This window comes from Micromonospora sp. NPDC047812 (genome assembly GCF_040704175.1).
Classification (GTDB): domain Bacteria; phylum Actinomycetota; class Actinomycetes; order Mycobacteriales; family Micromonosporaceae; genus Micromonospora.
The window spans coordinates 197,804-254,758 of the sequence record NZ_JBEYRY010000003.1 but is presented as its reverse complement, the minus strand read 5'-3'; the positions used below and the strand labels follow the sequence as shown (position 1 = coordinate 254,758).

Genomic DNA, 56,955 nt, shown 5'->3' with positions numbered 1-56,955 from the left:
GGAACAGCACCAGCCAGCTGAGATCCTCGTCGGTGAAGATCCGCCGCCCGCCCGAGGTGCGCCCGACCCCGCTGAGCAGGCCGATCTTCTCGTAGTACCGGAGGGTGTCGAGGCTGAAGCCGCTGCGCCGCGCCGCCTCGGAGGGTGCGTACCCGCTCATTGCGGCAGCGTACTTGACCTGGAGCGCACTCCAGGTTGAACGCTGTGGGCATGACGACGACACGGACTCTGGGTCGCAGCGGGATCGAGGTCGGCGCGCTCGGCATGGGCTGCTGGGCGATCGGCGGGCCACTGTGGGGCGACGGAGGGCAGCCGTTCGGCTGGGGCGAGGTCGACGACGACGAGTCGGTCCGCACCGTCCACGCCGCGCTGGATCTCGGGGTGACCCTCTTCGACACGGCCAGCAACTACGGTGCCGGGCACAGCGAGCGGATCCTCGGCCGGGCCCTCGCCGGGCGCCGCGACCGGGCGGTGATCGCCACCAAGTTCGGCAACCGTACCGACGAGGCGACCAGGCGGTGGACCGGCACCGACCCCAGCCCCGACTACGCGGTGTCCAGCCTGGAGGAGTCGCTGCGCCGGCTCGGCACCGACCACGTCGACCTCTACCAGCTGCACATCAACGACCTGCCGGTGCCCGCCGCGCTCGACCTGGTCGGCGCGCTGGAGGACCTGGTCGCCCAGGGCAAGATCCGGGCGTACGGCTGGAGCACCGACGACCCGGCGTCGGCCGGGGCGTTCGCGGCGGCCGGGCCGCACTGCGCCGCGATCCAGTACGACCAGTCGGTGCTGCGGGACAACGCCCGGATGCTGGCGGTGTGCGACGCGGCCGACGTGGCCGCCCTCAACCGGGGGCCGCTGGCGATGGGGCTGCTCACCGGCGCGACGCGGACCGTCGGCCGGGACGACGTGCGCGGGATGGCCCCGGAGTGGCTGGTCTGGTTCACCGACGGCCGGCCGACTCCGCAGTGGGCAACCCGGGTGGAGGGGATCCGGGCGGCGCTCACCGCCGACGGCCGTACGCTCGCCCAGGGCGCGCTCGGCTGGCTGCTCGCCCGCAGTCCCCGGGCGGTGCCGATCCCGGGCTGCCGGACGGTGGCCCAGGCCGAGGAGAACTTCGCCACCCTCGCCCTCGGCCCGCTGCCCGAGGACGCCTTCGCGGAGGTCGAACGGCTCATGGCCGACCTCCGCCCGGCCCCGGTCCCGGCCGGGGGATGACCGCTCGGCGCATCCGCGCCGGGCCGCGTACCCGAAGATGGGGGCATGCGGATCCTCATGGCCGGCGCGTCCGGCTTCCTCGGCACCCGGCTGGTCGACCGGTTCACGGCGGACGGGCACCAGGTCACCCGGCTGGTCCGCCGGCCGCCGCGCGGCCGCGACGAGCGGCAGTGGAACCCGTCCGCCGCGCAGCTCGACCCGGCGGTGGTGGCGGAGGCGGACGCGGTGGTCAACCTGGCCGGCGCGGGCGTGGGCGACAAGCGGTGGAACGACGGGTACCGCCAGCTGATCCGGTCCAGCCGGGTCGACACCACCACCACGCTGGCGATCACCATCGCCGGGCTGCCCCAGGCCGACCGGCCGAGGGCGCTGCTGAACTCCTCGGCGGTCGGCTGGTACGGCAACACCGGCGACCGGGCGGTCGAGGAGGACGCCCCGGCGGGCGAGGGCTTCCTGGCCGACGTCTGCCGGGTGTGGGAGGCGGCGACCCGGCCGGCCGAGGACGCGGGCGTACGCGTCGTGCGGCTGCGCATCGGGCTGCCGCTGCACCGCGACGGCGGTCTGCTCAAGCCGCAGCTGCTGCCGTTCCGGCTGGGCATCGCCGGCCGCCTCGGCAGCGGCCGGCAGTGGCTGCCGTGGATCTCCATGGCGGCCTGGCTGGACGCCGCGCGGTTCGTGCTGGACCGCGACGACCTCGTGGGGCCGGTCAACCTGGTCGGGCCGGCCCCGGTGACCAACGCCGACTTCACCCGGGAGCTGGCCCGGCAGCTGCGCCGGCCGGCGGTCGTGCCGATCCCGGCGCTGGCGTTGAAGGTGGCGCTGGGCGGCTTCGCGCACGAGGCGCTGACCAGCACCCGCGTCCTCCCGGGCGTGCTCACCGGGGCCGGCTTCACCTACCGCCACCCGACCCTGGCCACCGCCCTGCGCGCCGCCCTCACCGAGTGACGACGGGTCGCGCGTGGTCGGACGCCCGGCGGGCGTCCGACCACGGTGGGGCAGCGCGGGATCAGCAGCCGATCACCCAGTGGTTGGGGCCGGTCTGCTTGAGGGTGCTCGTGTAGAAGGTGTTGTAGAGGCCCATCCGCTGGTTCGAGCCGTTGGCGTAGGCGTAGCCGCCGGACTGGTAGGCACGACCGGCGGCGACGTGCGCGTAGTTGCTGGCCGTCACGCAGGTCGGCGCCGGGGTCGGGCTCGCGGTCGGGGAGGCGGTGGGGCTCGCCGTGGGGGAGGCGGTGGGGCTCGCCGTCGGGGAGGGGCCGGGGCCCGTTCCGCCGTTCAGGCCGAAGAAGACCGCGTCGTGGTACGCCGAGCAGATGGTGTCCAGCATGTACGCGGCGGCGGTGCCGCACTGCTCCGCCCCCGGGCCCGGGTCGACCGGGGTGCCGTGGCCCATGCCGGAGACCCGGTAGAGGCGGACGTCGTTGTTGCCGTACACCTCCAGGCTGGTGTTGGCGGGCAGCGACGCGGTGCTGGTGGGGGCCTGCGGGACGCCCCGGACGTTGGTCCACTGGTCGCGCAGCTCGGTGGCGTTGGCCGGTACGACGGTGGAGTCCGAGGTGCCGTGCCAGATGGCGACCCGGGGACGCGGGCCGGTGTGCCCGGGGTACGCGGCCCGGACCAGGTCGCCCCACTCCTGCGGGGTCTTGTTCACCCCGCTGTACTGGCAGGTGCTGGTGGAGGCGGGCGGCGAGCAGCGGTACGGCAGGCCGGCGACGACAGAGCCGGCGGCGAAGACGTCCGGGTAGGTGGCCAGCATGACGGCGCTCATTCCCCCGCCGGCGGAGAGCCCGCTGACGAACACCCGGCGGGCGTCGGTGCCGTAGTTGTTCCTGGCGTGGTCGACCATCTGCTTGATCGACAGCGCCTCGCCTGAGCCCCGGGCGATGTCCTGCTCGACGAACCAGTTGAAGCAGCTCAGCGGCTGGTTGGCGCTGGACTGCTGCGGCACGATCAGGGTGAACTTCCACTGGTCGGCGAACTTCTGCCAGCCGGAGTTGGCGAAGTAGCCGGCGGCGTTCTGGGTGCAGCCGTGCAGCAGCACGACGGCCGGCGCTCCTGCCGGCAGGTTGTCCGGCCGGTACGCGTACATGGCGAGGTTGCCGGGGTTGGAGCCGAAGTTGGTGACCTGGGTGAGGGTGGCGGCCTGGGCGGGGGCGGCGACGGCCGCCACCGCGGCGGCGGCGAGGACCATCCCGGCGACCGCGCCGGTCAGCCGGGAGAGCAGGGACGGGGAGCGGCGCACGGGGGCCTCCTGGGGACGGGGTGTGAACTGGGTCACCCGCGAATTGCCGCGACGTTACGTCGATATGTCAATGCTGTGACATGGGGCACGCTCACACATTCGGCGTCCGGAGGATGTGCGTCCTGACCGGCGTGCCCCGGTGCGGTTGGTAACGTCCGCTGCGTGCCGACCTCCCCGTCCCTGGCGCCTTCGCCGGCCTCGCCGCCCCGCGTCGTCCGCCACCGGCGGGCCGACCTGATCGTGGCGCTGGTCGCGCTGGCGCTCGCCGTCTGGGTGACCAGCGGGCTGTGGCAGGGCCCGAACACCCGCGCCATCACGGTCAACTCCAGCGACCAGGCGCTGTTCGAGTGGCTGCTGGCCTTCGGCGGCCACGCGGTCACCCACGGCGACAACCCGCTCTTCACCTACCTGGTCAACGTCCCCGACGGGGTGAACCTCGCGGTCAACACCTCGATCACCGTGTACGCGGTGGTCTTCGCGCCGCTGACGTACCTGATCGGGCCGCCGGCCACGTTCCTGGTGATCCTCACCCTCAACCTGGCCGCCACCGCGTTCGCCTGGTACTGGCTGCTCTCCCGGCACCTGCTCCGCAGCCCGCTCGCCGCCGCCGTCGGCGGGCTGTTCGTCGGCTTCTCCCCCGGCATGGTCTCGCACGCCAACGCCCACCTGAACTGGACGGCGGGCTGGCTGGTGCCGCTGCTGATCTGGCGGACCTTCGCGCTGCGCCGCTCCCGGCACCCGCTGCGCGACGGCGCGATCCTCGGCGTGCTCGTCGCCGTCGCCTTCTCCATCGCCGCCGAGGGGCTCTTCTTCACCGCGCTGGCGCTCGGCGTCTTCGTCGCCACCTGGGCGCTGCACCCGGTGCACCGCGCCGAGGCCCGCGCCGTGCTGCCGACCTTCCTGCGCGGCCTCGGGGTGACCGCCGTCGTCGCGGGGGTGCTGCTGGCGTACCCGCTGTGGCTGCACTTCGCCGGCCCGCAGCGCTTCCACGGCACCGGCTTCGACGCGGTCATCCACTCCGAGGACGTCGTCGCGTACGCGGCGTACCCGCGCCGGTCGATCGCCGGGGAGGTGGGGCTGGGCACCCAGCTCGCGCCGAACCCGACCGAGGAGAACTCGTTCTTCGGCATCCCGCTGCTGCTGCTCGCCGTCGCCTGCTTCGTGGCGCTGTGGCGCCGGGCCGACCCGGCCCGCCGGGCGACGCTCTGGGCGCTGGGCGTGACCGCCGCCGTCTTCACCGTGCTGTCGTTCGGGCCCGTGGCCAAGGTCGACGGGCGTCGCTTCGACCTGCCGATGCCGTTCGACCTGCTCGGGCACCTGCCGGTGGTGAACGCCGCCCTGCCCGCCCGGCTGGCGCTGGTCGTGGCGCCGGTGATCGGGGTGCTGCTCGCGTACGCCGTGGACCAGCTCCGCGCCGATCCGCCCCGGCGCCGCCCGACGCGGCTGGCCTGGTGGGCGGGGTTCGCGCTGGCGCTGCTGCCGCTGGTGCCGACGCCGCTGCTGACCATCGAACGCGAGCCGGTCCCGCGCTTCATCACCGCCGGGACGTGGCGGGAGCACGTCTCCCCCGGCGGGGTGCTGACCCCGGTGCCGCTGACCCTCGACGTCTACCCCGACGGCCAGCGCTGGCAGGCGTACGCCCTGGCACACCGGCAGGGCGAGTTCGCCATCCCCTCCGGCTTCTTCCTCGGCCCCGGCGGCCCGGACGGCCGGGGGCGGATCGGCCCGCCGCCGCGCCCGTTCGGCGCGCTGGTGGACCAGGCCGGCCGGACCGGGCTGGTGCCGATCATCACCGAGGGCAGCGTCCAGGAGGTCCGCGCCGACCTGCGGCACTGGCGGATCGAGACGATCGTGCTGCCCGACGAGGTGCACGGGGCGAAGTGGCCGGTCGACGAGGAGGCGATCCGACGTACGGTGACCGCGCTGCTCGGCCCGCCCGAGCGGGTGGACGACGTGTGGCTGTGGCGGGTCCCGCAGGGCTGACCCGGACTGCCCGGGCCCGCCGCCGGTCCTCCTCGTGAGCCGCGTCACCGATGGTGACCGGCCGGTACGGGTCTAGGCTTGGCGGCGTGACCACGACGACCTCCGGCCTCACGGCCGTCCGTGCCGGTGTCCTCGACTACCAGGCCGCCTGGGACGAGCAGCGCCGGCTGCACGAGTCGGTGGTGGCCGGCGAGCGCGGCGACACCGTGCTGCTGCTGGAGCACCCGAGCGTCTACACCGCCGGCAAGCGCACGGAGCCGTGGGACCGCCCCATGGACGGCACCCCGGTCGTCGACGTGGACCGGGGCGGCAAGATCACTTGGCACGGCCCGGGGCAGCTGGTCGGCTACCCCATCGTCCGGCTGCCCGACCCGGTCGACGTGGTCGCCTACGTCCGCCGCACCGAGCAGCTGCTGATCGACGTCTGCGCCGAGTTCGGGCTGACCGCCGGCCGGGTCGAGGGGCGCAGCGGGGTCTGGGTGCCGGAGGACGACCGGGGCCCGGCCCGCAAGGTGGCGGCCATCGGCATCCGGGTGGCCCGCGGGGTGACCCTGCACGGCTTCTCCATCAACTGCGACTGCGACCTGGGCCACTTCGACCGGATCGTGCCCTGCGGCATCCGCGACGCCGGGGTCACCTCGCTGACCGCCGAGCTGGGCCGCCCGGTGACCGTGGCCGACGTGCTGCCGGTCGTCGAGCGCCACCTGCCCACCCTCGTCGCGGCCTGACCGGTGCGGATCGACCTGGTCACGATCGTCGTGGCCGAGTACGACCCGGCCATCGACTTCTTCACCGGGGTGCTCGGCTTCGAGCTGGTGGAGGACTCCCCGTCGCTGACCAACGACGGCCGGGCGAAGCGCTGGGTGGTCGTCCGCCCGCCGGGCGCGCAGACCGGGCTGCTGCTGGCCCGCGCCGACGGCGACCGGCAGGCTCGATCGGTCGGCGACCAGGTCGCCGGCCGGGTCGGCTTCTTCCTCCAGGTCGACGACTTCGACGCCGTCCACCGGCGGATGGTCGAGGCGGGCGTCGAGTTCGTGAAGCCGCCGCGCACCGAGCCGTACGGCCGGGTCGCCGTCTTTCGCGACATCGCCGGCAACCTCTGGGACCTCCTCGGCCCGACCTGACCACCCCACCCCCCACCCCCACCCCACCCCACCCCCACCCCCGGCTCCGCCGTCGATCATGAGGTTGGCGGCGAAGTCGATCTCCTTCAGTGCCGCCAACCTCATGATCGCCGCCTGCCCCCGGGGGTCAGGGGGTCAGGCGGTGGAGGTCGCGGGGGAAGGCCGTGACCTCCCGGACGTTGGCCGCGCCCGTCAGGCGGGCCACGAAGCGTTCCAGGCCGATGGCGAAACCGCCGTGCGGCGGCATGCCGTGCCGGAACGCGTCGACGTAGCCGGCGTACGGCTCGACCGGCTCGCCCCGGGCGGCGAGCGCCGCCAGGTAGTCGGCGTGCCGGTGCAGCCGCTGCCCGCCCGTCACCAGCTCCAGCCCCCGGAAGAGCAGGTCGAACCCGTTGGAGTACGCGGGCCGCGCCGGGTCCGGGTGGGTGTAGAAGGGCCGCTTCGTCATCGGGTAGCCGGTGACGAAGAGGAACTCCGAGCCGTGCTCCCGCCGCGCCCACTCGCCCAGCGCCCGCTCGTGCGCCGGGGCGAGGTCCGGCTCGTCGGCCGGTGCCCCCGCGATCCTGAGCGCCTCGGTGAAGTGCACGGCGGGGATCTCGGCCGGCACCTCCGGGGCCGACACCCCGAGGGTGGCGAGCGCGGCCCCGGCCCGCTCGCGTACCGCGTCGATCATGCCGGCCACGGTGTGCCGCAGCACGACCATCACGTCCCGGTGGTCGGTGACGAAGCCCAGCTCGGCGTCGAGCGAGGTGTACTGCGCCAGGTGCCGGACGGTGTCGTGCGGCTCGGCCCGGAACACCGGCCCCACCTCGTAGACCCGCTCGAAGACACCGACCATGAGCTGCTTGTAGAACTGCGGCGACTGCGCCAGGTACGCGGGCCGGCCGAACCAGTCCAGCGCGAAGACGTTCGCCCCGCTCTCGGTGGACGAGCCGACCACCTTCGGGGTGTGGATCTCCACGAAGTCGCGGGCGTCGAGCGTGGCCCGGAACCCGGCCACCGCCGCCGCCGAGACGCGCAGCGCCGCCGCGCGGGTCGGGTGGCGCAGGGCGACGGGCGCGTGGTCGAGCTGGGTGGGCAGGCTCGCGGTGAGCGCCGGCCGGTACAGGTCGAACGGCGGCGGTACGGCGGGCGGGCCGAGCGGTCGTACCGTCGGCGCGCTCAGCTCGACCCCGGCGGGGGCCGTCGGGTTCGCGACCACCGTGCCGGTGACCTCGACGACGGTCTCCTCGGTGAGGGCCTCCACCTCGGCGCGCACGGCCGGGTCGGTGACCACCACCTGGGCGAGGCCGGCGGCGTCCCGCACGATCAGGAAGGCCACCGACTTGAGCAGCCGGCGGCGGTGCACCCAGCCGGCGATCCGGACGGGCACGCCGACATGGGCGGAGAGCTGGGTGGAAAGGATGCGTTGCACGGCGGTACCTCCTCGATAATCGCAACGCGATCCCCGGGAGGTGTGGGCGAGCGGGAAACCTCGCGGTGCCACCACACCTTCGCCCCCGCTGGCGGGGGCCTCGTTCGTCGCCTTTTCACCGGGGCCAGCCGGGCGGGCTCTACTGGGCGGGAGCGGCCCGTCCGCGCAGTCGCGCGGCGCCGGCCACCCGCCGTTCTTCCCGCAGCTCGGGAGGGTCTTCGCGCGCCCGGTGCCAGACCGCCTCGCAGCAACCGGCGGCTCTCTTCAACTGGCGGGTCGGGGCGCTACTCGGCTCCGTCACAGCTCTGCCCGGCACGCTAGCACCACCGCCGACAGCCCTGTGACGGGTTTACGCGGCCCCGGTGTCCGGTGTCACAAGACTGGCGGGGTGACGCCCGTCGCCCGCGCTACATCGACGGCGGCCGTCGGGCGTAGGCTCGGTTTTGTGACGATCGAGCACTCCGCGCCGACGACCGGCCAGGCAGCGCGCACGACGACGCCCGCCCCCGAGGGGCGGCGTCTCCTGCGGATCGAGGCGCGCAACGCCGAGACACCGATCGAGCGCAAACCGCCGTGGATCAAGGTCAAGGCCAAGATGGGGCCGGAGTACACCCAGCTGCGCGGGCTCGTCTCGCGCGAGGGGCTGCACACCGTCTGCCAGGAGGCCGGCTGCCCCAACATCTACGAGTGCTGGGAGGACCGGGAGGCCACCTTCCTCATCGGCGGCGACCAGTGCACCCGGCGCTGCGACTTCTGCCAGATCGACACCGGCAAGCCGGCCGAGTTCGACGCCGACGAGCCGCGCCGGGTCGCCGAGTCGGTGGTCGCGATGGGCCTGCGCTACGCGACCATCACCGGGGTGGCCCGCGACGACCTGCCCGACGGTGGCGCCTGGCTCTACGCCGAGACCGTCCGGCAGATCCACGCCCTCCAGCCCGGCTGCGGCGTCGAACTGCTCATCCCCGACTTCAACGCGGTCCCCGAGCAGCTCGCCGAGGTCTTCGGCGCCCGGCCGGAGGTGCTCGCCCACAACGTCGAGACCGTGCCGCGGATCTTCAAGCGGATCCGGCCGGCCTTCCGCTACGAGCGGTCGCTGGACGTGATCCGGCAGGCCCGCGCCGACGGCCTGGTCACCAAGTCCAACCTGATCCTGGGCATGGGCGAGGAGCGCGCCGAGATCTCCCAGGCGCTGCGCGACCTGCACGACGCCGGGTGTGAGCTGATCACCATCACGCAGTACCTGCGCCCCACCCCCCGGCACCACCCCGTCACCCGCTGGGTCAAGCCGGAGGAGTTCGTCGAGCTGCGCGAGGAGGCCGAGGAGATCGGCTTCGCGGGCGTGATGAGCGGGCCGCTGGTGCGCTCGTCGTACCGGGCCGGGCGGCTCTACCGGCAGGCGCTGGAGGCCCGCGAGGGCCTTCCGGTCACCGCCGGCTGATCCACCCCGGCGACGCGCCGGGGTCGCTCGACCACGGGCCGGCGGTCAACTGCCATGATCGGCTGATGACCGTCGGCGTACGCCAGCGGTGGCGCGACGCGCGTCCCGCGCTCCCGTCCGACCGGCGACCCGTACTGCCGACGGTGCTCGCCGTGCTCGCCGTCGTGGCCGGGACCGGCTACCGCCTCGGCCTGCTGCTGCACGACGCGCCGCCGACCAACAGCGACGAGGCCACCATGGGGCTGGCCGCGCTGCACATCGCGCAGGGGCGGGAGTTCCCGGTCTGGTTCTACGGCCAGGCGTACATGGGCACGCTGGAGGCGTACCTGGCCGCGCCGGTGTTCGCGCTGGTCGGCCCGTCGACGCTCGGGCTACGCCTGCCCACCCTCGCCCTGTACGCGCTCTTCGTCGTGCTCGCCTGGCGGCTGACGCTGCGGCTGACCGGGGACCACTGGTTCGCCCTGCTCGTCGTGGCGCTGCTGGCGCTGGGCTCGGACCGGGTGGTGAAGAACCAGCTCATCGCCGGAGGCGGGTACCCGGAGATGAACGCGGCCGGGGTGGCGCTCGCCGTGCTGGCGTACGACCTGGCGGCCGGCCGGCCGGGGTGCCGACTGCCGCGCTGGGCGGCGTGGGGCTTCCTGGCCGGGCTGATGGTCTGGGTGGACCCGCTGGTGCTGCCGTACGTGGCGGCGACCGGCGCGGTGCTTCTCGCGTACGGCCGGCGGGAGCTGCGCGGCCGGGCCGGTGCGCTGCTCGGTGCCGCCGCGCTCGTCGGGGCCGGGCCGTTGCTGGCGCACAGCCTGGCGGCGGGGCGCAACCCGATCACGGCGGTGCTCGTCGCCGGAGGCTCCGGGCAGCCCACCGGCTGGGCGGACCGGCTGTACGGGGGGCTGGTGCTCGGCCCGCCCCTGGGCATGGGCTTCTGCTCCCCGAGCCACTGCACGCCGGGCCAGTTGTGGTGGGCGCTCGCCCTCCCGCCGCTGCTGTTCGCGGCCGCCCTCTCGGCCTGGCGCGCGCTGCGCCCACCCGTCGGGGATCTTGGACAGTTGCCGTTCAGGGCCGACGACAACTGTCCAAGATCCATAGTGGTGAGGACCCCGGTGGGCGGGGCGGTCCGGCTCGCCCTGGTGGCCGCCGCCGTCGCGACGCTCGCCGTCTACACCGTCAGCAGCGCCGCGGGCCGCACCCCGGTGGAAAGCTCCCGGTACCTGTCCTGCCTGCTCATCTCCGTTCCGGCCCTGCTCTGGCCGCTCTGGTCGGCCGCCCGCCGCGCACTCCGACCGGTCCCGGCCGGCACAGTCACGGCTGGGGCAGGCATTGCCGGGGCGGACAGTGTCCCGACACGCGGAGGCGCCGGAGCCGGGGCGCGGTGGCGCGGCATGACGGGCATCGCGGCGGCCCTGGTGCTCGCGGCGACGCTGGGCACCGCCGCCGTGGCCACCGCCGGCGCGGTCGACGCCGCGCCGGCCGCCCGCGCCGCCGAGGCCCGGCACGCCGAACTGGTCGCCGCGCTGCGCCAGCGGGGCGTCCGGCACGTGTACGGCGGCTACTGGACCTGCAACCGGCTCACCTTCGCCACCCGCGAGGACGTGCTCTGCGCCGTCGTCGACGACGACCTGCGCCCGGGACACGACCGGTACCTGCCGTACCGCCGGGCGGTGCGGCAGGCGGCGGCGCCGGCCTGGGTCGCGCCGGCCGGCTCCCCGCTGGCGGCCCGCCTGGACGAGCGCCGGCACGCCGACCCGGCGGCGCTCGACCTGGTCACCGTCCCCGGTTGGCGGATCTACCTGCCCCGCCCCTGACCGAGCCACCGGTGCCACGTCCGACCGGCGGTCGCAGGATCAGCGGGGTGCGGTGGGAGCGCCGAGCAGGCCGAGGCGGTGGGCCAACGCGGCGGCCTCGACGCGGTTGCTCACGTCGAGCTTGGCGATGATCCGGGAGACGTGCACGCTGGCCGTCTTCGGCGAGATGAAGAGCCGCTCGGCGATCCGGCTGTTGCTGTGGCCCTCGGCGACCAGCCGCAGCACCTCCCGCTCGCGCAGGGTGAGCAGGTCCGCGCCGGGACGCCCCCGGGTCGCCCCGCGCAGGCCGACCCGGCGGGCCAGGGTGGCGGCCTGCGCGGCGAGTGGTGCCGCGCCCAGACCGTCGGCGATCGCGGCGGCCTCGGCGACCGCCGCCGCCACCTCGTCCCGCTCCCCCGCCGCGGCCGCCGCCTCGGCGAGCGACAGCAGCGCCCGCCCGAGGGGGTACGGCTGCCCGTCGGTGCGCCACGCGGCGACCGCCGTACGCCACGCCGCAAGTGTCCCGCCGCCGACGGCCAGGAGGGCCGCCACCTGGGCGGCGTGCGCCCGCTCGGCCGGATGGCGGGCCGGCAGGCCGGCGGCGAGTGCGGACACCGCGCCGGCCAGTTCGGCGTCCCCGGTCCGCTCGGCGGCCCGGGCGGCGGCGCTGAGCACCGGCCAGCCCTCCCGGGGAAGCTGCGGCAGGCGCTCGTCGGCCAGCGCGGCGTGTGCCGCGCGTACCGCGCCGGCCGGGTCGTCGGCCGCCAGCGCCGCCTCGATCCGCAGCTCCCGCAGCGGCAGCCGGTGGTTCGGCCACAGGTAGGGCCGGGACAGGAAGGCCAGGGCGCGGTCCACCAGTTCCTCGGCGGTGGGGTGGGCCCGGGCCAGCCGCAGCCCGGCGCGGAGCTGGAGCCAGTGCAGGCCGGACACGCCCGGCAGGTCGATCCGGGCCGCCTCCGCGCAGGCGGCGTCGGCCTCGTCCCAGCGGCCCAGGGCGATCAGCGCCTCGGCCTGGTTCGACAGCAGGTACGCGCCGGTGGAGCGGCTGACGCCGACCCGGCGCGCCTCGGTCGCCCCGGCGGCGGCGGCGTCGGCCGACTCGGCGTACCGGCCCAGCTCGAACAGCACGTCGGAGAGGTGGACCAGCGCGCTCACCAGCGCCGGCGCCGAGCCGGCGGCGCGGGCCCGGTCCTCGGCCAGGCGCAGCCCGGCCAGGCGGCGCTCGGGTGACGGCTCGGTACGGCAGAGGATGGCGATCCGGGTCGGCAGCAGCTCCAGGTCGTCGCCGAGCGCCTCCACCGCCTCCGCCGCCTCGGCCGCGAGCGTCCCGGCCTGCTCGGGGTCGAGCCGGAACAGCTGCGCCGCGATGTCGGCGAGCAGCCGGACCCGTTCCGGCCCGACCGGCGCCCCGCACGACAGCCGGTACGCCTCCCGCAGCTCGGCCGCGCCGTCGCTCTTGCCGAGCATGGCGAGCATCCGGCCGCGCCGGTCCAGCAGCCGCGCGGCGCGCAGCGGCTCCGCCTCGACGTCCACCTCGGCCAGGGCGGCCCGGGTGAGGGTGAGCGCCCGCTGGTAGTCGCCGGCGGTGGTGGCGGCGGCGATGGTCTCCTCCAGCACCGCGAGGTGGTCCATGTCGAGCCGGTCGGCCGCGTCGGGCACCAGCTCCCACAGCTCCAGCACCCGTTCCAGCAGCCGGCTCTGCTCCGCGTACGCGTACCGGTCGGCGGCGGCGCGCGCCGCGGTGCGGGCGGTCACCAGCGCCCGGGGGTGGTCGTGCGCGGCGTACCAGTGGTGTGCCGTCTCGGCGGGGGCACGGCCGGCGGCGACCAGGTGCGGCTGGGCCTCGATGGCCGCCGCCCAGCGGGCGTGCAGCCGGGCGTGCTCGCCGGGCAGCAGCTCGTCGTGGACAGCCTCGCGGACCAGCGCGTGCCGGAACTCGTAGTCGCCCTCCGGGTCGGCCACCACGAGCTGGGCGGCGACGGCGGCGCGCAGCGCGTCCTCCAGCTCCGGCTCGGGCAGCCCGGCGACCTCGGCGAGCAGCTGGTGGGCGAACCGGGTGCCCCCGGCGGCGGCCATCCGCAGCACCCGCTGGGCGGCGTCGGGCAGCCGGTCCACCCGGGCCAGCAGCAGGTCGCGCAGCGTCTCGGGCAGCGCGCCGCAGCCGACCGGGCCGCCGGCCGCGGCCAGCTCCTCGATGAAGAACGGGTTGCCCTGGGTGCGCTGGTGGATGTCGTCGACCGCGCGGGCGAGCGGCTCGACGCCGAGCAGGTCCGCCAGGATCGCCCCGGTGCCGTCCCGGTCGAGGCGGCCCAGCTCGATCCGCTCGACACCACGGGCCCGGTCCAGCTCGGCGAGGAAGGGCCGCAGCGGGTGACCACGGTGCAGCTCGTCGGTGCGGTAGGTGCAGACCAGCAGCAGCCGGGCGGTGCGGGCGGCGCGCACGAGGAAGGCGATCAGGTCGCGGGTGGACCGGTCGGCCCAGTGCAGGTCCTCGATCACCAGCACCATGGGCTGCCCGGCGGCGAGCCGCTGGAACAGCTCGGCGACCAGGTCGAACAGGTAACCGCGCGGGGCGTCCGGAACGAGTGCGACGGCGGGCACGGCGACGCCGGCCGGTCCCCGGGCGAGTTCCGGCAGGAGGCGGGCGAACTCGGCCTCGTACCCGTCGAAGACGCCGGGGCCGTCGCGGCGCAGCACCGCCCGCAGCGCGGCGGCGAACGGCGCGAAGGGCAGCCCGGCCTCGCCGAGTTCGAGGCACTGGCCGACCAGCAGCCGCGCGCCGGCCTCGGTGGCCGACCTGCCGAACTCCTCCAGCAGCCGGGTCTTGCCCACCCCGGCCTCGCCGCCGACCAGGACCGTGGTCGGTTCCCCGGCGCGGGCCCGGCCCAGGGCGTCGCGCAGGGCCGCGGTCTCCCGCTGACGGCCCACGAGGACGGTGCTGGCGGCGCGTACGGTCACGGCTCCGAGCATGCCACGGCCCTCGCCGCCGCCGGCTCCGCTGACCGGCCGGTCAGCGGATGACCCCCGACGCGGGTCGCGGGCCGGCCGATCGGCAGGCTCGGCCTGTCCCTGGCCGGCCCGGGCGGCGTCGGCCTGTCCGCGGCCGGCCCCCGCGCCGTCGACCTGTCCGCGGCCGGCCTGGGCGGCGTCGCCCCCCGGCGGGTCGGTGGCGACCGCCGGGGGCGCGGGGCCGCTCACCGACGCGCGTCGCCGGCATGTCCCGGGTGATGCCGGCGACTGAGCCAGTCGCGCGTGGTGCGGCGCGGCAGGGCCCGGGCGAGCCGGTCGACCGCGGCCTCGGCGTGCAGCTCGGCGGCGTGCGTACGGTGGATCGAGAGGATGAAGTCTGCGTCGTTGCCGAACATGTGGGGCTCCCTGGGTCGTCTTCGGCTGTCGACTCCGACTCTGCGCGCGAAGGTGCCCCGGGGGCATGGGTCCACCGCCCGATCTTCGCCCGCCCGCCCTCCTTACTCCCGCCCCTCGGCGGCGGTACGGCGGCGTAAGGTACTCAGCCCGGCCGCGGACAACGCGACGTGCGGCGACCACTAGACTCTGCGGCATGGCAAAGCCCCAGGAGAAGGTCTCGTTCGGCCAGCGGCTGAAGCAGATCGGGATGGTGTTCAAGTTCACCGCCAAGCAGGACCGGTGGTTCGCGCCGTTGGCCGCCGCCGCGGTGCTGATCCCGCTCGCGCTCACCGTGGTCGCGGTCCTGATCTGGGGCTGGCTCTGGCTGCCGCTGGGCATCCTGTTCGCCCTGCTCTGCCTGCTGATCGTGCTCAACCTGCGGTCCAACAAGGCGATGATGAACGCCGCCGAGGGGCAGCCCGGCGCGGCGGCCCAGATCATGGAGAGCATGCGCGGCGACTGGCGGGTCACCCCCGCGGTCAGCTCCACCACGCAGATGGACATGGTCCACCTGGTCATCGGCCGGCCCGGGGTGATCCTGCTGGCGGAGGGCAACCCGCAGCGGGTGCGCGGGCTGCTCGGCCAGGAGAAGCGGCGGCTGGCGAAGGTGATCGGCTCCGCCCCGCTCTTCGACTACGTGATCGGCCAGGAGGAGGGCGAGCTGCCGATCCGCAAGCTGCGGATGACGCTGATGCGGCTGCCGCGCAGCCTCAGCGGCAAGGACGTCAACTCGCTGGACAAGCGGCTCAAGGCGCTCACCGCCCGCCCGCAGATGCCCAAGGGCGCGATCCCGAAGAACATGCGACCCGCGCGGGGCGCGTTCCGCCAGACGCGCGGTCGCTGACCTCCGACGCGTACGCGAAGAGCCGGGCCCCTGCGAAAGGGCCCGGCTCTCGCCGTCTCTCAGGGGCGGGGGGCGTCGGTGACGACGGAGCCCGCCAGGCGGTCGTGCAGGCCGCGACGGTGGCCGTCCATCAGCAGTGCCGGGACGACCAGGGCGAGCAGCAGGCCGCGCAGCAGGGCCCGGGCCACCCCGATGCGACCGCCGTCGACCCAGGCGACGCAGCGGATCTTCGTGATGAACATGCCCGGCGTCTGCGCGAAGAGCCCGAGGAAGAAGCCGTACTCGACGATCAGCACCAGCACGGGCGCCCACCCGTCGCGGACCGGGTCGGCGAAGCCCCCGGCGACGAGCAGGCAGAGCACCCAGTCGATCACCAGCGCGCCGAACCGGCGCCCCAGGCTGGGCGGGGTGAAGGCGGGATCCGTCGCGGGCGGTACGGGGCGATCATGCGGCTTGGTCACAACGGTCAAGGGTATCCAGGGCGTACGGACGGATCGGGGACGGTCGCCCGCACCCGGGCAGCAAAAAGGGGCGAAAGCGAGCAAGTGTCAATAGAATGGCACAGCCGGGGGTGTCCCGTCGCACGGTCCGGCCCGCCCGAGCGGCGCGGATGACGCTCCGCGAGGGACGTAACACGGCAGAAACACTCAAGACATGGCCGGGCAACCGCGCCGCCATAGCGTCGCCAGGAGCCTAGCCACCCGTGGACGTGCCAGGAGGACGTGTGTTCGCCAATCCCGAGGAACTCCTGCGATACCTCAAGAACGAGGACGTGAAGTTCGTCGACGTACGTTTCTGTGACCTGCCCGGCGTGATGCAGCACTTCAACCTGCCGGTCGAGTCTGTCGACGATGCCTTCTTCACCGAGGGCCTGGCCTTCGACGGTTCGTCGATCCGCGGTTTCCAGGCGATCCACGAGTCGGACATGCTCCTGCTCCCGGACGTCGCCACCGCCTTCATCGACCCCTTCCGGGCGCAGAAGACCCTCGCGCTCAACTTCTTCATCCACGACCCGTTCACCCGCGAGGCCTACAGCCGGGACCCGCGCAACGTGGCGAAGAAGGCCGAGGCCTACCTGGCCGCCAGCGGCATCGCCGACACCGCGTACTTCGGCGCGGAGGCGGAGTTCTACATCTTCGACTCGATCCGCCACGAGACCTCGGCGCACCAGTCGTTCTACTACATCGACTCGATCGAGGGCGCCTGGAACACCGGCCGCGAGGAGCCGGGCGGCAACCGCGGCTACAAGACCGCCTACAAGGGCGGCTACTTCCCGGTGCCGCCGGTCGACCACCTCGCCGACCTGCGCGACAGCATCGTGCGCCGGCTGGTCGACAGCGGGTTCACCGTGGAGCGCTCGCACCACGAGGTGGGCACCGCCGGCCAGTCCGAGATCAACTACCGGTTCTCGACGCTGCTGCACGCCGCCGACCAGCTCCAGCTCTTCAAGTACATCGTGAAGAACGAGACCTGGGCCAACGGCAAGACCGCCACCTTCATGCCGAAGCCGCTCTTCGGCGACAACGGCTCCGGCATGCACACCCACCAGAGCCTCTGGCTGAACGGCGAGCCGCTGTTCTACGACGAGACCGGCTACGCCGGCCTGTCGGACATGGCCCGCTGGTACATCGGCGGCCTGCTGCACCACGCCCCGTCGCTGCTGGCCTTCACCAACCCGACGGTCAACTCGTACCGCCGGCTGGTGCCGGGCTTCGAGGCGCCGGTCAACCTGGTCTACTCGCAGCGCAACCGCTCCGCCTGCACCCGCATCCCGGTGACCGGCAGCAACCCGAAGGCCAAGCGGGTCGAGTTCCGCGTGCCGGACCCGTCGGCCAACGTCTACCTGGCCTTCTCGGCGATGATGATGGCCGGCCTGGACGGCATCAAGAGCAAGATCGAGCCGCCGGCGCCGATCGACAAGGACCTCTACGACCTCCCGCCGGAGGAGTGGGGCGACGTCAAGCAGGTGCCGGGCTCGCTGTCGGCCGTGCTCGACAGCCTGGAGGCCGACCACGACTACCTGCTCGACGGCGGGGTGTTCACCCCCGACCTGATCTCGACCTGGATCGAGTGGAAGCGGGCCAACGAGGTCGACCCGGTGCGCCTGCGCCCGACCCCGCACGAGTTCGCCATGTACTTCGACTGCTGACGCACTTCGACTGCTGACGCGGTAGAGGAACCACAGGAAGGCCCCGGGTCCGCCCGGGGCCTTTCCGTCTGTGCGCCCGCCGCACCGACCCACCGCCGGCCGGGACCGTCTCTCCGCTCGGCGTGTAACGGGCACCGGCATATCTTCGCGTCCGTTATATTGCGGGACGTGGACACACCGCTGCGCGAACCCACCTTCCTGATCCTCACCGCGCTGGCCGGCGAGCCGATGCACGGCTACGGCCTGATCCGCGAGGTCACCGCCCTCTCCGACGGGCGCGTGTCGCTGCGGCCGGGCACCCTCTACGGCGCGCTCGACCGGCTGGTCGACGCCGGCCTGGTGGAGGTCGACCGCGAGGAGGTGGTGGACGGCCGGCTGCGCCGCTACTACCGCCTCTCCCCCACCGGCGACACCACGCTGACCGCCGAGACCGAGCGCATGCGCCGCAACGTCGAGGCGGCCACCGCCCGCCTGCGCACCCGCGCGACCCGGCCGCTCGCCCCGCGTACCGCCGGGGGGTTGGCGTGAGCGAGCTGGAGCGGCGCTACCACCGCCTGCTGCGGGCGTACCCGGCCGGTTACCGCCGGGCGCGCGGCGCGGAGATCGTCGGCACGTACCTCGACCTGGCCGGCCCGGGCCGGCGCTGGCCCTCGCCCGCGGACGCCGCGGACCTGCTGCGCGGCGGCCTCCGCCAGCGCCTGCGGGCCGCCGGGGCCGCCGACCTGATCCCGGGCGTACGCCTCGCCGCCGTCCTCGCCTTCTTCACCGCGACCGCCCTGGCGGCGGTCTGGTCGGTGCTGGAACTGCACCCACCGCTAGCGGAGTGGGGCATGCCGAGCGCCGGGCCGTTCGTCTCGCTGGGGATCGGCGTGTGGGCCGCCTGGCTGCTCGCCGCGGTGGTGCACGTGGCGGCGCCGGGCCGCTGGACCCGCCGTGCCGTGGCTCTCGCCCTGCTGTCCACCGTCGCGGTCGTGCCGGTGGCCGACCTCGCCGGCCTGCCCCGACCGCCGCTGTTCGTGCTGCTGCCGCAGATCGGGCTGGGGCTGGTCGCGTTCGGCCTGCCCGACCGGCTGGCGGTGTCGGTACGGGCGGCGCCCTTGCTCGCCGTCGCCGCCGCCGGCCTCGCGGGTGTCGACCTGCTACCCCGCAACGATGTCGGCAGGTACTACGGCAGCTACTACGGCTGGACCGCACAACAGATCCTGCCCGGTGCCGCCGTGGTGCTGCTCGTGGTGGTGCTGCTGCTCGGCACGGGGCTCGCCTTGCGGGCCGACCAGCGGGGCGGCTGGGCGCTGCTGGTGCTGCTGACCCCGGTGGGCCTGCTGTCGCTGCACATCCTGGCCGGAATGGCGGACGGCCTACTGAATGGTGCGCCCCAGCCGGGCTGGTCCGCACTCGCCGCGACGGCCGTCGTGGTCGGACTGGCCGGCCCCGCGCTGCTGCCGCTGACGATCGCCCTGCGCAAGCGCCGGCGCGAACCCGGGCCGGCCGGAACCGGCGACCGCTGCCCGACCTGCGGGCGCACCGCCGAGAGTGCCCCTTAGACCAGCGGCACCCGCGCGGCGGGTGGAACGCCACGGCTGTCATCGGCGGGTCTTGGCAACCATGGCGTTCCACCCGCCGCCGCTTCGGCGGCGGGTGGCGGGGCGGCACCCGTCGCGCGGTCGCTCGCGGTGGCGGGACGGCGGTCAGCGCAGGGCGGTCTCCCATGCCTCAACGTGGGCGTCGAGGTGGTCGGCGGTCGCCAGCCAGTACGGGCCGTCCTCGGTCCAGATCCGGGCCCACGGCTCGCGCCGCTGCTCCGCGCCCTCGCGCAGCAGGTCGTACATGGCGCGGGCGCGACGGCCCAGCAGAGCGGCCAGGGCCGGGCGGGAGGCCTCGTCCAGGCGGTAGCCGTCGGCGAAGGCGCGCAGCCGGGTTGCCGACTCGGCCACCGGCCGGTCCGGGCGCAGGCCGGCCATGCTCTGCGCGGCGTACGCGACGTCCCACAGCCGGGAGCCCGGCGCGGCGGCGTCCCAGTCGATCAACACCCAGCCCCGGTCAGCCCTGATCAGGTTCCAGGGCGCCACGTCGTTGTGGCAGACGAGTTCCTCCCGGTCCGGCGGGATGAGCCGCTGCCACGCCGCGCCGGCCGGCGGGACGAACCCGCCCAGCGCCTCGTGCAGCTCGGCCAGCATCCGGCCGATCGCGAACAGGTCCTCCGCCGGGTACGTGCCCGACGCCGCGCCGACCTCGCCGGGGACGTACTCCAGCACCTGCCGGCCCCGTCCGTCCCGGCCCAGCGGTCGGGGAGCCCCGGAGAATCGTTCGTGCGCGCGTTCCGGCCCGGTGCAGCCCTGCCGCGTGCTGTGGCCGGCGGGGCCGAGCGAAGTGTTCCGGCCGGTGGGTCCATGATCGTGGGATGAGCGCAGCCGAGGAACCGTTGCCGGGCAACGCCACCGCCGGCGTGGTGCGCGTCGGCGACACCGTGCGCCGCCCGGTCGGCCCCTGGAGCGAAGCGGTGGACGCCCTGCTGGAGCACCTGCACGCGGTGTCCGCCCGGCGGGGGCGGCGCCGCACGCCGCCGGCACGGCCCCACCGGCCGGAAAACGGGGGCTCCTCAGCCCGGACGCGCGGTGCCGGTGCGGCGCAGCCGGAGCAGGCCCCACACCGCCAGCCCGAGCGCCAGCGCGGTCATCGCCAGCGCGCCCGGGGCCTTGGTGAACCGGGCCAGGTTGGTGCCGTCGGGCAGGGCGAGGAAGGCCGCCGCCGCGCAGGGCGCCACGAACCAGGTGGTCCGCCTCGCGGCGACCGCGAGCAGCGCCAGCGGCCAGGTGGCGTACCAGGGGTGGAAGACCGGGGCCAGCACGACCGTGGCGGCCAGCGCCAGGCCGGCGCCGAGCAGGGCGGCCCGGGGACGGGCGGCGTCCAGGCGGGCCACCCGCTGCCGGACGTCGTTGAGGCGGCGCAGCCCCGACCAGGTTCGCCACCACAGCGCCGCCACCAGCACGACGAGCAGCAGCAGCGCCGCCGCGCGGGCCGCCGGCACGGCGCCCGGCTCCCGGCCGGCGAGCCCGCCCGCGTAGTCGACGACGAAGCCCACCGCCGTGGGCGGGGACGTCCACTGCTCGGAGTCACCGCTGCGGGTCAGCCCGCCCACCCAGCCCAGCCCGAGGCCGGACAGCAGGGAGGTGACCGCCACCGCGCCGAGCGCCCCGCCGGCCAGCCAGCCGGCGTCGCGCAGCAGCGCCCGGACGGTGTAGCGGCCGAGCACCGCCGCGAGCGCCGCGAACGGGAGCACCACCACGGCGGTCGCCTTCACGGTCACCGCCAGCCCGAGCAGCGCGCCGGCCAGCAGCAGCGGCCCCGGCCTGCCGGGGCGGCGGACGAGCACCAGCAGGCCCAGCATCAGCAGGCCGAGCATCACCGCGTCGTTGTGCGCGCCGGCCACCAGGTGCACCCCGACCAGCGGGCTGGCCAGCGCCAGCCAGGCCGCCCGGCGGGTGGGCACGCTGGCGGCCCGGGCCAGCCCGAGCAGGCAGAGGGCGACCAGCAGCACCCCGGCGACCGCGAACAGCCGGAACGCCACGATCGCGCCCACCAGCCCGCCGCCGAGGGTCACCGCGAGCGCGGCGAGCAGCACGAAGAACGGCCCGTACGGCGCGGGCGTGTCCCGCCAGATCGGCGCGACCGACTCCACCCAGGGACAGCCGGCCTCGGCGACGCCTGTGGCGTACGGGTCGACGCCGTGCGCGTACGCCCAGCCCTGGCAGGCGTAGGAGTAGACGTCCCGGCTGCCCAGCGGCGGGGCGGCCAGCAGCGGCAACGCCCACAACCCGGCGGTCAGGTACGCCCACCGCGTCGACGGCGCGCCCCGGCGCAGCGCCCACCAGGCGCCGACCATCAGCCCGGTGCCGACCAGCCACAGCGCGACGGTCCACGGCTCGCCGGCGGGGCTCGGAGCAGGGACGGCCCGGGGCAGCGCGCCGCCGAGCCAGCCGGCGACGGTCAGCAGCACCGCCCCGGCCAGGCCGGCCCACCGGGCGAGGCGGGCGGCGCCGGGCGACGGCGGCGCAGGTCCGGGCGAGGGCGGCAGCGGGGGCCCGGGCGGCGGGCGGCGGGACGGCGGCGGGGTGCCGGGCGGCTGCGGGGTGCCGGGCGGCTGCGGGGTGCCGGGCGGCTGCGGGGTGCCGGGCGGCTGCGGGGTGCCGGGCGGGACCGGCGGGGCGCCGGGAACGGTCACCGGCGTACCTCTCCTCAGTCCACGGCGGCCGGCCGGCGGGCCGCCCGGGCCGACCGTACCAAGCGGACCACCACCACGATCACGAACAGCGTCATCAGCGGCGCCCCGACGGTCTTGGTGTACCGGGGCAGCCCCGTGCCGTCGGCGAGCACCAGGAACGACGAGACGATCGCGACGACCGCGAACCACCCGGTGCGCCGGGCCGTGGCCGCGAGCACGGCCAGCGGCCACGTCCAGTACCAGGGGTGGAAGAGCGGGGCGAGTGCGACGGTGGCGGCGAGCGCCAAACCGGCGTGCCAGATCGGCTCCCGGGTGCGGGCCCGCCACCACAGCCAGAGCAGCACCAGCGCCAGCGCCGCCATGCCGATCCCCCGGGTGGCCGGCAGCGGGTCGCCGTGCCAGCCGAACGGCGCGGCGAGGTAGGCGACGGTCTGCCCCACCGCCGTCGGCGGCGAGGTCCAGGCGATCACCAGGCCGCCCTGCTCCAGCCCGGTCACCCAGCCGAAGCCGAGGCCGGTGGCGAGGGTCGCGCCGACCACGGCGGCGACCGCCCCGCCGACCACCCACCCGCCGTCGCGCACCAGCGCCCTGATCGAGTACGCCCCGACGATCGCGGCCAGCGCCGCGAACGGCACCACGACCAGCGCGGTCACCTTGATCGCGACGGCGAGGCCGAGCAGCACTCCCCCGCCGAGCAGCGGCCCGGGGCGGCCCGGCCGGGACACCACCACGGCCAGCCCGGCGACGAGCAGCCCCACCATCAGCGCGTCGTTGTGCGCCCCCGAGATCAGGTGCACCCCGACCAGCGGCGAGCCCAGCGCCAGCCAGACCGCCCGGCCGGCCGGTACGCCGCAGCGGCGGGCCAGCACCGGCAGGCAGGCCGCGGTCAGCCCCACCCCGGCCAGTGCGAGCAGCCGGAACAGCACGATGCTGCCGACCAGCGAGCCGGTCGCCTTCACCACCGCCCCGGCGAGCAGCACGAACAGCGGCCCGTACGGCGCCGAGGTGTCCCGCCAGATGTAGGAGATGGTGTCCAGCCACGGGCACGGCAGCGCCGAGACGCCCTGCTCGTACGGGTTGATCCCGCCCGAGTAGCTGGCCCCCTGGCAGGCGTACGCGTACACGTCCCGGCTGCCCAGCGGCGGCGTGAGGAGCAGCGGCAGCAGCCAGAGCCCGACGGTCACCAGCGCCCAGCCGGTCGACGGCACCCGGTCGCGCAGCGCCCACCAGGCGTACGCCATCAGGCCGGTGCCGACCGCCCAGGTGGCGATGATCAGCGGGCCGTGCGGGCCCTGCCAGATGCTGACCGGGGTGGGGCGCAGGTCGCCGTCGGGGAACGCGCCGCCGAGGAACGCGGCCACGGCGAGCAGCGTCGAGCCGGCGAGGCCGAGCCAGCGCGCGAGGTGGTGAGGCACGCCGGACATGCTGCCAGTACGGTGGTCGCGGTACGGAGGTGGGCATGCGGCGCAGTCGGGTGGTGGCGGTGGCCGCCGTCTCCGCCGTGCTCCTCGGCGTGGCCCACGTCGTCCTCCCGCCGACCGGCTCCGACCTCGCCGCGCAGGTCGCGCGGGCCGACTTCTTCGCCGCGCACGGCCTCGCCCCGGTGGACCTGCGCTGGTACGGCGGCGTGCAGCAGTTCGGCTACAGCCTGCTCTCGCAGCCGGTGATGGCGCTGCTCGGGGTGCGGGTCACCGGCGCGCTGGCCCTGGTGGCGGCGGCGACCGCTTTCGCGGCGCTGCTGGTGCGTACCGGGGTGCCCCGCCCGCTGCTCGGCAGCCTCGTCGGGGTGGTCACCATCGCCGGCAACCTGGTCTCGGGCCGGGTGACGTACGGCCTCGGGGTGGCCTTCGGCCTCGGCGCGCTGCTCGCCCTCACCCTCGGCCCGGCCGCCCCCACCGATGCCCGACCGGCGGGACCGGGCCCGGGCGGGCAGGCGGGGCGCCGGCGGCTCGTACGGCTCGGGTTGGCGGCGGCCGGTGCGCTGCTGGCCTCGGCGACGAGCCCCGTCGCGGGCCTCTTCGTCGGCCTGGTCGGGGCGGCGCTGCTGCTGACCCGCCGGTACGCCGACGGGCTGGTGCTCGGCGTCGCCGCCGCGCTGCCGCTCGGGCTGACCGCCCTGTTCTTCGGCGACGGCGGCTGGATGAACATCAGCCGCACCGACACGGTCCGCGCCGTGCTGACCAGCCTGCTCGTGGCCGCGCTCGTGGGCTACCGGCCGGTGCGGGTCGGGGCGTTGCTCTCGGCGGCCGGGGTGCTGGCGGCGGCGCTAGTGCACACCCCGGTCGGGCTGAACGCCACCCGACTGGCCGTCATGTTCGCCCTGCCCCTGCTGGCCGCCGCCGCCCGCCCCCCGGCCCGGCCGGCCGCGTGGCTGGCCCGGACCGCCCCGTCGTCCGCCGCACGACCCGTCGGGGGCGCGCGGGCCGGAGTCGGGGACGGCACGCGGGTCCGGGGTGTCGTCGCGCTGGCCGCGCTGCTGGCGACGGTGTGCTGGTGGCAGCCGCCGGTTCCCCCCGCCGACCTGCGCAGCGTCAACGACCCGACCAGCCGGGCGGCCTACTTCGCGCCGCTACGGGCGTTCCTCGACGGGCAGCGACTCACCGGCCGGGTGGAGGTGCCGCCGACCCGCAACTACTGGGAGGCGGCGAGGCTGGGCGAGGTGCCCCTGGCCCGGGGCTGGCTGCGGCAGGCCGACATCGACCGCAACCCGCTCTTCTTCACCACCGTGCCGGGGGCCGCGGGCACCGGGGTGCCCCTGACCGCCGCGAGCTACCGGGACTGGCTGACCGACAACGCGGTGCAGTTCGTCGCGGTGCCGGACGCCCCGCTGTCCTGGGTGGGGCGGGCCGAGGCCGAGCTGGTCGCGGGCGGGCTGCCCTACCTGACGCCCGTCTGGTCCGGCCCGCACTGGCGGGTCTGGGCGGTGACGGACCCGGCCCCGATCGTCGGGGCGCCGGCCGAGCTGGTCGCGCACGACGGCGCCTCGGTGACGTTCCGGACGCCGGACGCCGGCACGGTGCCGGTCCGGGTGCGGCACAGCCGCTGGCTGACCGCCTCGGGCGGGGCCACGGTCGCCGCCGCCGGCGACTGGACGGTGGTGACCGTGCCGCGCGCCGGGCAGTACCGGCTCGGCAGCTGACCCGTCACCAACCTGGGGCACCGGGGACGGCGGGGCCGACGGCCCACCCTTTTGCCGGTCCGGCAACTTTCTTTGCTCCCGCGCCGCCGCCGCGCCACGATCGACGTGGCAGGTACGCAGGCAGCGCAGCAGGAGGACGAGACGTGCACCACGACGCGACGACCGGCGGGCACCGGCACGACGACACCAGGGCGGCCACCGGACACGACGGGCGGCACCCGGACGTGGACGAGGAGACCGCGCGGTTCTGGGAGGAGCACTACGGGCGGCACGAGCGGGTCTGGAGCGGCCGGGCGAACCCGATCCTGGTCGACGTCGCCGGCTCGCTGCCGGCCGGCACCGTGTTGGACCTCGGCTGCGGTGAGGGCGGCGACGCGGTCTGGCTGGCCGGGCGGGGCTGGCGGGTGACCGCCGTCGACGTCTCCGAGACCGCCCTGGCCCGGGCGGCCGAGGAGGCGACCGCCGCCAGGGTCGCCTCCCGCATCGAGTTCCGCCGGCACGACCTCACCCGGACCTTCCCGCCGGGCGAGTACGACCTGGTCTCCGCGCAGTTCCTCCAGTCGCCGCTGGAGTTTCCCCGGGCGGAGCTGCTGCGGTCGGCGGCCCGGGCCGTGGCCCCCGGCGGCCGGCTGCTCGTCGTCGAGCACGGCGAGGCCCCGCCGTGGGGACGGCACGACCACGCGCACGCCCGCTTCTCCACCCCTCAGGAGACCCTGGCCGCGCTCGACCTCGACCCCGACCGGTGGGACACTGAGCGGCTCGACGCCCCGCGCCGGCAGGCCACCGGCCCGAACGGCGAGACCGGCGAGCTGGTCGACCACGTGGTGCTGGTGCACCGCCGCGTCTGAGGTCCGCGTCGGCGGCGGGACCCGGCCGCCCCGCCCCGGAGCCGACCGGCGGGGCGAGCGCCCCGCCTCGGCCGGGCCCGCTCGGCCGGGGGCGGCGGGCTCAGGAGTCGAGCACGCGTTCCATCGCCGCCCGGGAGCGGCGGCCGGTGCGCAGGTACTCGTCGAGGAACTCGCCGGGGTCGTCCCGGCCGAGCAGCCGGACCACCCCGGCCAGCTCGACGCCGTGCCGGGGCAACTGGTCGCCCTCCCGGCCGCGGACCAGCATCAGCGCGTTGCGGACCTGCGCGGCCAGCGTCCAGCCGGCCGCCATCTCGACGGCGTCCGTCGGATCGACCAGGCCCGCGTCCCGGGCCGCCGCGAGGGCGTCGAGCGTACGCGTGCCGCGCAGCGCCGGAATCGCCCCCGCGTGCCGGAGCTGGAGCAGTTGCACGGCCCACTCGACGTCGGCGAGGCCACCCCGGCCGAGCTTGGTGTGGGTGGCCGGGTCGGCGCCCCGGGGCAGCCGCTCGTGCTCCACCCGCGCCTTGATCCGGCGGATCTCGACCACCTGCTCGCGGGTCAGCCCGTCCGCCGGATAGCGCACCGGGTCGACCATCGCCGCGAACTCGGCGCCGAGGTCGGCGTCGCCGCAGACGAACCGGGCGCGCAGCAGCGCCTGCGCCTCCCACACCTTCGACCAGCGGGCGTAGTACTGCGCGTACGCGGCGAGGCTGCGCACCAGCGGACCCTGCCGGCCCTCCGGGCGCAGGTCGGCGTCGACGCCGAGCGCTGGGTCGGGGGCGGGCATGCCGAGCAGCCGGCGCAGTTCCTCGGCGATCGCACGGGCGGCGCTGGCCGCGCCGTCGCCCGCGTCGGCCGGGGCGTCGTAGACGAAGAGCACGTCGGCGTCGGAGAGGTAGTTCGACTCGTACCCGCCGAGCCGGCCCATGCCGATGACGGCGAAGCGCAGCCCCGGCATGGGCGGTTGGGCCGCGCGGACGGCCCGCAGCGCGGCGGCCAGGGTGGCGTCCGTGACGTCCGCCAGGGCGGTGCCGACGGCGGTCACGTCGGCCAGGCCCAGTGCCGCGCGCCCGCCGTCGGGCCGGGGCGGCGACGGGGCCAGTGAGCCGGCCCGGCTCAGCAGGTCGGCGCAGGCGATCCGGACCAGTTCCCGGCGGCGCAGCGCGCGGATCGCCCGGGTGGCCTCGACCGGGTCGGCGTGCCGGGCCGCGGCGGCGGCGAAGCCGTCGCAGAGGACCGCGCTGGACCGGGGGGTCAGCTCGCTCTCCTCGGCCAGCAGCCGCAACGCCTCCGGGTCGCGGGCCAGCAGGTCGGCGGCGTACCGGGAGGAGGAGAGCACGCGGGCCAGCCGGCGGGCCACCGGCCCCGAGTCGCGCAGCAGGCGCAGGTACCAGGGGGTGCTGCCGAGCTTGTCGGAGACCTGCCGGTAGTTGAGCAGGCCGCGGTCCGGCTCGGGGGCGTCGGCGAACTCGCTGAGCAGCACCGGCAGCAGTGTGCGCTGGATGGCGGCGGTGCGGCTCACCCCGCCGGTGAGGGCCTGGAGGTGACGCAGCGCCCCGGCGGGGTCGGCGAAGCCGAGGATCTCCAGCCGGTGCCGGGCCGCCTCGGGGGTCAGCCGCAGCCCGTCGGCCGGCACCCGGGCCACCGACTCCAGCAGCGGCCGGTAGAGCAGCTTGGCGTGCAGGCGGCGTACCTCGGCGGCGTGGGTGACCCACTCGGCGCGGAACTCCTCGACGGCGCTGCGGCCCGGCGTGGCGGTGTGACCCAGCGCGGCGGCCAGCCAGCGCAGCGCGGCCGGCTCGGTCGGCACGGTGTGGGTGCGGCGCAGGCCCTGGAGCTGGAGGCGGTGCTCGACGCCGCGCAGGAAGCGGTAGCCGCGCAGCAGCGCCTCGCCGTCGGCCCGGCCGACGTAGCCGCCGGCGACCAGCGCGCGCAGCGCCGGGATGGTGCCGGGCACCCGCAGCGACTCGTCGCCCCGGCCGTGCACCAGTTGCAGCAGCTGCACGGCGAACTCGATGTCGCGCAACCCGCCGGGGCCGCGCTTGATCTCGCGCTCCAGCTCCTTCGGCGGGATGTTGTCGATGATCTTGCGCCGCATGGCGCGGACGTCCTCGACCGCCTCGGGCCGCTCGGCGGCCCGCCACACCAGCGGGGCGAGCTGGTCGACCCACTCCCGGCCCAGCGCCAGGTCGCCGGCCGCCGGCCGCGCCTTGAGCAGCGCCTGGAACTCCCAGGTGCGCGCCCAGCGCCGGTAGTAGGCGAGGTGGCTGGCCAGCGTCCGCACCAGCGGCCCCCGGTTGCCCTCCGGGCGCAGGGCCGCGTCGACCGGCCAGGCGACCAGCCCGCAGACGTGGATCAGCCGGGTGGCGACCGTGGTGGCCGCGGCCAGGTCGTCGTCCTCGGCGGCCACGAAGATCACGTCGACGTCGGAGACGTAGTTCAGCTCGTCGCCGCCGCACTTGCCCATCGCCACGACGGCGAGCCGGGGCCGGGGCGTGCCCTCCGGCAGCTCGCCGACCGCGATCTCGTACGCCGCCGCCAGGGTCGCGTCGGCCAGCGCGGAGAGCGCGGCCATGGTCTGCTCCAGGCCCCGGCCGCCGGTCAGGTCGGCCGCCGCGATCCGCAACAGCGCCAGCCGGTACGCCCTGCGCAGCACCGCCACCGGCTGCCCGTCGCCGGACAGGTCGAGTCGTCCCTCGGCGGTCGGCGCCAGCCCGTCCGGGGCGGTGCGCAGGGCCGGCCACTGGTCGGGGTTGGCGACCAGGTGGTCGCCGAGCGCGGAGGAGGCGCCGAGGACGGCGAGCAGCCGGCGGCGCAGGCCGGGGTCGTCGGCGAGCGCCGCCAGCAACGCCGAGGACGGCTGCTCCGGGGCCACCCGGCGCTCGGCCCCGACCGGTGTCCCGGCGTGGGCCTTCCCACGGGGACGACCCGCGGCGGGGCCGTTCGCGGCCACCCGGCGCTCGGCCTCGACGAGGCGGTGCAGCTGGCGCAGCGCCAGGTCGGGGTCGGCGGCCCGGGAGAGCGCGGCGAGCAGCTCCGCTCCGCGGTCGTCGGCGGGCTCCTGCGCTTCCGGCCGCCACAGCCCCAGCCCGTCCGGGCCGAGCAGGTCGGCGGCGCGGGCGGCGTCGGTGCCGAAGCCGTAGCGGGCGAGCCGTCCCGCGGCCCTGGCCGGCCGGCTCATCACTGCCCGAGCAGGGGCAGGCTACGGCGGGGCGCGGCGTCGTCCAGCTCGCCCAGGGCCAGGGCGGCGAACCGGGCCGCGAACGGCTGCCAGACCTCCTCGACGTCGACCATCACGTCGTGGCACGCCGCCACCACCAGGTCGGGGTCGTAACCCAGCTCGGCCAGCAGCCTGGAGTCGGCCGCCCAGTCCGCGATCATCGCGGTGTCGCACTCGATGTGGAACTGCAACCCCCAGGCCCGGTCGCCGAGGCGGAACGCCTGGTGGGGGTAGCGGGTGGAGGCCGCCAGCAGGGTGGCGCCCCGGGGCAGCTCGGTGATCTCGTCGGCGTGCCACTGGAACACGTCGGGGATCAGCGGGACGTAACGGAACAGCGGGTCGGTGTCGGCGGCGTCCCGCTTGCCGACCACGCAGGGGCCGACCTCCGGGCCGCTCGGGCTACGCACGACCTCGCCGGCGTGCGCGGTGGCCAGCAGCTGCGCGCCGAGGCAGATGCCCAGGGTCGGCACCCGATGCCGGACGGCCTTGCGCAGCAGCCCCTCCAACGCCGGGAGCCAGGGCGCGGCCGGGGACCCGTCCGGCAGCGGGTACGGCGGCAGCCCGCCGCCGAGCACCACCAGGGCGGAGTATCCCTCCAGGTCGGCGGGGATCTCGTCACCGGCGTGGGCGCGGACCACCCACAGGTCGAGGCCGGCCTCGGTCAGCCACTCGCCCAGCCGGCGGACGTCGTCGGTCGGGTCGTTCTCGATCACCAGCGCGGTAGCCACGACGTCGAGGCTAGCCGGTGGCCCGGACGGACCCCGGAACGCCTCCACCGGCGCGGCGGCGACGGGTGACCCGGTGCGTGCCCGCCGCCGCACGTACGCGACTAGGCTCTGCCGCTGTGTCCGACCTCGCCCGCGCGACTCCCGCCACCGCCGTACGACCGCCGGCGCTGCGCCCCGGCGACACGGTGATGCTGGTGTCGCCCTCCGGGCCGACCCGGCCGGAACGGGTCGCCCGGGGCGTCGAGCTGCTCACCGGCTGGGGACTGCGGCCGGTGCTGGCGCCGAACGCGTACGCCCGGCAGGGCTACCTCGCCGGCGCCGACGAACTGCGCGCCGCCGACCTGAACGCCGCGTTCGCCGACCCCGAGGTGCGCGGGGTGATCTGCACCCGGGGCGGGTACGGCGCCCAGCGGATCGTCGACGCGATCGACATGGCCGCCGTACGCCGCGACCCGAAGGTGGTCGCCGGGTTCTCCGACATCACGGCGTTGCAGTTCGCGCTCTGGCGGGGCGCCCGGCTGGCCGGCGTGCACGGTCCCGGGGCGGCCTGGCTGGACGAGCGGACGCCGCTGCGCTCGGCCGAGTCGCTGCACGCCGCCCTGATGACCACCGAGCCGGTCGCGGTGAGCGCCGTCGCCGAGGAGGAGACCTTCGCGGTACGCGTGCCCGGCCGGGCCACCGGCCCGCTGCTGGGCGGCAACCTCTGCCTGGTCGTGGCGTCGCTGGGCACCCCGGACATGCCGGACCTGACCGGCGCGATCCTGCTCGTCGAGGACGTGCAGGAGCCGCCCTACAAGGTCGACCGGATGCTCACCCAGCTCCGCCGCGCCGGGGCCCTGGACGGGCTGGCGGGGGTCGCGGTGGGCCAGTTCACCGACTGCGCGGACGGCTGGTCGGTCGGCGTCGCCGACGTGCTCTCCGAGCGCCTCGGCGACCTCGGCGTCCCCGTCCTCGGCGGCCTGCCGATCGGTCACGGCCCCGGCCAGCTCACCGTCCCCGTGGGCACCGAGGCCACCCTCGACACGGAAACCGGCACCCTCACGGTCACCCCCGCCGTCCGCTGACCGCCCACGCGGCCCACGCGGCCCATGCCCCCGCATGCCCCGGGTCGATCATGGGGTTAGCGGCAGCGACACCGACATTCCGCACCGCCAACCTCATGATCACCGGGGGTCAGGGTCGGGGGTCAGGGTCGGGGGGCGGGGGCGGGGGCGGGGGCGGGGTCAGGGGCGGGGGGTCAGGTGGGCGAGGGCGCCCATTTCCAGGGCGGCCCAGACCGTGGCGTCCGGGGCGACCGTGAGGCCGTGGGGTTCGGAGGCCGGGGTCGGCAGGTCGTGGGTGGTGATCGCGCCGCCCGGGGCGACGTGGCCGATGCGGTTGCCGCCCCACTCCGTGTACCAGCAGCCGCCGGCCGGGTCGGCGACGATCGCGTGCGGCCGGGCGGACCGGTCCGGCAGCGGGTACTCGGTGATCCGCCCGTCGGGGGTGATCCGGCCGAGCTGACCGGCGCCGATCTCGACGAACCAGAGCGCCCCGTCCACGCCGGCGGTGATGCCGACCGGCGCGGCCCCCTCGGTCGGCAGCGGGTGCAGGGTCACCGCGCCGTCCATGCCGATCCGGCCCACCGCGTTCGCCTGGTTGAGCGTGAACCAGACGGCCTCGTCCGGCCCGGCGGCGACCATCGAGGCGAAGCCGCCGCTCACCGGCAGCGGGAACCGCGACCGCTCCCCGTCGACGGTCACCCGATCGATCGCGTCGGCGCTCATGGCCGCGTACCAGAGGGCGCCGTCGGGACCGGCGGCGATGCCGCACGGGCCGGTCCCGGCCGGAAGCTCGACGGCGCTCAGCTCGCCGTCGGTGGTGATCCGGCCGATCCGGTCGTCGCCGGAGCGGGTGAACCAGAGGGCGCCGTCGGGGCCCGGCGTGATGATCAACGGTCGGCTGTCGGCCGCCACCGACCAGGTGCGCAGCTCGCCGCCCGCACCCACCCGGGCGATGCCGCCGGCATGGGCCAGCGTCAGCCAGAGCGCGCCGTCGGGGCCGACCGTGATGCCGTACGGGCCGCCGCCCGCCCCGGTCAGCGGGACTTCCCTGATCTTCGCGGACATCGTCACGAGGGTCACCTTCCGTCACCTGCTCCGCCCCCGGGGGGCCTACCGACCGCATACCCTCGCCGCCCACGCGCGTCGATGCAACCCGTTTGTCCGGTCGGGCGGCCCCGGATTGCCAGCTCGCTGACAGGGTCGCCATGGCATCCCCTCAGCCCTGCCGGTCACTGTCGGTGAGGTCATCACACCACCCATCGACGAGCTGGAGGACGACATGCCGCGCACCACGAGGAAGAAGCACCTGCTGGCCGGGCTGGCCGCTGCCGGCGTACTCGGCGTGGGCCTCGCCGCCCCGACGGTCGCGTTCGCCGCGGACGGCGACACCCCGACGCCGGGCGCCAGCACCGGCGCCGCCGAGGACGGCGACCGCCAGCAGCAGCGGGCCGACCGGCAGGCGGAGTTCGCCGGGAAGCTGGCCACCGAGCTGGGCGTCGACACCGACAAGGTGACGGCCGCGCTGGAGAAGCTGCGCGAGGAGCACAAGCCGGCCGGCCGGCCCGAGAAGGGCGACCGGCCCGGCAAGGGCGACCCCGCCGACCGGCAGGCCGCGATGAAGGAGCGCCTGGCACAGGCCGTCGAGGACGGCAAGCTCACCCAGGAGCAGGCCGACGCCGTCACCGCCGCCGCCGAGGCCGGCGTCCTGCCCGGCCCGGGCGGCCGGGGCGGGCACGGCGGACCGGCCGGCAGGTGACGTACGCCGTCCGCCCCGGCGACCCGGCCGGGGCGGACGGCGCGGCTCAGGCAGCCGGCGGGGCGTAGACGCCGAAGTGGTTGCCGGCCGGGTCGGCCAGGTGAGCGAAGGTGAGCCCGTTGTCGTTGGACTTCGGCGACACCAGCACCTTGCCGCCCGCCGCCTCCGCCCGCCGGACGGCGTCAGCCACGTCGGCCACCTGCACGTAGAAGATCGCGTAGTTCGGGCTCGCCCCGCCGGTGTCGCGGACCGCCCCCTGGATAGATCCCTCCGGTCCCGGCTCCGCCACCCGGTACGACGCCTCCGGCGTCCCCTGCTCGCTGAACGACCAGCCGAACAGGTCGGTGTAGAAGCGCCCGGTCTCCTCCGGCCGGTCGGTGCCGACCTCGAACCAGTTGACCCCGCTGCTGATGGTGGACATGTGTCGCCTCCCGTTCGCACGCCGGCCGTCCGGCCGGCGCCGTCAGGAGTCAGCCTCCGCCCCGTCCGCGACACCGTCCTGTCGGTGTTTCCGGCCGGGCCCGCTACTCGCCCGGATCGGTGAGCGGCCGCAGCCGAGCCACCAGATCGGGGCGACGGGAGCCGTGCCGGGCGCGGAAGCTCTCCGCTTCGGCCGGGGACACCGGATACCGCAGTACGCCCGCCTCGTGCGTGCGGACCAGCAACTCCGCGGTGTCGATGTCCACCCAGTCGAGCCGACGAGCGCCGGCGGCGGCGAATCCCTGCGCGCCGGCCAGCAGGTCGTCGACCACCGCACCGAGGTCGAGGTCGGTCTGCCGGTCGCGGCCGAGGAAGGCAAGGACGCAGCGGGCGGCCGACGTCAGGAGCGAGCCCACGACCATCCGGTCCCGTTGGATGTGGCGCAGCACGTCGACGACGAATTCGGCGGACAGCTCGTGGTCGGTCGAGATCCGGTCCAGCACGAGCCCCGGAATCGGCAGTCCGTGTGGGTCGTCCGGATCCTCCACGGCCAGCAGGCGTCGGTAGGCCCGCTCCCGCTCCGGTCCCCTCGGGCCGAAGATCGGCACCAGCGACACGTCGAGCAGGAGCCGGGCTTCCGACCGGTCGCCGTCCGCGAACGTCCAGAAGCCGTCGAGCGCGTCGAGCGGATGGCCCAGCGGTCCCAGCGCGTGCAGCGCCGTGTCGACATTCGGGTCGCACTCGAAGTGCGCGGACCGGGCAAACAGGGCGAAGTCGGCCCCGGTCGCCCGGTGGTAACTCGCCGCGTCCTCCTCCGAGGGGCTGTCATCGCTCGATTCGCCGGCGAACCAGCGGGGGTCGCCCGCCGCCGGCAGCGACTCGTCCCGGCCCTCCCCGATGGAGAGGAGGAGATCCCGTCGGGTTCCCGTCCACATCCGCTCGACCCGCACGACGCCCAGCAGGCTGTCGTACTCCCCCGGGCTGAGCTGGGAACGCCAGAAGAGCGCCTGCCGGTGCCACTCGGGGACCACGTCGCCGCCGTCCGGACGCAGCTCGGTGCCCCGCAGTCGACCCCGCGCGGCGAGCGCCAGCACGAGCATGTTCACGCCGTACACCGCGTGGCGTGCCGGAACCGACAACTGCCGGGGCTCATACGACTCGAAGCGCCGGGCCGGTCGCCGACCAGGCGCCGCCCGGAACAGGCGCAGCAGCATGTCGACCAAGGCGTCCCGCCGGCCTTCTCCCCACGACGTCAGGATCTCGACGAGGAAGGTGACGATCGGGGTGCGTCCGGTCAGCGTCGCGAAGGAGAGCAGGGCGTGCAGCGGGTCGTCGTCCGTCGGCGTGGCTCCCAGCAGGGCGCTCGCCTCCCGGGCCGCCAGGTCGTCCAGCACCAGCGCGGTCGTCCGGGCGATCAGGAACTCGCCGAAGGTGGCGTGCAGGAACTCGTAGGTACTGGCCCGGATCTCGTCTCGCATCGCCTGTGAGCGGTGCACGAAGAAGAAGCGGCCCAGGACGATCTCGGCAGGTCGCAGCGGGGTACGCAGGTGTCCGTCGGTCGCGACAGTGGCCGGACGGCCGCCCAGGAACGGCAGCGCGGCGAGATCCGACTCGAAGTCGTTCTCGGTGACCCACTGGACGCCCCGGTTGAACATGCCGAACGCCACGATCGACAACCTGCGCAGCTCGTCCTCCGTCGCCCGGTCCAGGTCCCACTCGGACAGGCCCGGCCGGTGCTTCAAGACCTCCCGGCGGGCGAAGCCGCGCAGCAGGCGCTCGTAGAGCTCGCCCCGGCGCAGCTCGCCGGCCGATCGCAGGTCGTTGCCCTCGGCGTCGTAGAGCGCCAGCATCAGCAGCAACAGCGGCTGTTCGGCCAGCTCACGGTGGGCCAGCACCGTCGCCGGCTCCAGCGGCTGCACGCCGAGCGCGCGGAACGCCCCGTCGTTGACCCGGTTCCAGGTGGCAGTCCAGGCCCGTACGCGCTCGCCGTCGAACGGCTCCAGCCGGACCGCCACCGTGCCGGGCGGCGGCTGCGCCCGGTCCGCGACACTGGTGCGGCTGGTCACCAGCACCGCCACCGGCCGCCCCTGGTCGGCCTCGCGCCGCTGGAAGGCCGCCACCCGGCGCAGGTAGTCGGTCTGGTTGACCCCGGTGGCCTGGAGCAACTCGTCGAAGCCGTCGAGCAGCACGACCGGCAGCGCGTCACCGGCCGACCTGGACAGGCCGGGCCAGTCCACCCGCTCGCCGGTGTCGTTGCGGACCGCCTGCTCGATCTGGTCCTGGAGCTCCCCGGCGGCGTAGACGTCCCGCAGCACCACCCGCACCACCATGAAGTCGGCGGCCGGCAGCTGCGCGGCGAGGACCCGGGTCAGCACCGACTTGCCGGAGCCCGGCTGGCCGAGCACCAGCAGCGGGGCGCGGGTGGCGTTGGGCGAGGTGAGGTGCACGACCAGGGACTGCCACAGGTCGTCACGCAGCCTCCGCCCGTCCCACCATGCCTCGTCACCCGGTCGCGCGTGGGCGGGCAACTCCTCGATCCGACACAGCGGCGGCACGTACGCCTGGCCGAGCGTCGGCACCGTGAGCCCGGTCGGCACGTCCCCGGACGAGATGATGGGCCGTCCCAACTCGCCCGCGTACGCCGCGGCGAGCGCCGCCCGGCGGTCGTCGGGCGGGCGTCCCGTGGAGAGGGCGAGAAGGGTCCGCCGCATCTCGTCCAGCCCCACCGAGAGGGCACGGACCTGCGTCCGGGTCGCCTCGTGCTCGTACAGACCGACCCAGAACGACACCTCGACGAAGTCCACCGCGAGCTGGGTCAGCAGATCGCGGTGCCGGTCGACGGCAGCGCGGGGCAGCCCGAGCAGCCCCTCCTCCGTCGCCTGTCGCCGCCACCCGTCGGCGGCCTCCCACACGGCCAGGCCGCGCAGGAGGTGCAGCAGCCGGCCGACGAGCCCGTCGTAGTAGGCGACCAGGGCATGACGGAACGCGGGATAGGGCAGTTGCGGACCGGGCAGCGGCGCCGCGGTGGCAAAGAACGCGTCGGTGAGGTCCGCCTCGTGCACCGCTCCTGAGCCGGCCAACGACAGTTGCTCGGCCTTGCTGATCCGGGCGCTCGCCACGTCGAAGGGCAGGTCGATCTCGCTCAGCACCTCGAAGAAGGCGGTCACCGCGACGACGGCGTGCGCCGCCTCCAGGCGCTGCGTGCGGCCGTACCGGGACAGCCCGGAGCGCTTCTCGGACACGCCGCGCACCAGTTCGTGGCCGAGCCGGACGAACTCCGCCTTCGCGTCGAAGATGCCCAACGCGTCCGACGCGCCGGCTGCGGAGGCGCCGAGCAGCGACCAGCCGGTCAGCTTGTCGAACCAGTCGACGAGCTTGCTCTTCTCCCCGCCCAACAGGCGTACGGCGTCGGCGTAGCTGAGCGCGTCGGGCACGTGGTGACCTCCTGCGGAACATACGGAAGAGACAGCATGCCGTGCACGGGAGGGCCGCGCTGTCCCGTGTCAGACCAGGCTGAGGCGGCGGACCCGCTCCGTGGGGATGTCGAGGTCGTCGGCGGCCAGCTCGCGCTCCGGCACCCGCTCGGCCAGGGCGGTGACCGAGGTGATCCGGTCGACGCGGAAGGCCCGGATGCCGTCGCGCAGCCGGCACCAGCCCAGCAGGTACCAGTGCCGGGGGTTGCCGAGGTAACCCAGCGGCTCCACGTCACGCAGCGAGCCGGCGCCCGCGCGGTCGGCGTAGCGGATGCGCAGCACGCGCCGCGCGCGCACCGCGTCGGCGACGGCGGCCGGGACGGGCGTCACCGGCCCGTCGCCGATCAGGTGCACCCGGGCGGCGAGCCGGTGCGCCTCGGTGGCGTCGGCGGCGGGCATCACGGAGATCAGCTTGCGCAGGGCGGTGCCGGCCGCGGCGGCGAACGGGGTGCCGCGCATCCGGTGCAGGGCCACGGCCATGGCGACCGCCTCGACGGGGGTGAGGTTGACCGGCGGCAGGGTGCGTGCCCGGTCGAGCGCGTAGCCGCCGGTGCGGCCCGGCTCAGCCCAGATCGGCACGCCCGACTCCTGGAGGGCGCCGATGTCCCGCTCGATGGTGCGGGTGCTCACCTCGAAGCGGTCGGCGAGCCAGCGGGCGCTGCGCGGCCGTGGCGACACGGCGCGCAGCTCCTCGACCAGGGCGTAGAGACGGTCCGTCCGGTTCACCCCCGCAACCTACGACGGGGGTGTGACGGAGCGGCTCAGGCGATGCAGGCGCAGACGATCAGCGCGGCGCCGAAGTGCGTGGCGGCGCTGACCCGCGCCGCCGGGTGCGGCTCGTCCGCGCAGATGATCTCGCCGAGCTTGCCGGGGGTGAGCAGGTCCAGCACGAAGAACGCCAGCGCCATGATGACCAGCCCGACCAGGCCGAAGACGAGAGTCGAGGCGAGCCCCTTGGCGAAGTCGCTGTAGCTGGTCAGGATCGCGGTGAACACGATCCCGGCGATGCCGAGCTGGTTGGCGGCGAGCAGCAGCGCGGCGTTGCCGTTGCGCCGTACCCAGATCAGCTCCCGCAACCTGCCCGGGGTGAGCATGTCGACCAGCCCGAACCCGGCCGCCATCAGGGCCACCCCGACGACCCCGAACACCACGCTCTGCCAGGCTCCGCTGAGCAGGTCTTCCAGCACCGACTGCCTCCCGAACTCTGCGCCCGGCGGGGATGCCGGCGCGGTGACCGAGACGATAGCGGCACCGCGCCAGCGGCGGGAGCCCGCTCCGGCGCCGGCGGGACGGCCCTACAGCGACAGGTAGCGCTGCCGCTCGTAGGGGGTGACCTCGCGGCGGTACTGCTCCCACTCGGCCCGCTTGTTGCGCAGGAAGAAGTCGAAGACGTGCTCGCCGAGCACCTCGGCGACCAGTTCGGAGCCGGCCATCACGTCGATCGCCTCGGACAGGTTCTCCGGCAGCGGCTCGTAGCCCATCGCCCGCCGCTCGGCGCTGGTCAGCGACCACACGTCGTCCTCGGCGCCCGGCGGCAGCTCGTAGCCCTCCTCGATGCCCTTCATCCCGGCGCCGAGCAGCACCGCGAAGGCGAGGTAGGGGTTGGCCGCCGAGTCCGGCGAGCGGACCTCCACCCGGGCCGAGTTCGGCTTGCCGTAGGCGGGGACCCGGACCAGCGCGGACCGGTTCAGGTGACCCCAGCAGACGTACGCGGGACTCTCGGTGACCCGGTCCGGCAACGCCTGCGGGAACAGCCGCTTGTAGGAGTTGACCCACTGGTTGGTGACGGCCGTGTACTCCCGCGCGTGCACCAGCAGCCCGGCGATGAACGCCCGGGCCACCTTGGACAGCTTCATCGGGTCGCCGGCGTCGTGGAACGCGTTGCGCTCCCCCTCGAACAGCGACAGGTGGGTGTGCATGCCGCTGCCCGGCTGGTCGGTGAACGGCTTGGGCATGAAGGTGGCCTGCACGCCGGTGGAGAGCGCCACCTCCTTGACCACGTGCCGGAAGGTCATGATGTTGTCGGCCGTGGTGAGCGCGTCGGCGTAGCGCAGGTCGATCTCCTGCTGGCCGGGGGCCACCTCGTGGTGGCTGAACTCCACGGAGATGCCGATGCGCTCCAGCGCCAGCACGGCCTGCCGGCGGAAGTCGCGGGCCACGGCGTGCGTGGTGTGCTCGAAGTAGCCGCCGGTGTCGACCGGGACCGGCACCGAGCCGTCGAGCGGGCCGTTCTCCAGCAGGAAGAACTCGATCTCGGGGTGGGTGTAGAAGGTGAAGCCCTTCTCGGCGGCCTTCGACAGCGCCCGGCGCAGCACGTGCCGCGGGTCGGCCCAGGACGGACCACCGTCGGGGAGCAGGATGTCGCAGAACATCCGGGCGCTCTCGCCGCTGACCCCGCCCTCGAACGGGAAGACCTGGAAGGTCGTCGGGTCGGGCATGGCCACCATGTCGGACTCGAAGACCCGGGCGAAGCCCTCGATCGCCGAGCCGTCGAACCCGATGCCCTCCTCGAAGGCCGCCTCCAGTTCGGCGGGGGCCACCGACACGCTCTTGAGCGTGCCCAGCACGTCGGTGAACCACAGCCGGACGAACCGGATGTCCCGCTCTTCCAGCGTACGGAGGACGAACTCCTGCTGACGGTCCACTTCCACCCCTCGCGACACCTTGCGCACCTGCGGCCGGGGGGTCGACCCGGCCTGACCGACCAGTCTCCACCGGCCTCGTTACGCCGACGTTACGCGACCGGCCGGCGGGCGTCCCGCCCTGTCCCGTGGCTCCCGTGATCTCGCCCCGCCCCGCGTGTCGGGCCCGCACGGCTGGGGCAAGATGAGGACATGCCCACCCTGCGTCTCGCCCTGTGCCAGGTCAACCCGACCGTCGGCGACCTCGCCGGCAACTCCGGCCTGGTCCGTGACTGGACCCGCCGGGCCGCCGACACCGGCGCCCAGATCGTCGCGTTCCCGGAGATGATGCTGACCGGCTATCCGGTCGAGGACCTGGTCTTCCGCCGGTCCTTCGTCGCCGCGTCGAAGGCCGCGCTGGAACGCCTCGCCGCCGATCTCGACGTCGACGGGTTGGGCGCGCTGCCGGTGCTGGTCGGCTACCTGGACGCCGACGGCCCGCCGCAGGTGAGCGGCGACGCGGAGCCCGGTCGCGGCGCCCGCAACGCGGCGGCCCTGCTGCACCACGGCCGGATCGTCGCCACCTACTTCAAGCACCACCTGCCCAACTACGGCGTCTTCGACGAGGACCGCTACTTCGTCTCCGGCGACGCGCTGACCGTCGTCCGTGTCGGCGGGGTGGACGTGGCGCTGACCATCTGCGAGGACCTGTGGCAGGCCGGCGGTCCGTTCGCCGCCGCCCGTCAGGCCGGGGTCGGCCTGGTCCTCTGCGTCAACGGCTCGCCGTACGAGCTGAACAAGGACGACGTCCGGCTGCCGCTGGTCCAGCGCCGGGCCGCCGAGGCAGGGGCGATGATCGCGTACGTCAACATGGTCGGCGGGCAGGACGAGCTGGTCTTCGAGGGCGACTCGATGATCGTGGGCGCCGACGGCGCGCTGCTCGCGCGGGCCCCGCAGTTCGTCGAGCACCTGCTGGTGCACGACGTGGAGCTGCCCGCCGCCGACGGGCCGGCCGGACCGGAGCAGGTGCTGGCGGACGGGCTGCGCGTGGTGCGGGCCGAGGGCGGGGACATCCCGCCGACGCCCGCCGGGCCGGCCGTCACCGGCGGGACGATCGCCCCGGTGGCCGACGAGGCCGAGGTGTGGCAGGCGCTCGTGCTGGGCCTGCGCGACTACGTCAACAAGAACCGGTTCCCGTCGGTGGTGCTGGGTCTCTCCGGCGGCATCGACTCGGCGGTCGTGGCCGCGCTGGCCGTCGACGCGCTCGGGCCCGACCGGGTGGTCGGCGTGTCGCTGCCCAGCCAGCACTCCTCCGAGCACAGCCGGGAGGACGCGGCCGAGCTGGCGAAGCGGACCGGGCTGGACTACCGGGTCGAGCCGATCCAGCCGATGGTGGACACCTTCCTGGCGAACATGTCGCTCTCCGGGGTCTCCGTGGAGAACCTCCAGGCGCGGGTACGCGGGGTGATCCTGATGGCGCTGTCGAACCAGGAGGGGCACCTGGTGCTGACCACCGGCAACAAGAGCGAGCTGGCGGTCGGCTACTCCACCCTCTACGGCGACTCGGTCGGCGGCTTCAACCCCGTCAAGGACGTCTGGAAGACGCTGGTCTGGCGGCTGGCGAAGTGGCGCAACGCCGACGCCGCCCGCCGGGGCGAGACCCCGCCCATCCCGGAGAACTCCATCGGCAAGCCGCCGAGCGCCGAGCTGAGCCCGGGCCAGCTCGACAGCGACACGCTGCCCGACTACGACGTGCTGGACCCGATCCTGATCGGCTACGTCGACGGCGACCTGGGCCGCGACGGGCTGGTCGAGTCCGGCCACGACCCGGCCGTCGTCGACCGGGTGCTGCGGATGGTGGATACCGCCGAGTACAAGCGCCGCCAGTCCGCGCCGGGCGCGAAGATCTCGATGAAGGCCTTCGGGCGGGACCGGCGGTTGCCGATCACGAACCGGTGGCGCGAGGACGGCTGAGCCGGTCGCTCCCCGGCCGGCGGCCCGGGAGTGACATCCTCCACTGCGCTCTGCCGCGGGCCGGTCGTCGGGTGCGACGATCGCGGCGGAACCCGGGGACCGCGCACGCGGCCTCGAGGAAGGAGAGAGTCATGGTGGAGTCCACCCCGTCCGAGGTGACCGCCCTCTACGGCGGCCCGGCCACCCGGCGGGTCCGCACCCGCGACCTGGTCGCCGCCAAGGAGCGCGGCGAGCGGTGGCCGATGCTCACCTCGTACGACCAGTACACCGCCTCGATCTTCGACCAGGCCGGCATCCCGGTGCTGCTGGTCGGCGACTCGGCCGCGAACAACGTCTTCGGCTACGAGACGACGGTGCCGGTGACCGCCGAGGAACTGCTCCCGCTGGTCCGCGCGGTGGTCCGGGCGACCCGGCACGCGCTGGTCGTCGGCGACCTGCCGTTCGGCTCCTACGAGGAGGGCCCGACGCAGGCGCTGCGCACCGCCGTGCGGTTCATGAAGGAGGGTGGCTGCCACGCGGTGAAGCTGGAGGGCGGCCGGCGCTGCGCGGCGCAGATCGCCGCGATCACCGGCGCCGGCATCCCGGTGATGGCGCACATCGGCTTCACCCCGCAGAGCGAGCACGCCATCGGCGGCTACCGGGTGCAGGGCCGCGGCGACGCGGCCGACGACGTGATCGCCGACGCCCGGGCGGTGGCCGAGGCGGGCGCGTTCGCCGTGGTGCTGGAGATGGTGCCGGGGCAGGTGGCCAAGCGGATCACGGCGGAGCTGCCGATCCCGACCGTGGGCATCGGCGCCGGCGCGGACACCGACGCCCAGGTGCTCGTCTGGCAGGACATGGCCGGTCTGCGTACCGGCAGGGCGCCGCGCTTCGTGAAGCGCTACGCCGACCTGGCGGGTGCCCTGACCGACGCGACCCGGCGGTTCGCCGACGAGGTCCGGGGCGGCGACTTCCCCGCCGCCGAGCACACCTTCTGACACAGGCCGGCCGCCTTCCGCCCGGACGCCGCGGGACCGGCGTCCGGGCGGGAGGCGGTACGCGGCACCGGCGCCCACGGACCCTCCCACCCGCCAGCCTCGTGGCCGACAATCGTCCGGTGTTCGACTTCGGCATCCCCGGCTACCAGCCGACCTGGTGGCACGCGCGGCCCGACATCGAGAAGGCGCACGGCGCCCGGCTCGCGGCGCTGGCCGGCCGTACGCTCACCCGCGTCTGGCTGGTCTGGGACCTGGACGAGGACGAGTGGTTCGCGGACTGTCCGGTGCTGCTGGACTTCGCCGGCGAGCAGGTGGAGGTCAACCACCAGAAGTTCGACGATCTCTCGATCACCTGGAACTCGGTCTCCCCCGCATGCCCGGTCGCCTGGCCCACCTCCGACGACTTCCGGCTGGCCTGGCGTGCCGAGCCGCTGCCCGGGCTGGCCGCCCTGCCGGGCCGCCGGTTGCGCGAGGTCGCGCTGTTGGAGTGGTGGGGCGGAGCGGGCGACCTGGCCAACGGCAGCCTCGCACTCGGTTTCGCGTTCGCCGACACCGATCTGGTCGTCTACAACGGCCTCGACGAGAACGCCCTCACGGTCGGCCCTCTGGACCCGCGTTACCGCCGCCACCCGCTCGGGCGCGCGAACAGATCTTGGTAGGAGACGGCCCCTCCCGGGGCCTGTTCCCACCAGGATCTGAACCGGCGTACGCGGCCCGTCGTCAGAGGTCGGTGACGCGGATGCCCGCGTGAGCCTTGTAGCGCTTGTTGATGGCGATCAGGTTGGCGGTGAACGCCTCGATCTGGTGGGCGTTGCGCAGCCGGCCGGCGTAGATGCCGCGCATGCCGGGGATCCGCGCGGCGAGCGCGGCGACCACGCCCACCAGCTCGCGGTCCTCGGTGCAGATCAGCACGTCGAGGTCGATCCGGGCGATCTCCGGGTCGGCCAGCAGCGGCGCGCTGACGTGGTTGAACGCGGCGCAGACCCGGGAGTCGGGCAGCAGCGCGGCGGCCTGCTGCACGGCGCTGCCCTCGGCGACGGTGAGCGCGTACGGGCCCTGCTTGTCGAAGCCCAGCGGGTTGACGCAGTCGACGACGATCTTGCCGGCGAGCGGCTCGGCGAGCGCGGCGACGGTGGCCGCGTGCCCGTCCCACGGCACCGCGATGATCACCACGTCGCTGTTCCGGGCCACCTCCTCGTTGCCGGCACCGGTCACCCGGGCTTCGGCGGGCACGCCGGGCAGGGCCGAGATCTCCTCGGCGGACTGCGCGGCCCGCTCGGCGGACCGGGACCCGATCAGCACGGTCTGGCCGGCCCGGGCGAACCGGTAGGCGAGTCCCCGCCCCTGGTCGCCGGTGCCGCCGATGATGCCGACGGTCAGCCCGGACACGTCGGGCAGCGTGCTCGCGTCGTAAGCCATGCCGCCATCCTCGCAAACCGTGCGGCCCACCAGCACCGGTGGGCGCTGTGACAATCCCCGCTGCACACGCCGCCGCCCGGCGTCCCCCAGCTGCGCGGTGACGGGGCTGCGGCCGTCGCCCCGGCCCGGCGCGGCGGCACCGGCCGGCGGGACGGTAGCGCGGCGGGACCGCGGCGCGGCGGGAGCGCGGCGCGGCGCGGCGGGGCGGGAGCGCGGCGCGGCGGGAGCGCGGCGGGGCGGGGCGGGGCGGGGAGCGTCAGGCCAGTTCGAAGGCCACCGTGCGGGCGACCGGGTCGGCGGTGACCAGCCGGACCCGCACCCGCTCGCCGAGCGGCAGCTCGCCGAGGCAGCGGGCGCGCACCGGCGGGTCGTCCAGCGCCACGGTGCCACCGGGCCGGCGGCCCGGGCGGGCCTTGCCGTCCGGGGCCGCGTCGACGTCCAGCACCGCCGCGTCGAAGGTCTCCCCCACCCGGTGCTGGAGCAGCACCGCCTCCGCCAGCTCGATCGCGCCCCGGGTGGCCGCCGAGGCGGTCCGGTCGGTCGTGGCCATCACCTCGGGCAGCCGGGGCAGCGCCGCGCGGGCCCAGTCGGGCACCGCCCGGCCCTCGTGCAGCGCCAGGCAGACCTCCGTGGCGTAGCGGTCGGCCAGTCGCCGCAGCGGCGCGGTGACGTGGGCGTACGCGGCCGCGACCCCGCCGTGCTCCCGCTGCTCGGGCGGCGCGCCGTCGAAGGCCGTGTACGCGGCGCCCCGCATCAGCTCGGCGGCCTGGTCCACGAAGGCGGCGGCCCGGGGCTGCGACGGGTCCAGGCCGGCGATCACCTCGCCGGGGCCGGCCCCGTCCGGCCAGTGCACGCCCAGCGGGGCGGCGGCGGCCCGCAGGCGCGTCACCGCCTCGGGCTTCGGCGCCGGCATCGTACGCAGCAGACCGATGCCCCCGGCGAGCATGACGTCGGCGGCGGCCATCCCGGTCAGCAGCGAGATCTGGGCGTTGTGTTCCTCCATCGGCACCGGCCCGCGCAGCACCAGCCGCCAGCCGTCGCCGTCGGCCTCCACGTCCTGCTCGGGCAGCGGCAGGTTGATCGCTCCCCGGCGCAGGCCGCGCGCGGTGAGCAGGGCCCCGATCTCGGGCAGCAGGGCGATCGGGTCGGGTAGCCGGCCGGCGTCGGCGGCCGCCTGGACCCCGACGTAGTCCAGCTTGGCCCGGCTGCGCACCAGCGCGCGCTCCAGCGTGACCCCGACGGTGTCGCCGTCGGCGTCCAGGTCGATCGTCCACACCACGGCGGCCCGGTCGACGTCCGGCAGGAGGCTGGCCGCGCCCTCGCTGAGGGTCTCGGGATGCAACGGCACCGTGCCGTCGGGCAGGTAGACGGTCTGCCCGCGCCGCCAGGTCTCCTCCTCCAGCGCGCCGCCGGGGCGGACGTGCGCGGCGACGTCGGCGATCGCGTACGACACCCGGTAGCCGCCGCCGGCGCGGCGGGCGAGGTGCATCGCCTGGTCGAGGTCGCGCGAGGTGGCGGGGTCGACGGTGACGAACGGGATGTCGGTGCGGTCGGCGGCGGGCCGGGGCGGCGCGGCCGCTGCGGCGTCGGCCTCGCGCTGCGCCGCGGCCGGGAACCCCTCGGGCAGTCCCAGTTCGCGGCGCAGCGCGCCGAAGTCGATGCGGGGTGCGAGTACGCGTCGGATCACCACGGGGTCAATCCTGACAGTGTGGCGGATGATCCGCTTCCCGGCGAGCGCCGTTCACCGCGTCGCGGTCAGCCGGTCGCCCTGCGCGCGTTCGCCCGTACGCCACGGGGAGCGGTGGCCCGGGCAGCGGTCGTCGGGGCGGGCGCCTTGCGGGCGGTGACCTTCTTGGCCGGTGCCTTGGCGACGGTCGTCTTCTTCGCCGGGGCCTGCTTCGCCGCCGCCTTGCGGGTGGTGGCCGAGGAGGTCGCGGTGGCCTTCCTGGCGGGGGCCGTCGTCGCCGCGGCCTTGCGGGCGCCGCCGGTGGGCCGGGTCGCGGCCGTCTTCCTGGCCGGCGCCGTCTTCTTGGCGGTCACCTTCTTCGCCGGGGCCCGTCCCGCACCGCCCGTCGTCTTCTTGGCGGTCGCCTTCTTCGCCGGGGCCTTCGCCGCCGTCGTGGTCTTCTTCGCCGCCGCCGTGGTGGTCTTCCTCGCCGCCGAGGTCGCCTTGCGGGCGGGGGCGGTTCCGCTGGCGGGGGCCTTCTTCGCCGGCGCGGTCGCCTTCCTCGCCGTGGTGGCGGCCTTCGTCGCCGCCTGCCGGGCGGGTGTCTTCGCCGAGGTCGTCTTCTTCGCCGCCGTGCTCTTGGCCGCCACCGTCGTCCGCTTCGCCGCGGCGGGAGCCTTCTTCGCGGCGGTGGCGGTCGTCTTCTTCGCCGCGGCCGTCGTCTTCTTCGCCGCGGCGGCGACCCCGGTCGCCGCCTTCTTCGCGGGGGCCTTCTTCGCGGGGGCCTTCTTCGCGGGCGCCTTGGCGGCGGTGGTCTTCTTCGCCGGGGCCCGTCCCGCACCGCCCGTCGCCTTCTTGGCCGGTGCCTTCTTCGCCGCCGTGGTCGTGGCGGACGGGCGCGCGGTCCGCGTCCCACCCGCGGTCCGCTCCGCCGCGGCGGTCTTCCTGGCGGTCGTACGTCTGGCGGCCGGGCGGGTGGTGGCCTGCTGTGCTTCGGCCATCTCGGTTCCCTTCCTGGGGACGTGCTCTCGCCCTCGCGGAGCACGAAGTACCTCGGCGCGGGCCATCCCGCGCCGCCTATCTGTCCTCCCCGGCCCAGCGGGCGTCCTCGGCCTCCCACGCGTCGTTGCGCTCCCGCACCGTCTGCAGGGCGTTCTCCGCGTCGGCGGCTGAGGCGTACGGCCCCAGAACGTGCCTGGCGGGGCACACGTCGGCGTCGGTCTCGACCCGGTGGTGCCGGGTGCACCAGTAGAAGTGCCCACCGCTTCCGCTGTCGCTCATGGGATCACTGTGCACCGCGAACCACCCGGCCGCCACCGGAACACCACAAGTCGCCGATGTTCTCCACAGTAGACGTGCTCCCGTTGTCAGGGGCTGGAACTGCGAAAACAGTGCCGTTCGGGTGCGCGGTGCCCACCCCGGCGGGCCGCCCCGGGTGCGACCGGGCCGGGCCACCCGCCGCACGGCAGCCGCCGGCGGTCGCGCCCGCGTCCGCTGGGCACCGGCTGAACCGTTCGGCCGGGCTGCCGTCCCGGCTGCTGTTCGGCGCGCACCTGGGGTGACGCGGGGCGATCCGCCGGGCGAAGGGCGGGTTAGGGTCGCCGGATGGGCGTTCCGGACCACATCCTGCGGCTGCGCGAGCGCGTCGGCCACGACCTGCTCCAGCTGCCGAGCGTGAGCGCGGTGGTGCGCAACGACGCCGGTGAACTGCTGCTCGGCAGGCGCGCCGACGACGGGCGCTGGTCGGTGGTCAGCGGCATCGTCGAGCCGGGCGAGCAGCCGGCCACGGCGGTGGTCCGCGAGGTGCGGGAGGAGACGGGCCTGGAGGTCGAGCCGGTCCGCCTCAGCAGCGTCGTGTCGCACCCGCACACCTACCCCAACGGCGACCGCTGCGAGTTCTTCAACCTCGGCTTCCACTGCCGGCTGGTCGCCGGCACCGCCCGGGTCAACGACGACGAGTCGGTGGCCGTGCGGTGGTTCCCGCCGGACCGGCTGCCCGCGCTGGACCGGCACGCCCGGTTGACCGTCGCGCACGCCCTCGACACCGGGGCGGGCGCGTGGTTCCTGCCCGCCGGGACGGCCTGGGCCGAGTCCGATGACTGACCTCGACCCGCCCCTGCGCCGCTACCTCGCCGACCTGGTCGCCGCCGCCCGCGACGTCCTCGGTGACGACCTCGTCGGGGCGTACGCGGCCGGCTCGGTCGGGCTGGGCGCGTACCAGCCGGGGCGCAGCGACGTCGACGTGGCGCTGGTCTGCGCCGACGCCCTCGACCTCGGGCGCAGGCAGGAGCTGGTGGCGCGGCTGCGGCACGAGGCGCTGCCGTGCCCCGCACGCGGGCTGGAGCTGGTCGTGTACCGCCGGGAGGTCGCCCGCTCCGGCACGCCGGAACCGGGGTTCGAGGTCGAGCTGAACACGGGGGCGCGGATGCCGTTCCGGGCGACGTGGGCCGCCGCCGACCGGCCCGCCGAGGACGGCCTGTTCTGGTACGGCCTGGACCGCAGCATCCTGCACCAGTGCGGGTACGCCCTGCTCGGGCCGCCGGCCGCCGAGGCCTTCGCCGACCTCTCCCCCGCCGACCTGCGCCGCCTGCTGACCGACGCGCTGCGCTGGTGGCTGGCCCTGCCGACCCCGCCCGGCGACGGTCCCGCCCCGGGGGCCGAGGACGCGGTGCTCGGCGCCTGCCGCTCCCTGGTCAGGGTCCGCCACGGCGTCTGGCTGTCGAAGGTCGACGCCGGCCGCCGGCTGCTCGCCGACGGCCGGCCGGCCGACGCGACCGTCAACCCGACCGCCGACCTGATCGAACGGTCGATCGCGGCGCGGGCCGGCGGGCCGCCACCGGGCGGTCCCGAGGCCCGCGCCTTCCAACGCGGCGTGCTGGACGAGATCAGCCGGTGACGGGCTCCACCGGGATCCAGAGTTCGGCGTCCGCCTGCGTGCCGTCCGCCGACAGCCGGGTACGCGAGATCTCCGGTCCCGGCCGGCTGCGGTACGGGTTGGACGGGAACCACTGGGTGAACACGTCCCGCCACAGGTACTGCACCGCCTGCGGGAACGCCCCCGAGGTCTCGAAGACCGCCCAGGCGCCCGCCGGCACGGCCAGCGCGTCCAGGTCCTCCGGCGCGTCCGCGCCCGTCACCACGCCGTACCAGTAGTCCAGCTCGGTGCCCTCCGCGCGGCTGTCGGCCACGTCGGCGCTGACGTTGACGACGCCCTGCGGCTCCTGGTCGGACAGGGCCTCGATCCGGCGAACCGTCTCCGGCGGGATGCCCTTGACGAAGGCGACGATCGCCGGGTTCATCCCCTCGTGCACCAGCGGCACCCGGGCCTTGCGGCCCACCAGCTGGAACCCGTCCTTGTGCACGATCCGATATCGCATGCTGCTGCTCCCTTCGACGACGAGTCGGAAGGACATCCGGGGCTGGGACTGCAACGCCGCCCCCGTACGCCGGGCCTCGCCGGGGCCCACGCCGTGCACGGCGTGGAACGCCCGGGCGAACGCCTCGGTGGAGCCGTAGCCGTAGCGGACCGCGACGTCGAGCAGCGTCCGCTCCCCCGCGAGCACCTCCGCGCCCGCGACCGTGAGCCGCCGCCGCCGGATGTACTCGGACAGGCCGACGCCCGCCAGCGCGGAGAAGATCCGACGGAAGTGGTGCTCCGACGTCACCGCGATCCGCGCCAGCTCGGCCACCTCGATCTGTTGGTCGAGGTGCCGCTCGATGTGCTCCATGGCCTGGTTGAGCCGCTCCAGCACCCGGTCCTCCTTCCCGTTCCGAACAGCAACGCTAGGCGCGCGGGAGGTTGGCGCACCCGACATGCTGTGTCCGGATCGGTCGGCCCAGGTGGCGGCGCGGGTCGTTGCGGCTCAGGAAAGGCCCGGATCGGGCCCGCCGCCGTTGGTGCGTGGCTGGTCGAAGCGGTGCCGCGCGAACGCGTCCACCCTGCCCCAGCGGCCCGGAATGTCCAGCAGTGCGAGCCGGTCGAAGCCGGGCGGCAGCGCTGGGTTCACGGCGAGGTGGTCCTCGTGCGGTTCGATGCCGAGCATGATCCGGATGAGCAGCAGGGACGCCCCGCTGGACCACGCCTGCGGGCTGCCGGCGGTGGGGTACCGGACCGGGTACCGCGTGGTGTGGCGGTCGAATCCGCCGAAGGCTTCGGGCAGCCGGCCCTGGAAGTAGGTGGCGGCGTCGATGACACCCTCGGCGATGCGTCCCGCCTCGTCGGCGAATCCGTAGCGGCGCAGACCCCAGGCGATGAACGAGTTGTCGAAGGGCCAGACGGTGCCGCGGTGGTATCCGAGCGGGTTGTAGCGGCCCTGCCCCTCGGCGAGGGTCCGCACTCCCCAGCCGGAGAAGAGCGCCGGCCCCATCAGGTGCTCGGCGACCCGCGCCGCCCGCTCCGGCGGCACGATGCCGCTCCACAGCAGGTGCCCGATGTTGGAGGAGAGGCTGTCGACGGGAGTGCCGTCGCCGTCGAGGGCGAGCGCGTAGTAACCCCGGTCGTCGAGCCAGAAGTCCCGGTTGAAGCGGTCGTACAGCGCCGCCGCCTCCATCTCCAGCCGGTCCGCGTAGGCCGGGTCGTCCCAGAACGTACGGGCCAGTCGCGCCGCCCGCATCTTGGCGTCGTAGGCGTAGCCCTGGGCCTCGCAGGTGGCCCTGGGGAAGCCCGGCAGCCTGCCGTCGGCGTAGGAGATGCTGTCCCAGGAGTCCTTCCAGCACTGGTTCTCCAGGCCGGTGAGCCGGTTGCGTCTCTCGTACCAGAGGTAGCCCGTGGACGTCAGGTCGGCGTACTGGTCGATCCACGCCAGGGCCGCCCGGGCCTCCTGCTCCAGTTCCATCACCAGCGCCGTGTCGCCGCTCCACCGTTCGTACTCGTCGAGCAGCACCACGAACAGCGGCGAGGCGTCGACGGTGCCGTAGTACGGCGAGTGGGGCTGCTCCTCGAACGCGGCCGACTCGCCGTAGCGCAGTTCGTGCAGGATCCGGCCGGGGTCCTCTTCCAGGACGTTGTCGGTCCGGGCCCCCTGCAAGGAGGCGAGGATCCGCAGCGTCGGCGGGGTCAGCGACGGGGTGAAGGGCAGGGTCTGCAGGCAGGTCAGCAGGCTGTCCCGGCCGAACAGGGTCATGAACCAGGGCAGCCCCGCCGCCGGTACGGTCGCGCCGCCGAGCGAGAGCGGGGCGAAGCGCAGCGCCGCCAGGTCCACCAGGCTGCGGTGGTACACCTGTTGCAGTGAGCTGCTGTCGGTGTCCAGCTTCGGGGCCTCCGCGAGCCACTCCCGCACGCTCGTCGGCAGGGTGGCGTGGTCCGGGCGCAGCGCCCGCACCGTGGCACGGAGGTCGACACCGTCCGGACGCAGCGCCCGCATGACCACCCGCAGCTCCGTCGACCAGCGGGCGCCGGGCGGCAGCCGGAGCGTGAAGCGGAGACCGCCCTCGTCGAAGTCGGCGGGCTCACTGGCCGAGACGGACACCTCGCGCTGGAACGTGCCGCGCCGGTAGCCCAGACGCAATTCGTCCGGGCCGACGTGGAGGTAGTGGCTGCCGGCCTTCTGGCGGACGTCGAACTTGATGTCGAAGATGTCGGCGAAGTCGGCCGCCACCTCCAGTCGTACGTCGAGGTCCATCTCCTTCTCGCCGTAGTTGAACAGCGTCAGCGACTCGGTCAGGTCCGGGCCGATCCGCCGCCGCCGGATCGCCGACACGTCGGCCTCCACGTAGTCGGTCTGCCCACCCGGCACCACGAAGAACGCCGCCTCGTAGTACTGGCTGTCGTCCACCGACAGCGCGGTCAGCCGCTCGCCGTTGACGGTGAGCACCCATCGGGACAGGAAACGCGAATCGGCGGCGAACAGGCCGACCGGGGTCGCGGGTGACGACTCCACGTCACCGCTGGAATCCGAGACGATGAAGGTGCTGCCGTCGATGCACGACACGGTGCCCGGGATGTCCTTCACCGGGTCACTCCCCGCGACCGGAGGCGGCCTGCTGCCGTGAGGCGGGGGGCATCGGGAACAGCCGCCCGACCCGCATCGCCAACGCGAGGTTCCCGTCGATCATGATCTCGCCCCGGGTGATCCCGGCCAGGCCGTTCATCTCACCCCGCGTCATCGCCTCCGCGACGTCGGCGGTGACCGTGATGACCGCTTCCGCCGGGGCGTCGCTCCGCGTCACCCGCAGACGTCCATGATCGATGTCCAGCAGCCACCGCTCCACCCGGTCCCCCTCCCGGATGTCGAACCGGATGGTGCCACGGACCTTGCAAAAGCGTGGATCATGACCGACATCCGCCAACTGCTCGAAGAAGGCACTGGTCGCCGTCATACGACCTCCCCGCCACTTGTCTGGAGCGCTCGCCGACTACCCGTCGTACGGGAGCACTAACGCTCCCACGGCGCCCCGGCCGGCCTGCTGCACGCGGTCACGCCGCCGGCGGACGCCCGCCGGCACGGGAGCCTCCGCCGGACGGGAGGCTCAGCGGCGGCCGCACCAGGCGTGGGCCGGCGCGGTGCGGACCAGGAGCCCGCTGACCAGCAGCGCCAGCACCGCCAGCAGCCCGCCCGTCGTCGCCGCGACGAAGGCCGGGTCGACCGGGGGCGTGACCAGCGCCCCGGGGCGCGGCCCGAAGAGCAGCATGATGCCGGCCCCGACCAGGAACGCGACGGCGACCGGCGCGGCGAACCCGTGCACCACCCGCCACGCCGTCGGGCCGCCGTGCCAGAGCCCCCGCAGCACGGCTGCGGCCGCCGCCGTGCAACAGGCCAGGGCGAGCCAGTTTCCCGCGCCGCCGACCGCGCCGGGCAGCCCGACGGCCACGACGATGGTGTACGCCCACCAGAGCGCGAGCAGCACCATGCTGATGACGATGCTGGGCGGCCGCCGCATCGGCGCCCGACCGGCAGGCAGTAGGCCGGGCGCCAACGGCTCATCGGTCATCGCCGGATCCCATGCGCCCGGACGGGCAGCGCCTCTCGCCGCCGGCTTCAGTGCAGACCGGTGATGAGGGCGGCGACGTCGTCGAGTCGCTCCCGTTCGCCGCTGGTGAGCGCCGGGTCGTTGCGCCGCATCGCCACGGCCTGGTCCAGCGTGGTCAGCACACGGCCGCCGACGCAGCCGACGAAGGCGGCCAGCAGCGTTGCGGCCGACGACGCCAGCGGATGCGCCTCCTCGACGGCCACCTGGGCGATGATGACCGCGGAGAGCGCGACGTCGAGGTCCGCCGGTCCCTCGGTGGCGTTGCGCCAGTCGATGACGACCGGCCCCCGTGGCGTCAGCATGACGTTCTCCGGGTGCAGGTCCAGGTGCAGGATCCGGTCGTCCTCGCCTTCGCCGAGCCGGGGCGGCAACGCGTGGAGCCGATGGTGCAGATCCGCCAGGCAGGTGGCCGCCTCCGTGGCGTCGAGCTCACCGGCGAGGAATGCCGACAGCATGGTGGGCCCGTCCAGTCGTTCCATGACGAGATCGGCGCCCCGCGCCTGGTACACCCTGGGCACAGGGAAACCGTGACTCGCCACGTGGGCCATGACCGCGGCCTCGGCCGCCACGTCTCCACCTTCCCGGTAGCGGCGAAGGACGCGTCGGTCGTCGATGACGAAGATGTCGGCGTCTCGGCCCGACGCCAGAGGGGTCGGAGGATCGCAGCGGTCAGCCATCCCGGCCGGCCTCGTGTCACGCATCAACCGACGTTACGACGTGACGCTTCTGCCTGCTGTCCCGTCGCGACGGTTCTGCTTCGCGGATCGCGGAGGCGGCCCGGAAGCCGAGCGCCGACCGCCGTCGAGGTCGCGGCTTCCGGCTGCCGCGCCGGGCGCACCCCGCACCGGCCAGCCCTCCGGGCTAACGTTCCCGGTGCAGCCAGGCCAACAGGTCCGGTGGGGCCATCTCGGCCGCGCGCCGGTGGTAACGGCTGAGCTCCTCGGCGCTCAACAGCGCTCGTCCCGCACCCGAGCGGCCCCTTCGGAAGAAGGCCTGATGGTCTTTCAGCACCCCCACGGCGTCGGGCACCAGGGCCTGGGACCGCTCGCGCATCGCGGCGAACGTGGCGGCCTCCACCAGAGTCGCCCACCGCTCGGCTGGCACCTCGACACCCAGCCAGGCGGCGATCCGCCGCATCTGTCCGTCCAGGTCGGCCAGGAGATCGTCGTAGTGCACCAGCAGCACGTTCGGCTCCTCCCGGCGTCGCCAGGCATCAGTCAGATGCCAGAGCACACCGGGCAGCGAGTCCAACACCTCCTGCGGATCGCTGTCACGCTCGGTCCACCGCACCAACCAGGAACGCAGGGGAGGCCGTGCCGGCGGTGCGTCGCCGGACTGCGGTTCGCCGGTGATCTGACTCAGTCGCTCCCGGTCGATGTTCTCGCCCTGGTGGTACAGGGACACCGCCATGTCCAACGGATGCCGGGCCACCACGATGTACGACACGTGCGGCTCGATCGGCACCCCGTCCAGCGGCGTGTGCGTCTTGATGAAGCGCCGGTGCTCCTGGGCGGCGAGGTGGTCGTAGACCTGCCGCTGCGGAGCGGTCAGCCAGTCGAGCCAGGGGGACAACTGCACCAACGGCGCCGGCAGGTCGGCGGTCTGGAAGATCAGCAGCGCGCAGATCATCTGCATCCAGGTGGTGCCGCTCTTCGATCGGGTGCTGATGACGATGTCGCCGCGCCGGAACGGGAACGCGAGCCACCTGCCGCTGTCCTCCTCCGGGGATCGGTAACGTACCGGGGTCGCCATCCGAGCGAGCCTAGAGCTGGACGCACCTGTCCGCTTCCTCATTTCCGGATCCGCCGCACTGCGCGCCCCGGTCTCGAACCCGGAAGGCTGCCGCGACCCCGCTTGAAGATCATGTCGGGCATCAGGTGGGACACGAGTTCTCTCTTGGTTGCCTAGTCCCACCTGTTGCCTGACGAATCCGTCCCGGCACATGCATGACAGTCAGCCCTGGCTCCCCGGTCGCCCTGGTTACGGTCGGTGACCTCTGGGTGCCTGCGGGCGCACTCGAACTCAGGCACGGAATGGACCATCGCCGCCAGGACACCGTGCACGAGGGGAAGGCCGCCCAGCTCGCTGATCCCGACCCATGCGATGTCGTCATGCTCGTCAGGCGCACGGTTGGTCGGAGAGCCAACCCAGTCTCCAATCTGCCAGACGCCCACGTGAACGGCGTCCCCACCACTGCCGGCATGCAAGACGCCCAACCGTGAAGCGGACTCCGCCGCGATGTGGACACCGAGCTCCTCGTGCATCTCACGCGCGAGGGCCCGTAGTTCCGACTCACCCGCTTCGACCTGTCCCCCGGGCAGATCCCAGACATCTGGGTACACCCGTTTGGTCGGCCTGCGGTGCACCAGCAGGACCGCGCCGTTCTCAACGAGTGCGCCCGTGACGACAACGTGCATGACGGGAGTAGAGCACCGGGATAGGACAAGCTCGTCAGCACCAAAAGGGGATGACCATCGACACCCGAACATAGAACCAGCTCAGAGCCTTGATCGGGGCTCTGAGCTGGTGGGCGACGGACGAGTCGACCTGTACGCCGGATTAAGATCCTCGTACCCCCACTGACCAGGGGCGGAGCCTGACGAAGGCCGCTGTAGGCCGTCGCCAGGCCGTCCGGTGTCGCAGGCGCGAAGTCCAGCGGGTGGGCCAGAGGGCGTGCTACTGGTAGCGCTTGACGTTCATGTCCCGCCGGAAGTCGCGGTACCTCCGCGCCGCTGCCCGTGGAGTCCGCACCCACAACGGCGCACCAACGAGGATCCGATCTACGGGCTCATCCAGGCCCCATCGGTCCTTGTCAAGAACCACATCGCTGTAGATTTCCGCGAACCACTCGGCGTCGGCCGCATCGCCAAACGTGTATCCCCGCTGCCACGGCTGATCGACGGCTTCGCGCGACTCCCGAGTAAAGCCCTGGTCGAAGGCGATCTTCATTGCCTCCACCGAGATCGACTGCGGGTCATCGTGCCGTAGGCCGCTCGCCGCGCAGTTCTCTGCCAACCATCTCGTGACCGACCACATCGCGGAAGAACTCCAGCCACTTGCCACGGGGTCACGGGGCCCCATGAACCCGGCGACGCTGTCTTGACTGCCAAAGAGGCAGACGGCTACGCGAGTGCCGTCTGACGCGATCGTGCGCATGCCCAAGACCACTCGACCCTGCTCTTCGCAAACGAAGTGCGAGAACTCGACCCGTCCGATACCTCGTGCGTAACGAGTCGGCGGCGGCGTCACGAAGTCCTCGACGGCAAGATCCCCGATGGCCCGCTCGATGCGCTTTACTATCTCTTTGCGTTGGAGAGTGCGGACCTCTCGCTCAAGGTCAACGCCGGTCTGCAACAGCGGGATCTTGAAGAGGGAGATCTTGGTCTTCCAACGCGGGTCGATGTTGATTCCGTCGTCATCGGCGATAGAGCGGACTCGTCGATCAGACCAGTACGCGTAACGAACGGACTCTCCGCGCTCGCCCACTTGCCAACCCCTCCCCTGACTGTGGCGCCCGGCTGGTCTGAGCTGGCGCCGCTGCTTCACGATGTGTATCCCATCGAGTCCACGTTCTACGGCTGACACTCGGCCAGGTCGTGGATCAGGCTGCGGGTGGGGCTTCTTGGAAGAGATCATCGATTGCCCGGCGGGTGCGTTCCTCGCTGGCCGGCATCAGGTGGGTGTAGACCCGCAGCGTGAAGCCGGGGTCGGAGTGCCCCAGGTACGAGGCAAGGGCCTTGATGCTCTCCCCCGCGTCGAGCAGCGCCGAGGCGTAGAAATGGCGCAGCGCGTGCATCCCGGTCGCCCGGGTCGGGACGATGCCGGCAGCTTCGACCGCAGGACGCCAGCTCTTACCGTCGAAGGTGGCCCGCTTGATCGCACCCCGCCGGGTGGTGGTGAAGATCAGTGGCACCGTCACCCGCTCGTCGCTGAACGGGTCTTCCCACGGCAGAGTGATCGACAGCGGAGGGCACTTGTCGGCGTGCTCTTTGAGCGACTGTGCCACCGAGTCGGGCAGCGGGACTCGACGGTCCCGATCGTTCTTGGGCAGGCCGAAGACCAGCCGGGAGCGGACCACCTTCACTTGCCGAACGACGTGAACCCAGCCCGACGCGAAGTCGACGTCATCGACGCCGAGCCCGAAGATCTCCCCTTGCCGCAGCCCACAGCCGGCGCCCAGATCGACCATCGGACGGTACCGCTCAGCGAGGCCACCGCGGATTGCCGAAACCTCGTCGGCCCGCCACGGAACGACGCGACGTTGTACCGGCCGGGGCGGCTTGACCGAGGCGGCAGAACACGGGTTCTTGGCGATGCGCTCGTCGTCGACAGCCGCGCCGAGGATGGTCCGCAGGTGCGCGAAGACGACGGCCCGGGTCGCTGGGGCCAGCTTGCCGACCATCCCTGCGTCCCACTCCCGGATGTGCCCCGGCTTGATCGAGGCCAGTTGCCGAGAGCCGAAGAACGGCAGCAGGTGCTTCCGTACCCGGAACTCCGTGCTTTCCCGGGTTGACTCGTCGAAGGAGCGCGTACGCAACCAGCTCTCTGCGTACTCGGCGAAGGTGATCCGGCCGGCGGACGGGTCGACGTAAGAACCCCGGAGCTTGTCCGTCTCCGTGGAGACGAGGAAGGCGTCAGCGTCGCGCTTGGCACGGTCCGGGAAGGACTGGCTGCGTTCCCGACCGTCCGGACCGATGTACCGCACCCGGTAGCGCATCCCCTTGCCGAACAGATCCGACTTGATGCGCTCCTTCCGACCGCCAGGGTGCCGGATCACCTTGTACCAGCGATCTTCTACGTGCCCCATCAGGCTGCCGCCTGCTCACGTACCCACGCCCGGACCGAATCCGGCTCGTACCGCAGGTGTCGACCGACCCGGGCG

General features: G+C 74.4%; 51 protein-coding genes (2 of these 51 only partly in view). 20 read left to right on the top strand and 31 right to left on the bottom strand.

Annotated features, from left to right (window positions below):
- Window positions 1-160, bottom strand: partial view of a MerR family transcriptional regulator gene (locus tag AB0883_RS16190; protein ID WP_366641956.1) — the 5' end (the start) only. The gene continues 209 nt to the left of window position 1, outside the view; the window shows 160 of its 369 coding nt (coding positions 1-160); the start codon lies at window positions 158-160; its stop codon lies beyond the left edge, outside the window.
- A 50-nt stretch (window positions 161-210) separates the two neighbouring features.
- On the opposite strand from AB0883_RS16190, the gene AB0883_RS16185 reads away from it, so the two are divergent.
- Window positions 211-1,218 (top strand): aldo/keto reductase, encoded by a 1,008-nt coding sequence (locus AB0883_RS16185; RefSeq protein WP_366641955.1) that lies wholly within the window; start codon window positions 211-213, stop codon window positions 1,216-1,218.
- Window positions 1,219-1,263: 45 nt separating this feature from the next.
- A complete protein-coding gene (locus tag AB0883_RS16180; RefSeq protein ID WP_366641954.1) occupies window positions 1,264-2,163 on the top strand; it encodes a TIGR01777 family oxidoreductase in 900 nt (299 codons plus the stop codon).
- A gap of 61 nt (window positions 2,164-2,224) precedes the next feature.
- On the opposite strand, the gene AB0883_RS16175 is transcribed toward AB0883_RS16180, so the two are convergent.
- A complete protein-coding gene (locus tag AB0883_RS16175) occupies window positions 2,225-3,460 on the bottom strand; it encodes a PHB depolymerase family esterase (protein WP_366641953.1) in 1,236 nt (411 codons plus the stop codon).
- A gap of 162 nt (window positions 3,461-3,622) precedes the next feature.
- Between AB0883_RS16175 and AB0883_RS16170 the strand changes: the two genes are divergently transcribed.
- The 3 genes from AB0883_RS16170 (at window position 3,623) to AB0883_RS16160 (ending at window position 6,567) form a co-directional block, all read left to right on the top strand.
- Window positions 3,623-5,443 (top strand): DUF2079 domain-containing protein, encoded by a 1,821-nt coding sequence (locus tag AB0883_RS16170; RefSeq protein WP_366641952.1) that lies wholly within the window; start codon window positions 3,623-3,625, stop codon window positions 5,441-5,443.
- An 86-nt stretch (window positions 5,444-5,529) separates the two neighbouring features.
- The gene (gene lipB, locus AB0883_RS16165) at window positions 5,530-6,171 is read left to right on the top strand and encodes a lipoyl(octanoyl) transferase LipB (RefSeq protein WP_366641951.1); all 642 of its coding nucleotides are present in this window, start codon (window positions 5,530-5,532) and stop codon (window positions 6,169-6,171) included.
- A 3-nt stretch (window positions 6,172-6,174) separates the two neighbouring features.
- Window positions 6,175-6,567 (top strand): VOC family protein, encoded by a 393-nt coding sequence (locus AB0883_RS16160; protein ID WP_366641950.1) that lies wholly within the window; start codon window positions 6,175-6,177, stop codon window positions 6,565-6,567.
- Between the two features lie 127 nt (window positions 6,568-6,694).
- Here AB0883_RS16160 and aspS read toward each other — a convergent pair whose 3' ends face one another.
- A complete protein-coding gene (gene aspS, locus AB0883_RS16155; RefSeq protein ID WP_366641949.1) occupies window positions 6,695-7,981 on the bottom strand; it encodes an aspartate--tRNA(Asn) ligase in 1,287 nt (428 codons plus the stop codon).
- Between the two features lie 388 nt (window positions 7,982-8,369).
- Between aspS and lipA the strand changes: the two genes are divergently transcribed.
- Both lipA and AB0883_RS16145 read left to right on the top strand, forming a co-directional pair.
- Window positions 8,370-9,419: a lipoyl synthase gene (gene lipA, locus AB0883_RS16150; RefSeq protein ID WP_121400428.1), complete on the top strand. Its 1,050-nt coding sequence runs from the start codon at window positions 8,370-8,372 to the stop codon at window positions 9,417-9,419.
- 65 nt (window positions 9,420-9,484) lie between these two features.
- Window positions 9,485-11,221 carry a hypothetical protein gene (locus tag AB0883_RS16145; RefSeq protein WP_366641948.1) on the top strand — a complete coding sequence of 579 codons (1,737 nt, stop codon included), beginning with the start codon at window positions 9,485-9,487 and terminating at the stop codon, window positions 11,219-11,221.
- A gap of 39 nt (window positions 11,222-11,260) precedes the next feature.
- Here the strand turns inward: AB0883_RS16145 and AB0883_RS16140 are convergent, their stop codons facing one another.
- Together AB0883_RS16140 and AB0883_RS16135 are read right to left on the bottom strand one after the other, a co-directional pair.
- Complete coding sequence (locus tag AB0883_RS16140; RefSeq protein ID WP_366641947.1) at window positions 11,261-14,158, bottom strand: AAA family ATPase; 2,898 nt, start codon at window positions 14,156-14,158, stop codon at window positions 11,261-11,263.
- A gap of 236 nt (window positions 14,159-14,394) precedes the next feature.
- The gene (locus AB0883_RS16135) at window positions 14,395-14,565 is read right to left on the bottom strand and encodes a hypothetical protein (RefSeq protein WP_366641946.1); all 171 of its coding nucleotides are present in this window, start codon (window positions 14,563-14,565) and stop codon (window positions 14,395-14,397) included.
- 194 nt (window positions 14,566-14,759) lie between these two features.
- Between AB0883_RS16135 and AB0883_RS16130 the strand changes: the two genes are divergently transcribed.
- Window positions 14,760-15,449: a DUF4191 domain-containing protein gene (locus AB0883_RS16130; RefSeq protein ID WP_366641945.1), complete on the top strand. Its 690-nt coding sequence runs from the start codon at window positions 14,760-14,762 to the stop codon at window positions 15,447-15,449.
- Between the two features lie 59 nt (window positions 15,450-15,508).
- Here AB0883_RS16130 and AB0883_RS16125 read toward each other — a convergent pair whose 3' ends face one another.
- Complete coding sequence (locus tag AB0883_RS16125; protein ID WP_305036137.1) at window positions 15,509-15,847, bottom strand: RDD family protein; 339 nt, start codon at window positions 15,845-15,847, stop codon at window positions 15,509-15,511.
- Window positions 15,848-16,173: 326 nt separating this feature from the next.
- On the opposite strand from AB0883_RS16125, the gene glnA (AB0883_RS16120) reads away from it, so the two are divergent.
- The 3 genes from glnA (AB0883_RS16120) (at window position 16,174) to AB0883_RS16110 (ending at window position 19,142) form a co-directional block, all read left to right on the top strand.
- On the top strand, window positions 16,174-17,598 hold the full coding sequence (gene glnA / locus AB0883_RS16120) for a type I glutamate--ammonia ligase (RefSeq protein WP_121400424.1): 1,425 nt from the start codon (window positions 16,174-16,176) through the stop codon (window positions 17,596-17,598).
- 168 nt (window positions 17,599-17,766) lie between these two features.
- Window positions 17,767-18,126, top strand: a complete 360-nt coding sequence (locus AB0883_RS16115) for a helix-turn-helix transcriptional regulator (protein ID WP_366641944.1) — start codon at window positions 17,767-17,769, stop codon at window positions 18,124-18,126.
- Window positions 18,123-19,142: a hypothetical protein gene (locus tag AB0883_RS16110; protein ID WP_366641943.1), complete on the top strand. Its 1,020-nt coding sequence runs from the start codon at window positions 18,123-18,125 to the stop codon at window positions 19,140-19,142. Before AB0883_RS16115 ends, AB0883_RS16110 begins: the two co-directional genes overlap by 4 nt.
- A gap of 144 nt (window positions 19,143-19,286) precedes the next feature.
- On the opposite strand, the gene AB0883_RS16105 is transcribed toward AB0883_RS16110, so the two are convergent.
- The 3 genes from AB0883_RS16105 to mptB (AB0883_RS16095) form a co-directional block, all read right to left on the bottom strand.
- On the bottom strand, window positions 19,287-19,853 hold the full coding sequence (locus AB0883_RS16105; protein WP_366641942.1) for a phosphotransferase: 567 nt from the start codon (window positions 19,851-19,853) through the stop codon (window positions 19,287-19,289).
- Between the two features lie 344 nt (window positions 19,854-20,197).
- On the bottom strand, window positions 20,198-21,673 hold the full coding sequence (gene mptB / locus AB0883_RS16100; RefSeq protein ID WP_366642240.1) for a polyprenol phosphomannose-dependent alpha 1,6 mannosyltransferase MptB: 1,476 nt from the start codon (window positions 21,671-21,673) through the stop codon (window positions 20,198-20,200).
- 161 nt (window positions 21,674-21,834) lie between these two features.
- On the bottom strand, window positions 21,835-23,235 hold the full coding sequence (gene mptB, locus AB0883_RS16095; protein WP_366641941.1) for a polyprenol phosphomannose-dependent alpha 1,6 mannosyltransferase MptB: 1,401 nt from the start codon (window positions 23,233-23,235) through the stop codon (window positions 21,835-21,837).
- A 44-nt stretch (window positions 23,236-23,279) separates the two neighbouring features.
- Here mptB (AB0883_RS16095) and AB0883_RS16090 point away from each other — a divergent pair, with 44 nt between their 5' ends.
- Window positions 23,280-24,959 carry a hypothetical protein gene (locus tag AB0883_RS16090; RefSeq protein WP_366641940.1) on the top strand — a complete coding sequence of 560 codons (1,680 nt, stop codon included), beginning with the start codon at window positions 23,280-23,282 and terminating at the stop codon, window positions 24,957-24,959.
- A 143-nt stretch (window positions 24,960-25,102) separates the two neighbouring features.
- Entirely contained in the window at window positions 25,103-25,807 is a 705-nt protein-coding gene (locus AB0883_RS16085; RefSeq protein WP_366641939.1) for a class I SAM-dependent methyltransferase, read from the top strand.
- Between the two features lie 100 nt (window positions 25,808-25,907).
- Here the strand turns inward: AB0883_RS16085 and AB0883_RS16080 are convergent, their stop codons facing one another.
- Both AB0883_RS16080 and AB0883_RS16075 read right to left on the bottom strand, forming a co-directional pair.
- Window positions 25,908-28,988, bottom strand: coding sequence for a bifunctional [glutamine synthetase] adenylyltransferase/[glutamine synthetase]-adenylyl-L-tyrosine phosphorylase (locus AB0883_RS16080; RefSeq protein ID WP_366641938.1), 3,081 nt, complete (start codon window positions 28,986-28,988; stop codon window positions 25,908-25,910).
- Window positions 28,988-29,755: a type 1 glutamine amidotransferase gene (locus AB0883_RS16075; RefSeq protein WP_366641937.1), complete on the bottom strand. Its 768-nt coding sequence runs from the start codon at window positions 29,753-29,755 to the stop codon at window positions 28,988-28,990. Before AB0883_RS16075 ends, AB0883_RS16080 begins: the two co-directional genes overlap by 1 nt.
- Before the next feature lie 188 nt (window positions 29,756-29,943).
- Between AB0883_RS16075 and AB0883_RS16070 the strand changes: the two genes are divergently transcribed.
- The gene (locus tag AB0883_RS16070; RefSeq protein WP_121400899.1) at window positions 29,944-30,819 is read left to right on the top strand and encodes an LD-carboxypeptidase; all 876 of its coding nucleotides are present in this window, start codon (window positions 29,944-29,946) and stop codon (window positions 30,817-30,819) included.
- A gap of 159 nt (window positions 30,820-30,978) precedes the next feature.
- On the opposite strand, the gene AB0883_RS16065 is transcribed toward AB0883_RS16070, so the two are convergent.
- Window positions 30,979-31,863: a virginiamycin B lyase gene (locus tag AB0883_RS16065; RefSeq protein ID WP_366642238.1), complete on the bottom strand. Its 885-nt coding sequence runs from the start codon at window positions 31,861-31,863 to the stop codon at window positions 30,979-30,981.
- A 214-nt stretch (window positions 31,864-32,077) separates the two neighbouring features.
- On the opposite strand from AB0883_RS16065, the gene AB0883_RS16060 reads away from it, so the two are divergent.
- Window positions 32,078-32,554 (top strand): hypothetical protein, encoded by a 477-nt coding sequence (locus tag AB0883_RS16060; RefSeq protein ID WP_366641936.1) that lies wholly within the window; start codon window positions 32,078-32,080, stop codon window positions 32,552-32,554.
- A 46-nt stretch (window positions 32,555-32,600) separates the two neighbouring features.
- Here AB0883_RS16060 and AB0883_RS16055 read toward each other — a convergent pair whose 3' ends face one another.
- The 5 genes from AB0883_RS16055 to glnA (AB0883_RS16035) form a co-directional block, all read right to left on the bottom strand.
- Complete coding sequence (locus AB0883_RS16055; protein ID WP_366641935.1) at window positions 32,601-32,975, bottom strand: VOC family protein; 375 nt, start codon at window positions 32,973-32,975, stop codon at window positions 32,601-32,603.
- A gap of 103 nt (window positions 32,976-33,078) precedes the next feature.
- Window positions 33,079-36,408 (bottom strand): AAA family ATPase, encoded by a 3,330-nt coding sequence (locus AB0883_RS16050; RefSeq protein WP_366641934.1) that lies wholly within the window; start codon window positions 36,406-36,408, stop codon window positions 33,079-33,081.
- Window positions 36,409-36,477: 69 nt separating this feature from the next.
- Window positions 36,478-37,173, bottom strand: coding sequence for a WYL domain-containing protein (locus tag AB0883_RS16045; protein ID WP_366641932.1), 696 nt, complete (start codon window positions 37,171-37,173; stop codon window positions 36,478-36,480).
- A gap of 35 nt (window positions 37,174-37,208) precedes the next feature.
- Window positions 37,209-37,634 carry a DUF350 domain-containing protein gene (locus tag AB0883_RS16040; RefSeq protein ID WP_366641931.1) on the bottom strand — a complete coding sequence of 142 codons (426 nt, stop codon included), beginning with the start codon at window positions 37,632-37,634 and terminating at the stop codon, window positions 37,209-37,211.
- Between the two features lie 108 nt (window positions 37,635-37,742).
- Window positions 37,743-39,092 (bottom strand): type I glutamate--ammonia ligase, encoded by a 1,350-nt coding sequence (glnA, locus tag AB0883_RS16035; protein WP_366642237.1) that lies wholly within the window; start codon window positions 39,090-39,092, stop codon window positions 37,743-37,745.
- Between the two features lie 189 nt (window positions 39,093-39,281).
- Between glnA (AB0883_RS16035) and AB0883_RS16030 the strand changes: the two genes are divergently transcribed.
- The 3 genes from AB0883_RS16030 (at window position 39,282) to AB0883_RS16020 (ending at window position 42,678) form a co-directional block, all read left to right on the top strand.
- Window positions 39,282-41,042: an NAD+ synthase gene (locus AB0883_RS16030; RefSeq protein ID WP_366641930.1), complete on the top strand. Its 1,761-nt coding sequence runs from the start codon at window positions 39,282-39,284 to the stop codon at window positions 41,040-41,042.
- Window positions 41,043-41,173: 131 nt separating this feature from the next.
- Window positions 41,174-42,019 carry a 3-methyl-2-oxobutanoate hydroxymethyltransferase gene (gene panB / locus AB0883_RS16025; protein WP_366641929.1) on the top strand — a complete coding sequence of 282 codons (846 nt, stop codon included), beginning with the start codon at window positions 41,174-41,176 and terminating at the stop codon, window positions 42,017-42,019.
- A gap of 119 nt (window positions 42,020-42,138) precedes the next feature.
- Entirely contained in the window at window positions 42,139-42,678 is a 540-nt protein-coding gene (locus AB0883_RS16020; protein ID WP_366641928.1) for a hypothetical protein, read from the top strand.
- Between the two features lie 61 nt (window positions 42,679-42,739).
- Here the strand turns inward: AB0883_RS16020 and npdG are convergent, their stop codons facing one another.
- The 4 genes from npdG to AB0883_RS16000 all read right to left on the bottom strand — a co-directional run bounded on the left by npdG (window position 42,740) and on the right by AB0883_RS16000 (window position 46,385).
- A complete protein-coding gene (gene npdG / locus AB0883_RS16015) occupies window positions 42,740-43,438 on the bottom strand; it encodes an NADPH-dependent F420 reductase (RefSeq protein ID WP_366641927.1) in 699 nt (232 codons plus the stop codon).
- A 256-nt stretch (window positions 43,439-43,694) separates the two neighbouring features.
- Window positions 43,695-45,128, bottom strand: a complete 1,434-nt coding sequence (locus AB0883_RS16010) for an RNB domain-containing ribonuclease (RefSeq protein ID WP_366641926.1) — start codon at window positions 45,126-45,128, stop codon at window positions 43,695-43,697.
- 65 nt (window positions 45,129-45,193) lie between these two features.
- Window positions 45,194-46,105, bottom strand: a complete 912-nt coding sequence (locus AB0883_RS16005) for a histone (protein WP_366641925.1) — start codon at window positions 46,103-46,105, stop codon at window positions 45,194-45,196.
- Between the two features lie 76 nt (window positions 46,106-46,181).
- Window positions 46,182-46,385, bottom strand: a complete 204-nt coding sequence (locus tag AB0883_RS16000) for a hypothetical protein (protein WP_121400897.1) — start codon at window positions 46,383-46,385, stop codon at window positions 46,182-46,184.
- A 324-nt stretch (window positions 46,386-46,709) separates the two neighbouring features.
- Between AB0883_RS16000 and AB0883_RS15995 the strand changes: the two genes are divergently transcribed.
- Both AB0883_RS15995 and AB0883_RS15990 read left to right on the top strand, forming a co-directional pair.
- The gene (locus tag AB0883_RS15995) at window positions 46,710-47,207 is read left to right on the top strand and encodes an NUDIX domain-containing protein (protein ID WP_366641924.1); all 498 of its coding nucleotides are present in this window, start codon (window positions 46,710-46,712) and stop codon (window positions 47,205-47,207) included.
- Window positions 47,200-48,000 carry a nucleotidyltransferase domain-containing protein gene (locus AB0883_RS15990; protein ID WP_366641923.1) on the top strand — a complete coding sequence of 267 codons (801 nt, stop codon included), beginning with the start codon at window positions 47,200-47,202 and terminating at the stop codon, window positions 47,998-48,000. The genes AB0883_RS15995 and AB0883_RS15990 overlap by 8 nt, the downstream gene beginning before the upstream one ends.
- Here AB0883_RS15990 and AB0883_RS15985 read toward each other — a convergent pair.
- The 10 genes from AB0883_RS15985 to AB0883_RS15940 all read right to left on the bottom strand — a co-directional run.
- Window positions 47,990-48,856 carry an AraC family transcriptional regulator gene (locus tag AB0883_RS15985; protein WP_366641922.1) on the bottom strand — a complete coding sequence of 289 codons (867 nt, stop codon included), beginning with the start codon at window positions 48,854-48,856 and terminating at the stop codon, window positions 47,990-47,992. The genes AB0883_RS15990 and AB0883_RS15985 overlap by 11 nt on opposite strands.
- 111 nt (window positions 48,857-48,967) lie before the next feature.
- Window positions 48,968-51,046, bottom strand: coding sequence for a glycogen debranching N-terminal domain-containing protein (locus AB0883_RS15980; protein WP_366642235.1), 2,079 nt, complete (start codon window positions 51,044-51,046; stop codon window positions 48,968-48,970).
- 13 nt (window positions 51,047-51,059) lie between these two features.
- Window positions 51,060-51,422 carry an SCP2 sterol-binding domain-containing protein gene (locus AB0883_RS15975; RefSeq protein ID WP_366641921.1) on the bottom strand — a complete coding sequence of 121 codons (363 nt, stop codon included), beginning with the start codon at window positions 51,420-51,422 and terminating at the stop codon, window positions 51,060-51,062.
- Window positions 51,423-51,572: 150 nt separating this feature from the next.
- Window positions 51,573-52,034, bottom strand: a complete 462-nt coding sequence (locus AB0883_RS15970) for a hypothetical protein (protein ID WP_366641920.1) — start codon at window positions 52,032-52,034, stop codon at window positions 51,573-51,575.
- A gap of 47 nt (window positions 52,035-52,081) precedes the next feature.
- The gene (locus AB0883_RS15965) at window positions 52,082-52,750 is read right to left on the bottom strand and encodes a phosphotransferase (protein WP_366642234.1); all 669 of its coding nucleotides are present in this window, start codon (window positions 52,748-52,750) and stop codon (window positions 52,082-52,084) included.
- A 184-nt stretch (window positions 52,751-52,934) separates the two neighbouring features.
- Complete coding sequence (locus AB0883_RS15960) at window positions 52,935-53,825, bottom strand: sulfotransferase domain-containing protein (RefSeq protein WP_366641919.1); 891 nt, start codon at window positions 53,823-53,825, stop codon at window positions 52,935-52,937.
- A gap of 152 nt (window positions 53,826-53,977) precedes the next feature.
- On the bottom strand, window positions 53,978-54,490 hold the full coding sequence (locus AB0883_RS15955; protein WP_366641918.1) for an NUDIX domain-containing protein: 513 nt from the start codon (window positions 54,488-54,490) through the stop codon (window positions 53,978-53,980).
- A gap of 259 nt (window positions 54,491-54,749) precedes the next feature.
- Complete coding sequence (locus AB0883_RS15950; protein ID WP_366641916.1) at window positions 54,750-55,559, bottom strand: hypothetical protein; 810 nt, start codon at window positions 55,557-55,559, stop codon at window positions 54,750-54,752.
- Between the two features lie 115 nt (window positions 55,560-55,674).
- Entirely contained in the window at window positions 55,675-56,880 is a 1,206-nt protein-coding gene (locus AB0883_RS15945; protein WP_366641915.1) for a tyrosine-type recombinase/integrase, read from the bottom strand.
- Window positions 56,880-56,955, bottom strand: partial view of a helix-turn-helix domain-containing protein gene (locus tag AB0883_RS15940; protein ID WP_366641913.1) — the final stretch only. 107 nt of this gene lie beyond the right edge of the window; only the last 76 of its 183 coding nucleotides appear in the window; the start codon falls outside the window, past its right edge; the stop codon is at window positions 56,880-56,882. Before AB0883_RS15940 ends, AB0883_RS15945 begins: the two co-directional genes overlap by 1 nt.

Excerpts from the sequence above, each read along its gene's own strand:
- AB0883_RS16185 (WP_366641955.1), top strand. The coding sequence starts at position 211 with ATGACGACGACACGGACTCTGGGTCGCAGCGGGATCGAGGTCGGCGCG.
- AB0883_RS16180 (WP_366641954.1), top strand. The coding sequence starts at position 1,264 with ATGCGGATCCTCATGGCCGGCGCGTCCGGCTTCCTCGGCACCCGGCTG.
- AB0883_RS16145 (WP_366641948.1), top strand. The coding sequence starts at position 9,485 with ATGACCGTCGGCGTACGCCAGCGGTGGCGCGACGCGCGTCCCGCGCTC.
- AB0883_RS16135 (WP_366641946.1), bottom strand. The coding sequence starts at position 14,565 with ATGTTCGGCAACGACGCAGACTTCATCCTCTCGATCCACCGTACGCAC.
- AB0883_RS16130 (WP_366641945.1), top strand. The coding sequence starts at position 14,760 with ATGGCAAAGCCCCAGGAGAAGGTCTCGTTCGGCCAGCGGCTGAAGCAG.
- AB0883_RS16090 (WP_366641940.1), top strand. The coding sequence starts at position 23,280 with ATGCGGCGCAGTCGGGTGGTGGCGGTGGCCGCCGTCTCCGCCGTGCTC.
- AB0883_RS16080 (WP_366641938.1), bottom strand. The coding sequence starts at position 28,988 with ATGAGCCGGCCGGCCAGGGCCGCGGGACGGCTCGCCCGCTACGGCTTC.
- AB0883_RS16070 (WP_121400899.1), top strand. The coding sequence starts at position 29,944 with ATGCTGGTGTCGCCCTCCGGGCCGACCCGGCCGGAACGGGTCGCCCGG.
- AB0883_RS16065 (WP_366642238.1), bottom strand. The coding sequence starts at position 31,863 with ATGTCCGCGAAGATCAGGGAAGTCCCGCTGACCGGGGCGGGCGGCGGC.
- AB0883_RS16060 (WP_366641936.1), top strand. The coding sequence starts at position 32,078 with ATGCCGCGCACCACGAGGAAGAAGCACCTGCTGGCCGGGCTGGCCGCT.
- AB0883_RS16055 (WP_366641935.1), bottom strand. The coding sequence starts at position 32,975 with ATGTCCACCATCAGCAGCGGGGTCAACTGGTTCGAGGTCGGCACCGAC.
- AB0883_RS16030 (WP_366641930.1), top strand. The coding sequence starts at position 39,282 with ATGCCCACCCTGCGTCTCGCCCTGTGCCAGGTCAACCCGACCGTCGGC.
- panB (WP_366641929.1), top strand. The coding sequence starts at position 41,174 with ATGGTGGAGTCCACCCCGTCCGAGGTGACCGCCCTCTACGGCGGCCCG.
- npdG (WP_366641927.1), bottom strand. The coding sequence starts at position 43,438 with ATGGCTTACGACGCGAGCACGCTGCCCGACGTGTCCGGGCTGACCGTC.
- AB0883_RS16005 (WP_366641925.1), bottom strand. The coding sequence starts at position 46,105 with ATGGCCGAAGCACAGCAGGCCACCACCCGCCCGGCCGCCAGACGTACG.
- AB0883_RS16000 (WP_121400897.1), bottom strand. The coding sequence starts at position 46,385 with ATGAGCGACAGCGGAAGCGGTGGGCACTTCTACTGGTGCACCCGGCAC.
- AB0883_RS15995 (WP_366641924.1), top strand. The coding sequence starts at position 46,710 with ATGGGCGTTCCGGACCACATCCTGCGGCTGCGCGAGCGCGTCGGCCAC.
- AB0883_RS15990 (WP_366641923.1), top strand. The coding sequence starts at position 47,200 with ATGACTGACCTCGACCCGCCCCTGCGCCGCTACCTCGCCGACCTGGTC.
- AB0883_RS15975 (WP_366641921.1), bottom strand. The coding sequence starts at position 51,422 with ATGACGGCGACCAGTGCCTTCTTCGAGCAGTTGGCGGATGTCGGTCAT.
- AB0883_RS15970 (WP_366641920.1), bottom strand. The coding sequence starts at position 52,034 with ATGACCGATGAGCCGTTGGCGCCCGGCCTACTGCCTGCCGGTCGGGCG.
- AB0883_RS15965 (WP_366642234.1), bottom strand. The coding sequence starts at position 52,750 with ATGGCTGACCGCTGCGATCCTCCGACCCCTCTGGCGTCGGGCCGAGAC.
- AB0883_RS15960 (WP_366641919.1), bottom strand. The coding sequence starts at position 53,825 with ATGGCGACCCCGGTACGTTACCGATCCCCGGAGGAGGACAGCGGCAGG.
- AB0883_RS15955 (WP_366641918.1), bottom strand. The coding sequence starts at position 54,490 with ATGCACGTTGTCGTCACGGGCGCACTCGTTGAGAACGGCGCGGTCCTG.
- AB0883_RS15945 (WP_366641915.1), bottom strand. The coding sequence starts at position 56,880 with ATGGGGCACGTAGAAGATCGCTGGTACAAGGTGATCCGGCACCCTGGC.